Origin of the sequence: Pseudomonas sp. YuFO20 (assembly GCF_035064975.1) — a bacterium.
Lineage (GTDB): Bacteria > Pseudomonadota > Gammaproteobacteria > Pseudomonadales > Pseudomonadaceae > Aquipseudomonas > Aquipseudomonas putida_AE.
Genome location: NZ_JAXDEO010000015.1, coordinates 1 through 55,202, shown reverse-complemented (window position 1 = coordinate 55,202; position 55,202 = coordinate 1). Strand labels below are relative to the sequence as shown.

General features: G+C 61.5%; 56 protein-coding genes (1 of these 56 running past the window's edge). 29 read left to right on the top strand and 27 right to left on the bottom strand.

Annotated elements, in window-relative coordinates:
- The 9 genes from SOP85_RS10655 to SOP85_RS10615 all read right to left on the bottom strand — a co-directional run.
- Positions 1-1,282, bottom strand: partial view of an HD domain-containing phosphohydrolase gene (locus SOP85_RS10655; RefSeq protein ID WP_323626923.1) — the start only. 1,664 nt of this gene lie to the left of the window's left edge; the window shows 1,282 of its 2,946 coding nt (coding positions 1-1,282); it begins with the start codon at positions 1,280-1,282; its stop codon lies off the left edge, out of view.
- Positions 1,283-1,330: 48 nt separating this feature from the next.
- A complete protein-coding gene (locus SOP85_RS10650) occupies positions 1,331-4,990 on the bottom strand; it encodes a transporter substrate-binding domain-containing protein (protein ID WP_323626922.1) in 3,660 nt (1,219 codons plus the stop codon).
- Positions 4,991-4,998: 8 nt separating this feature from the next.
- Positions 4,999-5,625: a response regulator transcription factor gene (locus SOP85_RS10645; protein ID WP_274073047.1), complete on the bottom strand. Its 627-nt coding sequence runs from the start codon at positions 5,623-5,625 to the stop codon at positions 4,999-5,001.
- Positions 5,626-5,831: 206 nt separating this feature from the next.
- Complete coding sequence (locus SOP85_RS10640) at positions 5,832-6,254, bottom strand: response regulator (RefSeq protein ID WP_323626921.1); 423 nt, start codon at positions 6,252-6,254, stop codon at positions 5,832-5,834.
- A 178-nt stretch (positions 6,255-6,432) separates the two neighbouring features.
- Positions 6,433-7,761, bottom strand: a complete 1,329-nt coding sequence (locus tag SOP85_RS10635; RefSeq protein ID WP_274073093.1) for a deoxyguanosinetriphosphate triphosphohydrolase — start codon at positions 7,759-7,761, stop codon at positions 6,433-6,435.
- A 68-nt stretch (positions 7,762-7,829) separates the two neighbouring features.
- Positions 7,830-8,993 carry an EAL domain-containing protein gene (locus SOP85_RS10630; RefSeq protein ID WP_274073094.1) on the bottom strand — a complete coding sequence of 388 codons (1,164 nt, stop codon included), beginning with the start codon at positions 8,991-8,993 and terminating at the stop codon, positions 7,830-7,832.
- 129 nt (positions 8,994-9,122) lie between these two features.
- Positions 9,123-9,467, bottom strand: a complete 345-nt coding sequence (locus SOP85_RS10625; protein WP_274073095.1) for a hypothetical protein — start codon at positions 9,465-9,467, stop codon at positions 9,123-9,125.
- On the bottom strand, positions 9,464-9,853 hold the full coding sequence (locus SOP85_RS10620; RefSeq protein ID WP_274073096.1) for a phage holin family protein: 390 nt from the start codon (positions 9,851-9,853) through the stop codon (positions 9,464-9,466). Before SOP85_RS10620 ends, SOP85_RS10625 begins: the two co-directional genes overlap by 4 nt.
- Before the next feature lie 2 nt (positions 9,854-9,855).
- A complete protein-coding gene (locus SOP85_RS10615; RefSeq protein WP_008055105.1) occupies positions 9,856-10,170 on the bottom strand; it encodes a DUF883 family protein in 315 nt (104 codons plus the stop codon).
- A gap of 327 nt (positions 10,171-10,497) precedes the next feature.
- Here SOP85_RS10615 and SOP85_RS10610 point away from each other — a divergent pair, with 327 nt between their 5' ends.
- The 5 genes from SOP85_RS10610 (at position 10,498) to SOP85_RS10590 (ending at position 13,835) form a co-directional block, all read left to right on the top strand.
- Positions 10,498-11,706: an ammonium transporter gene (locus SOP85_RS10610; protein ID WP_323626920.1), complete on the top strand. Its 1,209-nt coding sequence runs from the start codon at positions 10,498-10,500 to the stop codon at positions 11,704-11,706.
- A 72-nt stretch (positions 11,707-11,778) separates the two neighbouring features.
- Positions 11,779-12,015 carry a glutaredoxin family protein gene (locus SOP85_RS10605; protein ID WP_102700819.1) on the top strand — a complete coding sequence of 79 codons (237 nt, stop codon included), beginning with the start codon at positions 11,779-11,781 and terminating at the stop codon, positions 12,013-12,015.
- Positions 12,016-12,185: 170 nt separating this feature from the next.
- Positions 12,186-12,494 (top strand): transcriptional regulator, encoded by a 309-nt coding sequence (locus tag SOP85_RS10600; protein WP_274073098.1) that lies wholly within the window; start codon positions 12,186-12,188, stop codon positions 12,492-12,494.
- Positions 12,495-12,565: 71 nt separating this feature from the next.
- The gene (locus SOP85_RS10595; RefSeq protein WP_323626919.1) at positions 12,566-13,456 is read left to right on the top strand and encodes a pseudouridine synthase; all 891 of its coding nucleotides are present in this window, start codon (positions 12,566-12,568) and stop codon (positions 13,454-13,456) included.
- Between the two features lie 100 nt (positions 13,457-13,556).
- Positions 13,557-13,835, top strand: coding sequence for a hypothetical protein (locus SOP85_RS10590; protein ID WP_323607054.1), 279 nt, complete (start codon positions 13,557-13,559; stop codon positions 13,833-13,835).
- A 77-nt stretch (positions 13,836-13,912) separates the two neighbouring features.
- Here the strand turns inward: SOP85_RS10590 and SOP85_RS10585 are convergent, their stop codons facing one another.
- Positions 13,913-14,134 (bottom strand): YgdI/YgdR family lipoprotein, encoded by a 222-nt coding sequence (locus tag SOP85_RS10585; RefSeq protein WP_274073101.1) that lies wholly within the window; start codon positions 14,132-14,134, stop codon positions 13,913-13,915.
- Between the two features lie 77 nt (positions 14,135-14,211).
- Complete coding sequence (gene mobA, locus SOP85_RS10580; RefSeq protein ID WP_274073102.1) at positions 14,212-14,814, bottom strand: molybdenum cofactor guanylyltransferase MobA; 603 nt, start codon at positions 14,812-14,814, stop codon at positions 14,212-14,214.
- A gap of 81 nt (positions 14,815-14,895) precedes the next feature.
- Here mobA and moaB point away from each other — a divergent pair, with 81 nt between their 5' ends.
- Positions 14,896-15,435: a molybdenum cofactor biosynthesis protein B gene (gene moaB, locus SOP85_RS10575; protein WP_008055114.1), complete on the top strand. Its 540-nt coding sequence runs from the start codon at positions 14,896-14,898 to the stop codon at positions 15,433-15,435.
- Positions 15,419-16,645 (top strand): molybdopterin molybdotransferase MoeA, encoded by a 1,227-nt coding sequence (locus SOP85_RS10570; RefSeq protein WP_323626918.1) that lies wholly within the window; start codon positions 15,419-15,421, stop codon positions 16,643-16,645. Before moaB ends, SOP85_RS10570 begins: the two co-directional genes overlap by 17 nt.
- Positions 16,646-16,707: 62 nt before the next feature.
- Here the strand turns inward: SOP85_RS10570 and SOP85_RS10565 are convergent, their stop codons facing one another.
- On the bottom strand, positions 16,708-17,019 hold the full coding sequence (locus SOP85_RS10565) for a hypothetical protein (RefSeq protein ID WP_274073104.1): 312 nt from the start codon (positions 17,017-17,019) through the stop codon (positions 16,708-16,710).
- A 214-nt stretch (positions 17,020-17,233) separates the two neighbouring features.
- On the opposite strand from SOP85_RS10565, the gene yegS reads away from it, so the two are divergent.
- On the top strand, positions 17,234-18,151 hold the full coding sequence (yegS, locus tag SOP85_RS10560) for a lipid kinase YegS (protein ID WP_323626917.1): 918 nt from the start codon (positions 17,234-17,236) through the stop codon (positions 18,149-18,151).
- Here yegS and SOP85_RS10555 read toward each other — a convergent pair.
- The 3 genes from SOP85_RS10555 to SOP85_RS10545 all read right to left on the bottom strand — a co-directional run bounded on the left by SOP85_RS10555 (position 18,135) and on the right by SOP85_RS10545 (position 20,621).
- Positions 18,135-18,794 carry a response regulator transcription factor gene (locus SOP85_RS10555; RefSeq protein ID WP_323607057.1) on the bottom strand — a complete coding sequence of 220 codons (660 nt, stop codon included), beginning with the start codon at positions 18,792-18,794 and terminating at the stop codon, positions 18,135-18,137. The two genes, yegS and SOP85_RS10555, sit on opposite strands and share 17 nt — an antisense overlap.
- Entirely contained in the window at positions 18,791-19,684 is an 894-nt protein-coding gene (locus tag SOP85_RS10550) for a sensor histidine kinase (protein WP_323626949.1), read from the bottom strand. Before SOP85_RS10550 ends, SOP85_RS10555 begins: the two co-directional genes overlap by 4 nt.
- Before the next feature lie 466 nt (positions 19,685-20,150).
- On the bottom strand, positions 20,151-20,621 hold the full coding sequence (locus SOP85_RS10545) for a hypothetical protein (protein WP_274073107.1): 471 nt from the start codon (positions 20,619-20,621) through the stop codon (positions 20,151-20,153).
- Positions 20,622-21,038: 417 nt separating this feature from the next.
- Here SOP85_RS10545 and SOP85_RS10540 point away from each other — a divergent pair, with 417 nt between their 5' ends.
- Together SOP85_RS10540 and SOP85_RS10535 are read left to right on the top strand one after the other, a co-directional pair.
- Positions 21,039-21,974 (top strand): chemotaxis protein CheV, encoded by a 936-nt coding sequence (locus tag SOP85_RS10540; protein WP_274073108.1) that lies wholly within the window; start codon positions 21,039-21,041, stop codon positions 21,972-21,974.
- Between the two features lie 182 nt (positions 21,975-22,156).
- Entirely contained in the window at positions 22,157-22,963 is an 807-nt protein-coding gene (locus SOP85_RS10535; RefSeq protein ID WP_323626916.1) for an MOSC domain-containing protein, read from the top strand.
- A gap of 69 nt (positions 22,964-23,032) precedes the next feature.
- Here SOP85_RS10535 and ppnP read toward each other — a convergent pair whose 3' ends face one another.
- The 8 genes from ppnP to SOP85_RS10495 all read right to left on the bottom strand — a co-directional run bounded on the left by ppnP (position 23,033) and on the right by SOP85_RS10495 (position 32,352).
- A complete protein-coding gene (ppnP, locus tag SOP85_RS10530; protein WP_045058110.1) occupies positions 23,033-23,317 on the bottom strand; it encodes a pyrimidine/purine nucleoside phosphorylase in 285 nt (94 codons plus the stop codon).
- A gap of 69 nt (positions 23,318-23,386) precedes the next feature.
- Positions 23,387-23,929, bottom strand: coding sequence for an exonuclease domain-containing protein (locus tag SOP85_RS10525; protein ID WP_274073110.1), 543 nt, complete (start codon positions 23,927-23,929; stop codon positions 23,387-23,389).
- 71 nt (positions 23,930-24,000) lie between these two features.
- Positions 24,001-25,962, bottom strand: coding sequence for an acetyl/propionyl/methylcrotonyl-CoA carboxylase subunit alpha (locus SOP85_RS10520; RefSeq protein WP_323626915.1), 1,962 nt, complete (start codon positions 25,960-25,962; stop codon positions 24,001-24,003).
- 116 nt (positions 25,963-26,078) lie between these two features.
- The gene (locus SOP85_RS10515; protein WP_323626913.1) at positions 26,079-26,876 is read right to left on the bottom strand and encodes an enoyl-CoA hydratase/isomerase family protein; all 798 of its coding nucleotides are present in this window, start codon (positions 26,874-26,876) and stop codon (positions 26,079-26,081) included.
- Positions 26,873-28,030, bottom strand: a complete 1,158-nt coding sequence (gene atuD / locus SOP85_RS10510; RefSeq protein ID WP_323607061.1) for a citronellyl-CoA dehydrogenase — start codon at positions 28,028-28,030, stop codon at positions 26,873-26,875. The genes SOP85_RS10515 and atuD overlap by 4 nt, the downstream gene beginning before the upstream one ends.
- Before the next feature lie 17 nt (positions 28,031-28,047).
- The gene (atuC, locus tag SOP85_RS10505) at positions 28,048-29,664 is read right to left on the bottom strand and encodes a geranyl-CoA carboxylase subunit beta (protein WP_323626911.1); all 1,617 of its coding nucleotides are present in this window, start codon (positions 29,662-29,664) and stop codon (positions 28,048-28,050) included.
- Between the two features lie 3 nt (positions 29,665-29,667).
- On the bottom strand, positions 29,668-30,537 hold the full coding sequence (locus SOP85_RS10500; RefSeq protein WP_274073115.1) for an SDR family oxidoreductase: 870 nt from the start codon (positions 30,535-30,537) through the stop codon (positions 29,668-29,670).
- A 12-nt stretch (positions 30,538-30,549) separates the two neighbouring features.
- Complete coding sequence (locus SOP85_RS10495; RefSeq protein ID WP_323626910.1) at positions 30,550-32,352, bottom strand: acyclic terpene utilization AtuA family protein; 1,803 nt, start codon at positions 32,350-32,352, stop codon at positions 30,550-30,552.
- Between the two features lie 178 nt (positions 32,353-32,530).
- On the opposite strand from SOP85_RS10495, the gene SOP85_RS10490 reads away from it, so the two are divergent.
- The 3 genes from SOP85_RS10490 to SOP85_RS10480 all read left to right on the top strand — a co-directional run bounded on the left by SOP85_RS10490 (position 32,531) and on the right by SOP85_RS10480 (position 35,135).
- A complete protein-coding gene (locus SOP85_RS10490; RefSeq protein ID WP_274073117.1) occupies positions 32,531-33,154 on the top strand; it encodes a TetR/AcrR family transcriptional regulator in 624 nt (207 codons plus the stop codon).
- Positions 33,155-33,247: 93 nt separating this feature from the next.
- Positions 33,248-34,042, top strand: a complete 795-nt coding sequence (locus SOP85_RS10485) for a substrate-binding periplasmic protein (RefSeq protein ID WP_323607064.1) — start codon at positions 33,248-33,250, stop codon at positions 34,040-34,042.
- An 88-nt stretch (positions 34,043-34,130) separates the two neighbouring features.
- The gene (locus SOP85_RS10480) at positions 34,131-35,135 is read left to right on the top strand and encodes a GNAT family N-acetyltransferase (RefSeq protein ID WP_323626908.1); all 1,005 of its coding nucleotides are present in this window, start codon (positions 34,131-34,133) and stop codon (positions 35,133-35,135) included.
- A 60-nt stretch (positions 35,136-35,195) separates the two neighbouring features.
- On the opposite strand, the gene SOP85_RS10475 is transcribed toward SOP85_RS10480, so the two are convergent.
- Complete coding sequence (locus SOP85_RS10475) at positions 35,196-35,363, bottom strand: DUF2897 family protein (protein WP_274073120.1); 168 nt, start codon at positions 35,361-35,363, stop codon at positions 35,196-35,198.
- 369 nt (positions 35,364-35,732) lie between these two features.
- On the opposite strand from SOP85_RS10475, the gene kdpF reads away from it, so the two are divergent.
- The 6 genes from kdpF (at position 35,733) to SOP85_RS10445 (ending at position 43,814) form a co-directional block, all read left to right on the top strand.
- On the top strand, positions 35,733-35,822 hold the full coding sequence (gene kdpF, locus SOP85_RS10470) for a K(+)-transporting ATPase subunit F (protein ID WP_007899818.1): 90 nt from the start codon (positions 35,733-35,735) through the stop codon (positions 35,820-35,822).
- 8 nt (positions 35,823-35,830) lie between these two features.
- A complete protein-coding gene (gene kdpA / locus SOP85_RS10465) occupies positions 35,831-37,525 on the top strand; it encodes a potassium-transporting ATPase subunit KdpA (RefSeq protein WP_323626907.1) in 1,695 nt (564 codons plus the stop codon).
- A gap of 10 nt (positions 37,526-37,535) precedes the next feature.
- Positions 37,536-39,593, top strand: a complete 2,058-nt coding sequence (kdpB, locus tag SOP85_RS10460; protein WP_274073122.1) for a potassium-transporting ATPase subunit KdpB — start codon at positions 37,536-37,538, stop codon at positions 39,591-39,593.
- A 155-nt stretch (positions 39,594-39,748) separates the two neighbouring features.
- On the top strand, positions 39,749-40,294 hold the full coding sequence (gene kdpC, locus SOP85_RS10455; protein ID WP_323626906.1) for a potassium-transporting ATPase subunit KdpC: 546 nt from the start codon (positions 39,749-39,751) through the stop codon (positions 40,292-40,294).
- A gap of 121 nt (positions 40,295-40,415) precedes the next feature.
- Positions 40,416-43,067 (top strand): sensor histidine kinase KdpD, encoded by a 2,652-nt coding sequence (locus tag SOP85_RS10450; protein ID WP_323626905.1) that lies wholly within the window; start codon positions 40,416-40,418, stop codon positions 43,065-43,067.
- Between the two features lie 48 nt (positions 43,068-43,115).
- Complete coding sequence (locus tag SOP85_RS10445) at positions 43,116-43,814, top strand: response regulator (protein WP_323607069.1); 699 nt, start codon at positions 43,116-43,118, stop codon at positions 43,812-43,814.
- A gap of 115 nt (positions 43,815-43,929) precedes the next feature.
- Here SOP85_RS10445 and SOP85_RS10440 read toward each other — a convergent pair whose 3' ends face one another.
- Positions 43,930-44,970: a patatin-like phospholipase family protein gene (locus SOP85_RS10440; RefSeq protein ID WP_274073125.1), complete on the bottom strand. Its 1,041-nt coding sequence runs from the start codon at positions 44,968-44,970 to the stop codon at positions 43,930-43,932.
- A gap of 217 nt (positions 44,971-45,187) precedes the next feature.
- Here SOP85_RS10440 and SOP85_RS10435 point away from each other — a divergent pair, with 217 nt between their 5' ends.
- The 3 genes from SOP85_RS10435 to SOP85_RS10425 all read left to right on the top strand — a co-directional run bounded on the left by SOP85_RS10435 (position 45,188) and on the right by SOP85_RS10425 (position 47,308).
- On the top strand, positions 45,188-45,466 hold the full coding sequence (locus tag SOP85_RS10435; RefSeq protein WP_008061821.1) for a hypothetical protein: 279 nt from the start codon (positions 45,188-45,190) through the stop codon (positions 45,464-45,466).
- Between the two features lie 61 nt (positions 45,467-45,527).
- Positions 45,528-46,286, top strand: coding sequence for a CHAD domain-containing protein (locus SOP85_RS10430; protein ID WP_274073126.1), 759 nt, complete (start codon positions 45,528-45,530; stop codon positions 46,284-46,286).
- Between the two features lie 224 nt (positions 46,287-46,510).
- Positions 46,511-47,308 carry an acyl-CoA thioesterase gene (locus tag SOP85_RS10425; protein WP_323626904.1) on the top strand — a complete coding sequence of 266 codons (798 nt, stop codon included), beginning with the start codon at positions 46,511-46,513 and terminating at the stop codon, positions 47,306-47,308.
- 13 nt (positions 47,309-47,321) lie between these two features.
- Here SOP85_RS10425 and SOP85_RS10420 read toward each other — a convergent pair whose 3' ends face one another.
- Both SOP85_RS10420 and SOP85_RS10415 read right to left on the bottom strand, forming a co-directional pair.
- On the bottom strand, positions 47,322-47,687 hold the full coding sequence (locus tag SOP85_RS10420) for a terminase (protein WP_323626903.1): 366 nt from the start codon (positions 47,685-47,687) through the stop codon (positions 47,322-47,324).
- A 120-nt stretch (positions 47,688-47,807) separates the two neighbouring features.
- Complete coding sequence (locus SOP85_RS10415) at positions 47,808-49,289, bottom strand: methyl-accepting chemotaxis protein (RefSeq protein WP_274073129.1); 1,482 nt, start codon at positions 49,287-49,289, stop codon at positions 47,808-47,810.
- Between the two features lie 177 nt (positions 49,290-49,466).
- Between SOP85_RS10415 and SOP85_RS10410 the strand changes: the two genes are divergently transcribed.
- From SOP85_RS10410 to SOP85_RS10380, 7 genes are all read left to right on the top strand, one after another.
- On the top strand, positions 49,467-49,997 hold the full coding sequence (locus SOP85_RS10410) for a hypothetical protein (RefSeq protein ID WP_274073130.1): 531 nt from the start codon (positions 49,467-49,469) through the stop codon (positions 49,995-49,997).
- Positions 49,998-50,079: 82 nt separating this feature from the next.
- Positions 50,080-50,271 (top strand): PLDc N-terminal domain-containing protein, encoded by a 192-nt coding sequence (locus SOP85_RS10405; protein WP_008061810.1) that lies wholly within the window; start codon positions 50,080-50,082, stop codon positions 50,269-50,271.
- 87 nt (positions 50,272-50,358) lie between these two features.
- On the top strand, positions 50,359-50,592 hold the full coding sequence (locus tag SOP85_RS10400; protein ID WP_323626901.1) for a hypothetical protein: 234 nt from the start codon (positions 50,359-50,361) through the stop codon (positions 50,590-50,592).
- Positions 50,593-50,812: 220 nt separating this feature from the next.
- Complete coding sequence (locus SOP85_RS10395) at positions 50,813-51,157, top strand: ribonuclease E inhibitor RraB (protein WP_007971898.1); 345 nt, start codon at positions 50,813-50,815, stop codon at positions 51,155-51,157.
- 359 nt (positions 51,158-51,516) lie between these two features.
- Entirely contained in the window at positions 51,517-52,926 is a 1,410-nt protein-coding gene (locus SOP85_RS10390; RefSeq protein ID WP_323626900.1) for a circularly permuted type 2 ATP-grasp protein, read from the top strand.
- A gap of 12 nt (positions 52,927-52,938) precedes the next feature.
- On the top strand, positions 52,939-53,889 hold the full coding sequence (locus SOP85_RS10385) for an alpha-E domain-containing protein (RefSeq protein ID WP_274073133.1): 951 nt from the start codon (positions 52,939-52,941) through the stop codon (positions 53,887-53,889).
- Entirely contained in the window at positions 53,886-54,695 is an 810-nt protein-coding gene (locus tag SOP85_RS10380; protein ID WP_323626899.1) for a transglutaminase family protein, read from the top strand. The genes SOP85_RS10385 and SOP85_RS10380 overlap by 4 nt, the downstream gene beginning before the upstream one ends.
- Positions 54,696-55,202 lie beyond the last annotated feature (507 nt).

Sequence of the window (55,202 nt, the reverse complement as noted above, 5' to 3'; positions counted from 1 at the left end):
ACCGGGTCTCGGCGCTCAGGCTGTCGGTGATCTGGAAGAAACTCGCCAGGGTGTCTTTCATGCGCGCCATGGACAGGCTCAACTGGTCGACCTCGAGCACCGGAGAGCGACGGGCGGCGGGAAAATTGAAATCGAAGCTGCGAATGGCATCCGCCTCCTGCACCAGGGCGCGCAGGGGCTTGACCAGGATCCTGGACGTCAGCCATCCCAATGGCACGCACAACAACAGGGTCGCCAGAGTAATCAGCGCGCCCTGCCAGCGCATGCGATAGGCGTCGGCAAGCAATTCATCTTCCGGTACCAGCATCGCCAGTTGCAGCCCCTGGGGGCCGCCTTCCTGCATGCTGCTGCGGGCAACGATCCAGCTACGGCCCATGGCCGTCAGGCGATTGCCAGGCCTGGGGTTGTCGAGCAGTGCTTTCAGACCGGGACTCAGGTCGGCGGCCTTGGCCAGGCGGGCGGTTTGATCGTCGACGATCAGGCGACGACTGTCGGGATAAGCGATGGCATTGCCCTGGGCATCGAACAGGACGATCTCGGTCGCCGGTGTCACCACATGTTTGGCCAAGGTGGCCGAGAGCTCGGCCAGGGTCAGGTCGGCAGCGATCACCGCATGCTCGCCGCTACGCCGTGCCAAGGTGGTGCCGACATGGTGGGTCGAGAAAAAGACGTAGGGTTCGGTGGTGATCTGGTCGACATCCTGGCTGGCACTGGTGAACCAGGCCCGGCTACGCGGATCATAGGTTTCGTCGAGATTGTCCTGACGACCGAGGAGCGTCAGGTCCTGATCGAAAAACAAGGATTGCGAATGCACCTGGCCGCTGCTGTTTCGCTCGATGCTCCATACCTGGTAGGCCGCGGTATCCGGGGCCTTGAGCAGCGCTTTCAGGTCTGGCGTGCGCAGCGGGCGAACCATGAAAAAGTCACCGTTGTCGTATCCCAGGTACAACGAAGCCAGGTCGGGGTTGTCCTTGAGCGACTGGCTGAAAGGCTGGAGCAGCGCCAGGCGCTGTTGCAGGTCGAGGGCCTGGGCTGCGGGGTTGTGCCGCAACAGGCTCAACAGATGCCGAATCGGCTCATAGGTGGCGTGCAGGTCCAGGCGCACATCCTGCTCGATTCGACTGAACAGCTTTTCGCTGCTCGAAAGAATGATCTGAGTGGTTTGCCGGTAGTGGAAAATGCCCAGCACGACCCCGGTCAGCAACAGCAGCAAAGTGAACATCACGCTGATATGAACGTGCAGGGGAAATCGCCGTTGATCCGGGCGCAGTGGGCTGGGCATGCAGGTCACTCCGTGATGGTTAACACACTGCTCCGGGTCCAAGCATAGTTAAGGCTCGGGTATTGTGCCTTTGTCGTTTTGTCCGATTTGTTGCAGCAATGCCTGTTCCAGTTCGAGCAGGGCGCGCTCCACGGCGTCGCAGTATTTGGCAACGTTCTCAGGGGAGAAGCGCTCATGGCAGGTGGCTTCGAGCGCCTCGCAGCTGTCGATCAACCGGGTGGCCTGAACGATTCGGGCGGCGCCCTTGATTTTATGGGCTATGTCGAGAAAGGCCTGCGGGTCCGGGGTGTCGGACAGTGCCAGCAGTTCCTGTCGATCCAGGCGGTTGCTGTTCAACAGTTCGGTCAGCAGGCGCAGGTCCAGCGCCGGGTCGCCCCCGGTCAACAAATGCAAGCCTTGCAGGCTGAAGGCCGGGGCCACGACCCTGGGCTTGATTTCCTTTATTCCCTTGATGCCCGTGACCCATTGACTCAAGGCGGCCAGGGACAGGGGCTTGAACAGGCAGTCGTCCATCCCGGCCTGTTTGCAGCGTTGAACTTCTTCCGGCTGAGCGTTGGCGGTAAAGCCCAGGAGGGTGCAGCGCGGCTGTTGAGTGTGTTGTTCGTGTCGACGAATGGCCTGGGCCAGTTCATACCCATTCATGACTGGCATGTTGCAATCGGCGACCACCAGGTCGAAGGCGGCGGATTTCCATGCGTCCAATCCAGCCTGGCCGTCCGCCGCGACACTGAATCGATGACCCAGGAACTCAAGCTGCTGGCACATCAGCAAGCGATTGGCCGCGTGGTCGTCGACCACCAGCACATTCAAGGGGATTGTCGCGCAGTAGATCGGAGGCTCGGCGGTTTGCGCCCTGGAGTCGCGAGGCAGTGTGGATAACGGCAACGAAATCCTTACCCGGGTACCGACGCCCGGCTGGCTGCTCAACTGCAGGCTGCCGTTCATCATTTCGCACAGGCTGCGACTGATCACCAGTCCAAGCCCGGCACCGCCCCGTGCCGACTGCCCGGTATTGGCGGCTTGAGCGAAAGGTTCGAACAGGCGTTGCTGATCCTCATGACTGATCCCCGGGCCGCTGTCTTCGACCAGCAACAGCATGTGCGCCCGGTCAGCCTCGCTGCTCAGGTCCAGGGTCACAATAATCCTGACCTGGCCGTGCTCGGTAAACTTGATGGCATTGCTGACCAGGTTCGACAACACCTGCTTGAAGCGCAGGGGATCGAGCAACACGTCGATAGCCGGATTGGCCGGGTTGAATTGCAGTTGCAACTCGAGTCCCTTTTGCCGGGCCAGCCCATCGAAGATACGCGCTACCGACGCCACGATTTCCTCCGGGTTGACCCGTTCCGGGTTCAGGCTCAGGTGCCCGGACTCGATGCGCGCAATATCGAGAATGTCCCCGATCAGTTCCAGCAGGTCCTTTGCCGAGTGGTACGCCACATCAATGGCGGGACGATCCGGGTGGTGTTGTTCGATGCGCTTGAGCGTCAGTTCGAGCATGCCGATGACGGCATTCATCGGGGTGCGGATTTCATGGCTCATGGTGGCCAGGAACGTGCTCTTGGCCCGGTTGGCTTCGTCGGCGCGCTCTTTGGCGCATCGCAGGTCATCGAACAATTGGCGCCGTTCGCTGATGTCGATCCAGCCGCCAATGATGCCTTGCACCTCACCGCTCGAGTCGCGGTAGGGAAGAATCCAGTGATAGATGGTCAACCGGCGACCGCCAATGTGCAGCGCACGGTCAAGGATCATCGGCGTGCCTTCGGCCACCACACGCTGGTAATCGGCCTGGTACTCGCGCGCTTCGAAGGCGTTACTCATGGTGCCCTGGATCACGCTTTTGCCGATCACGTCTTCGCGTTTTGCGTTAAAGGCGCGCAGGTAGCTGTCGTTGCAACTTTGCAGCAGTCCTTGACGATCACGCACATAGATCGGGTGAGGCGTGCCGTTGACCAGTGAACGCATGAACTCGAATTGATCGTTCAGCGCTCGTTCGGCCGCCTTGCGCTGGTTGATCTGGCGCCGCATGTAGGCGTTCCAGGTCACGGAGATCAGCAACAGCAAGCCGGCGCCGATCACGATCTGATAGAACACCCGCTGATATTGGCGCCAGGTGTTTTGCGAGGAGGCCGAATAGCCGCGCCAGCGACTGTTGATGACGCCCAGCTCCTGCGGCGCGATGCTCAACAGTGCCTTGTTGAGGATGTCATTGAGTTCCTTGGCCTCGCGCCCCGTTGCCAGGGAGAACGCCGCCTGCTGGGTGCCTATGGTGGTGCTGATTTGCAGCTCGGTTTCGAACAGTTGCGAGGCGATGAAGTAGTTGGCGATCACCAGTGAATTCACCGCTCCTTCAACCCGGCCTTCGGCGAGCATTTCCACGGCGCTGAAGGCGTCCGGGGTCTGGATCAACCTGATCTGCGGGAACTCGCTGCGCAGATAGTCCATAAGCGGGTTGCCGCGGGCAATGGCCAGGCTTTTGTTCTTGAGCTGTGCAAGGTTTGTCGGACTGTCGTGCGCCTTGCGTGTCAGCAGGACATAGGAGTTCTGCAGGTACGGGCGGGTAAAGTTCAGCAAGGTATCCCGTTGTGCACTAGGGAGCATCGCGGCGATCAGATCGGCTTGATCGGTGTTGATTCGCTTGATCATGTCGCTGTCGCTACGGCTGCGCTGAACGTCGAAGCGCAGGCCGGTGCGCAATCTGATCAGCTCAAGCAAATCCGCGGCAATCCCGCGAAAGTTACCGGCACTGTCAAAAAACGTCAGCGGCGCATAGGCCTCATTGACGACTACCCGGACCACTGGATGTTGCGCCAGCCAGCGCTCCTCACTGTAACTGAGCTGCAGTTTTTGATCGGTGAGCAGGATATCGCTACCGGCGCTCCAGCGTTTGGCGATGTTTTCCCGTTCGCTGGCGGGGATGGCCATGAGCGTCGTATTGATGATGGCGAGCAGTTGAGGATTGTTCCTGTGCACGGCAAAGCTGAAACCATGGGCTTCGTGCTTGCCGAAACTGGCCATGCGAATATTGTTCAGATAACCCTTGTTGATCATGTAATGGGTTGAAATGGTGTCGCCGAGAAAAACATCGGCCTGGCCGAAAGCCACTGCATTGATCGCGTTCTGGTAGGACGGGTAGGCGTCGATGATTGCCTTCGGGTAAAGGGCCTTGACCTCCTCCAGGGGCAGGTAGTGATACACCATGCTGAGCCGCAAACCGGCCAGGCCATCATTGAGCGGCCGGGTTTCGCCTTCACGTGTCACCAGCACCGGTTGATCGACCGCATAGGGTGTGGAAAGCGCGATGTCGTCATTGTTCGCTTCGAATCCGTTGGCGGTGCCCAGCAGGTCGACCTCGCCTTTTTCGAGCGCTTCGATCGCCGCTCCCCGGGAGGCGAAGCGTTGAACCTTGACGGGCAGGCCGAGGGCCTCGCCGAGTATGCCCGCGTAGTCGGCGGTAAACCCTTCATATTCACGGCCGCTGCTGGTCAGGTCGAAAGGGGGGTAGTCGGGTGCCGAGGTGCCGAGGATCAGCTCACGTTTACCCTCGACCCATTGTCGTTGTGATTGATCCAGCTGGACTTCCAGGTGCAGGGGCGCTGAACGACTGAGCAAGGCGTATTGTTCATGCTCCTGCGCGGCGTACAGCTCGGTGCACAGGCACAAGCCCGTGGACATGATCAGCAGATAGTCCTTCAAGCGGCTGGGCATTCTGTGCCTCACACTAACGCGTTACGTTTTGCCATCTCGATGAGTTCAACCAGGGATTTGGCCTTGAGTTTCTGCATGAGTCGTTTTTTATAAGTGCTGACGGTCTTGTTACTCAGGAACATGCCTTTGGCGATTTCCTTGTTACTGCGACCCTGGGCAAAAAGTTGCAATACCATGAGTTCCCGGTCATTGACTGACTTGAACAGTTCAAGTTCGGCGCACCGCGCTTCGTCACCACGGGCAGGGTTCAAGGCTTCACTGGGAAAGTAGTTATAACCGGACAGTACCGCTTTGATGGCGCTCACCAGCTCACTTAGATCTTCCTGTTTGCATACATAACCCGAGGCACCGGATTGCATGCAGCGGATACCGAATAATGTCGGGCATTGTGCAGTCAATACCAGGATTCTCAGGGGTGTACTCATTGCGTTGAAACGGGCAAGCACTTCCAGGCCATCCAGTTTGGGAATGCTGATATCGAGGATGACCAGGTCGGGCATGCATTCACGCACCATCTGCATGGCATCGACACCATTATCGGTTTCACCAACGACCTTGTAGCCCTCGTGTTCCAGCAACATGCGAACGGCAAGGCGGATGACAGGATGATCGTCGACAATAAAAACGGAGTTCATAATCAAATCCCTGCGAGCTCGGATAAAGCGCGCACCTTAGCTCAGATAGTTAGGGGGACGTATGAACTGACGGGTCTGTCGTAGCAATATAGGAATGTTCCTACATGCGAAAAGGAAATGGATTACGTGTCAATCGGTATTTTTTGGTAAGTTGCCACAAAAGATGTTGCTGTTTAGTTATTGGGAGCAGGGTGGTGATATGTGGGTTACACACTTTTTAAAGGCGCTTGGTTGCAGGATGACGGTATCAGTTTCAATAAGTATCTCAGCTCGCACTGTTTTAATGGTTTTATCAAGCAGCCAAGTAATGGCAATCCATTGACGAGGGCCAGATTTTCAAGTTCGCCCAGTTCATTGGATGTCAGGCTGCTTAGAAGTATGGCCTGCTTGATCAGCCCCTGGTGGCTGGCGATTGATATCAGGTCGATGCCGCAAACATCGGGCAGGCATTGGTCGCATAACAGGATGTCGAAGGGCTGCTCGGCGCTGAGCATGTGGTGCAAGGCGCTCCTGGCACAATCGCTGGTGGTCAAGTGAGTGAAGCCGTAACTCTCGAGCAGACATTGGGTGGCCCTGAGCTGAAACGGATGGTCCTCCACCAGCATGATGCGCAGATTGTCGTTGATCATGGTGTTCACGCTTCTTCTGTCGGAACGATAGGCGTGATTGTTTCCCGACAGCCGCCGCGCATTCGATCAGTGCACTCGACAGGCGTTGTAGGGGGATTCGGTGTTGCTTGAATGTTTTTGGATTTTCAGGACTGATCGGCCATTACCGAGGGGGTAATGGCTGATCTATCGCTTGTCGTCAGTGGCTGGAACGACCGGTCATTTCCAGGGCCATGTGGCTGGCGTAGCTGTCGGTCATGCCGGCGATGAAATCAATCATGCGCAGGAACGAGTTGTGCAGAGGGCCGTTCGGATCGGGTGCATTGTTGCCCAGCAGGTCGAGCACCCGCCGGCTCTTGAAGGACGGCGTTCGACCGTTGTGCTGCTCCAGTGCGGCACCGCAAAAAGCATTGAGCAGAATTTCCAGGGTGGTATAGGCACCGATCTCATGCAGGGTCTTGCGCTTGTCCTGGAAGATCTTCTGCCGCGCCATGTCCTTGGCATTGAGCACACAGCGTTTGGCCGGGCCGTGCATGTGCTCCACCAGGTCACCCGCCAGGGTGCCGGCCAACAGCGCATCCTGCTGCTCGACAAAGGCGCGGGCCGCGGCATTGGTCAGGTGTTCGATGGCCTTGCCGCGCAGGATCGCCAGTTTGCGCCGCCGCGAATCCTGCGGGCCGAGCAGGCGATAGGTTTGCGGCAGATCGTCGCCCACCAGGTCCAGTAACAGCGACTCGACTTCGGCATACTCCAGCAAGTCCATTTCCAGGCCGTCTTCGAGGTCGATCAAGGCGTAGCAGATGTCATCGGCGGCCTCCATCAGGTACACCAGCGGATGGCGCGCCCAGCGCTGCTCCTCCAGTTGCGGCAGGCCAAGTTTTTGCGCGATCTGCTCCAGCAGCGGCAGCTCGCTCTGGTAGCAACCGAACTTGTGTTTCTTGTACCCCAGCGAGTCGGCGTGCCTGGCCGTCCATGGATACTTCAGGTAAGTGCCCAGGGTGGCGTAGGTCAGCCGGGTTCCGCCGTCGAACTGGTGGTACTCAAGCTGGGTCAATACCCGAAAGCCCTGGGCGTTGCCTTCGAAGTTGAGGAAGTCATTGCGTTGCGCTTCGCTCATCGCATCCAGCCAGCCGCGCCCCGCGGCCTGCTGGAACCAGTGCCGAATCGCGTCTTCGCCGGAATGGCCGAAGGGTGGATTGCCAATGTCATGGGCCAGGCAGGCCGATTGCACCACCATCCCCAGGTCACTGGGATCACACCAGTCGGGCAGGGCGCTACGGATGGTTTCGCCGACGCGCATGCCCAGTGAGCGGCCGACGCAACTGACTTCCAGCGAATGGGTCAGGCGCGTGTGGATATGGTCGTTGCTGTGCACGGGATGAACCTGGGTCTTGCGCCCCAGACGGCGGAACGCCCCCGAGAAAATGATGCGGTCATGGTCTTTGTGAAAAGGACTGCGGCCCAGTTCTTCCGGGCTGTGCAGAGGCTTTCCGAGGCGTTCGCGGGTAAGCAGGGTAGGCCAATCCAAGGCTGGTTCGCTCCGTCAGGGGACTGATCGGCTAGCTTCCCGGTTCGCAACGCTGCCTGCAAGCGTCACTACAGCCCGACCGCGTCGATATCGATGAGCAGCAGGCGTTCGCCGTTGTCGAAAAATTGTCCGGCGGTGAGGCAGTACTGATTGCTGGTGGCGTCGCGGTAGGTGTTGGAGAGGGTCAGCTGCGGCTCCTCACAACCCTGCGCCAGCAGGTGATAGAAATACGGACGCCAGGACCAGTTATGGCCCAGGTAGCGGTTGTCGGCGACCCAGCCGTTGTTGCGCCATTCCAGGTTGGGCGTCAGCTGCGTGCCGTGACGGTCGCACTGATAGAAACGCAGCAGCCAGGGAAAGGCATCCAGTTGTGGCAGCGCACTCAGGGGCGCGCAAGTCTGTGCCCAGTGCTGCAGGATCGCCATCAGTTCGCCCAGTTGTTGGCGCATGATCATCAGGCGACCGCGTTCGGCCAACTTCTGCTGCACATAGCGCTGGCGCAGGTGGGCAAAGCGCTCGACGAAGGCATCGGCGGCAAAGAAATCCGCTTGTGCCCGGGCAAACAGAAACCCCTGGACATAACGTGAGCCGCACTCCAGGGCAAAATTCAGTTGCGCTTCGGTTTCCACGCCTTCGGCAATGATCCAGCACCCGGTTTTTTCCGCCATTTGTGCCAGCGCCTTGACCACGTCACTGCTGGGGCCGCCCAACGCGGCTGCCTGGAACAGGCGCATGTCGAGCTTGAGGATGTCTGGCTGCAGCGCCAGTACCCGATCGAGCTGGGAGTAGCCGGCGCCGAAATCATCGATGGCAATCCGTGCGCCGGCTTGCCGGTAACGCGCCACCACCTGTGCCAGGCGCTGGATGTCGCCACCCAGTTCGGTAATTTCGAAAACGATGCGCTGCGGATCTATTCCGTGCTTTTGCAGCTGACCAAGACTTGGCAAGGGTTGGTCCGGGCGCAGGCGGCTGATCCAGCGGGGGGAAATGTTCAGGCTGAGAAACCAGTCGCCAGGCGCTTCGTGCAGGCGACTCAGGGCGTTATCGCGCAGCTGACGGTCGAGGCGACGCAGGGCGACGGCGTTGGTGCGGGGGGCGGCGAACAGCGGCCCCACCGAGGCGAGTTGGCCGTCGGCCTGACGCAGTCGACCCAGGGCTTCCACGCCGGCGATACGGCCGGTGGCGGTATCGATGAACGGCTGAAAGCAGGCGAGCGGTTGCCCGTCGATCACAAGGCCTCCTTGGATGGATCTTGTTGTTGGATAAAGCCTGGTCACCGGGTAGGCGCGCAGGATCGAACCCCTCGATAGAGAGGTTCGATCCTGCGGTTACTGCAAGAATGTAGCCAGATACTGACAGGGTCAGTGTTTACGCGAAGAGCCTTGCATGACCAGCTTGACCAGAGGCCCCAGCGTGGTGCCCAGACGGATGAGCCGGGTCAGGCTGCCCAGGCCTGCGCCGCTCCGCGTGCCCTTGCCGGTCAGGAAGCCCAACAAGGTAACGGCCGCCACGCCCCACAGAGGTGCATGCTTGATGCCGAACCCATCGTGCAGGTTCTGGCCCATGCCACGCAGCCGATGCAGGGGTTGCAGCAGTTGCCCGGATTCGTGACGGATTTCCTGGCGATGCATTTCCATGCGCAGGCGGATCAGTGCCTTGCGCATTTCCGTGCGTGAGCTGTTTCGAGGCAGTTCAGGCAGGTTCATGGCAGCAGGCGCTCCCGATCATTGGCCAATTCTTCCAACGTGCCATGGAAGGGCGAGGATTCATCGAAGATTGCCGCTCTCAGGCGTATCCCGCAGAACACGCAGGCAAGGGTGTAGAACACGCACAGTGAGATGATGGCGGGCAGGCGATAGGTGTCCCAGAACACGATCAACACCAGTGTCGACAGCCCAACCAACAACAATAACGCGAACACCAGCGCCAGGCCGGCAAACAGCAACAGGCTTACGGTGCGGGCCTTTTGCTCCTGCAATTCGATACCGAACAGTTCGACGTGACTGTGCAGCAACCCAAGAACGGCGGCGCCGAGGCGTCGCGGTGAGGAACTGGCGCCCGTCCCGGACGAGCCGATTTCATCGATCGCCATGATCAGCGCCGGGTTGCCAGCAAGCCAATGAGGAAACCCACGCCGGCGGCAATACCGACCGATTGCCATGGGTTGGCCTGGACATAGTCCTCGGTGGCGGTCACGGCTGCCTTGCCGCGTTCGCGCAGGGAGTCTTCGGTCAGTTTCAGGGTTTCCCTTGCACGCAGCAGACTGTCGTGGATCTGGTCGCGCAATTCATCGGCCTGGTCACCGGCCAGGGAGGCGGTGTGTTCCAGCAACCGTTCGGTATCGCTGACCAGTGTCTGAAAATCGCTCATCAGGATTTCTTGAGCAGTCTTTGCCTTGATGCTGGCCATTGGTGATCTCCATAAGTGGCGTCTGAATCGTTCGAGTATGAGCCTTGTGCGAAGGTTCAGTACAAATGACTGGTACAACTTTTGCTGTGTCGTGGTGCGTCGGCTCGCGCCGTTGCGCTGTTGCTGGGCAAGATTCCAGTAAAACCTTAACTCAAACAATCAAAACCCGCGCAAATGTCCCGGTCGTGATTGGCCTTGATGAACCCCGTGCTTCAAAACGGTTCATCGGGAGAGACCTGTTCGATTCGACAAGTCTCAACTTGGTGCATGGATTGCCCGCGCGAACTGCTTTGGTGCTTTTTTTCAGCCTTAAGGTCTGCCAAATCCATGGAAAATCTGCAAAGCGCTGTGGACACCCTGGTTCATAGCTCCAATACATTGTTCATCCTGATCGGTGCGGTCATGGTGTTGGCCATGCACGCCGGCTTCGCCTTCCTGGAAGTCGGGACTGTCCGGCAAAAAAACCAGGTCAATGCCCTGTCGAAAATCCTCAGCGACTTCGCCGTTTCCACACTGGCTTACTTCTTTATAGGCTATTGGATTTCCTACGGCGTCACCTTTATGCAACCGGCGGCCGTGATCAACGCCGATCACGGCTATGGCCTGGTGAAGTTTTTCTTCCTGCTGACCTTTGCCGCGGCGATCCCGGCGATCATTTCCGGGGGCATCGCCGAGCGTGCCCGGTTCGTTCCGCAATTGTGCGCGACAGCGTTGATTGTGGCGTTCATCTATCCCTTCTTCGAGGGCATGATCTGGAACGGCAACCTGGGTCTGCAGGCCTGGCTGCTGGAGCGCTTTGGCGCCAGCTTCCATGATTTCGCCGGTTCCGTTGTCGTTCACGCCATGGGCGGTTGGCTGGCGCTGGCGGCGGTGCTGTTGCTTGGGCCACGCGATGGGCGTTATCGCGAAGGGCGGCTGGTGGCGTTCGCGCCGTCGAGCATTCCGTTCCTGGCGTTGGGCTCGTGGATTCTCATTGTCGGCTGGTTCGGCTTCAACGTGATGAGTGCGCAAACCCTGCAAGGGGTCAGCGGGCTGGTTGCGGTGAACTCGCTGATGGCCATGGTCGGCGGCACGATGGCGGCGCTGATCGTCGGGCGCAATGACCCGGGCTTTCTGCACAACGGGCCGCTGGCCGGTCTGGTGGCAATCTGTGCTGGCTCCGACCTGATGCATCCGGTGGGTGCGCTGGTCACCGGTGCCATTGCCGGGGCGCTGTTTGTCTGGTGCTTTACGGCCGCACAAGGCAAATGGCATATCGATGACGTGCTGGGGGTGTGGCCGCTGCATGGTCTGTGTGGCGTCTGGGGCGGGGTAGCCTGCGGCATCTTCGGCCAGGCGGCCTTGGGCGGGTTGGGCGGTGTGAGCATCGTCAGCCAGTTGATCGGCACGGCACTGGGTGTGGTGGTAGCGCTGGCCGGTGGTTTTGCGGTGTATGGCGTGATCAAGGCATTCCATGGTTTGCGCCTGAGCCAGGAAGAAGAGTATTACGGCGCGGACTTGTCGGTGCACAAGATCGGCGCCGTCAGCCAGGATTAGCCGTGGTTCATTGGCTCGACGACATTTCGGGGCGGGCCTAGAATAAGCACTCAATTTCTTGGTAGAGCGCTCATGCTTCCTGAATGTCAGCTGTTCGGCACTCTCGGGTGTCATCTCTGTGAAGTGGCCGAAGCCATGTTGATGGAGTTTGTCGAGCGTGGCCTGCTGGTGGAACTGGTGGACATCGCTGACGACGAATCCTGGTTCGCCGCCTACAGCCTGCGCATCCCGGTGTTGCGTCGGGTCGATACCGGCGCGGAACTGGGTTGGCCCTTCAGTGCCGACGAAGTGGTTGCCTTCCTGGGTTAAACGGTTTTGTGGGTGGACAGGTTCCGCCCGTCGAACTTTAGAGCCGATCCCCTTGGCTTAATCGACGTTATTCGGATACTGTATGCGCATACAGTTATTCGGATTGCTGTCCTGCTGCCGTTGATTTTTGGCGTTGGGCGGGGCAACTCCGGGCGTGAGGGGGATGAGTCGTGGTCAATGTCGAACAATTGAAGAGCAGCGTTAATCGCATGTCGGTGGATGTGGTACGCGAAGCCGTCGCCGAATTGCGCCTGGACGGCCTGGTGACGGAAGGAAAAACGCCCTTCAACAAGCTGCATTTCAATACCTGCTTTGCCGAAATCGAAGCTTTGTTCCAGCGCGCGGGCTTTCACCGCCAGCTGGATGTCGTGGGTTATCAGGGTTTGTTGTATGCACTGTATGACCCGGGTCGCTGGGAGGCGGTCGACGTGCTGCGCTGGCTCAAGGAGTACACCGAGGCGGCGCAGATACCGGCGTAAGGATTCTGCGCTAGGTTCGTTTGCGCCGCTGTTGGATAATGCCGCTCTGCATTCAAGGTAAGAGCTTTTGTATGTCCACTTCAGCATTTTCTGCTGCACACAGCCAGGCCAGCACACTGTACCTGCCGCCTGGCCCGTGGCAGACCGTTTTCGATTGCCTGTGCGAGCACTTCAGCGCCATCAGTCGTGAACAATGGCTGGACAGAATCGCTCGCGGTCGCGTCCTCGATGGGCAGGGCGCGCCCATTGCCCTTGACCTGCCTTACAGGGAAGGCTTGCGGATTCACTATTTTCGCGAAGTGCCTGACGAAAAACCGATCCCGGTGGTCGAGTCGATCCTGTACGCGGACGAGCATCTGGTGGTGGCGGACAAGCCACATTTTCTACCCGTAACCCCGGCGGGTGAGTACGTCGAACAGACCTTGTTGCGTCGCCTTATCCGTCGCCTGGACAACCCGCACCTGGTGCCCTTGCATCGCATCGACCGGCATACCGCGGGTCTGGTGCTGTTTTCCGCCAACCCGCAGAGCCGTTCGGCGTATCAGTCGCTGTTTCCTTCGCGGCAGATCGAAAAGCGCTACGAGGCTATCGCCCGGGCATTACCTGACCTGACGTTTCCACTGGTGCACAAGAGCCGACTCATCGATGGCGAGCCGTTCTTTCGCATGCAGGAAGGGCCGGGCGCCAGCAACACCGAGACGGCTGTGGAAGTCCGGGAAAAGAACGGCGACCTCTGGCGCTATGGGCTTTATCCGGTGACGGGCAAGAAACATCAGTTGCGGGTGCACATGACCGCCCTGGGCGCCAGCATCTGCAACGACCCGTTTTATCCCCGGGTGCTCAAGGACGTGGAAGATGACTATGCCAACCCGCTGAAACTGCTGGCCCAGGGGCTGAAATTTGTAGACCCGGTGACGGGTGAGGGCCGGGAGTACGAGAGCGCAATCACGTTGCAGTGGTGAGCAGGGCATTCAAAAAAATCGAATTTATGCCCAGGCCTGCAGTCTTTTGATCAGGCGCCACGCCTGTGGCGTTCGATACCTCCCATGCAAGGAGATATTCATGAAACGCACGGTTTTCGCCGGAATGTTGATTTGCACCGCCCTGTTGGCCTCTCCCGTATTCGCCGCAGACAGCGACCTGTGCACCATCAAGCTCCAGGAGCTCAAGGACAAGGTCACCAGCCTGCCGGCCACGTCCGAAAACACCACCATGGAAATCAAGCGGATGCAGGCCAGCGCTGAATCGGCCCGGGCCGCCAACGACGACAAGAAATGCATCACCGAGGCCACGCAGGCACTGGCACGCGTGGATAAACTGAACAATGAGCCGAACCCTTAGCGAGGGTTTTCCAGAGGCGAATAAAAATGCCCCGACCAGTCGGGGCATTTTCATGTATCCGGTAGTCGCCGCGAAGATTACAACTCTTTGACGGTACGAACCTGATCCTTGTTGATGCGGGTCTGCTTGCCATCCAGCTGTTCGAATTCGTAGAAGCCCGAATCCTGGTCGTAGTTTGGCGTGTCGACGGCCTGGATTTCGCGACCGTCATTCAAGGTGATCACAGTAGGCGATGCGCAACCGGCGAGGGTAGCGAGGCCCAGTGCAAGCATGAAAGTGGCCAGGGTCCGTTGAGTCATGGAAGTGTCTCCGAAAAAATGAATTCTTTTGGTTGCTGGGCTTGAGACGTAAACAGCGCGCGCAAGTTCCTTGGTACTCAGTCTGACACAGTGTCTGACGTACTTAACAGTTCGGGCGTGTTGAGGTTTGCCAGGCGCGGATCGTTGTCGGGGCACTGCAACGCAGTAGCACCCAGCTGGCGCATCAGTCGACCCGGGCTACGTTCACCCTCCTTCCAGGCCGTTTCGAAATCAGCGCGCAGTGCCACTGGAATAATGCACAGCAACGGCTCCCAGTGGCCGTCATGGCGCAGCATCAAGGGTTTGTCCGGATGCTGGCTGGCGGCTTCGCGCATGCTGCTGAGCAGTGCCTGGTCAATGCGCGGGACATCACATGGCAAGACTAGCAGATGATTGTGACGGGCCGCTTTGAGACCGGCACGAATGCCCGCCAATGGCCCCGGAAAATCGCCTTCGTCGTCATGGACCAATTGATCGGCGTAGGGCGCGTACTTTTCCAGGTTCCGGTTGCACGAGATGATCAGGTCATCGCTCAGCGCGCGTGTCTTGCGATGCAGATGTGCAATCAGCGGCTCGCCGTGCCATTCCAGCAACCCCTTGTCCTGGCCGCCCATGCGCTGGCCGCGGCCGCCTGCCAGGAGCAAAATGGAGCAGGGTGGCAACGCTGGGTTCGAAGTCATGGCAGGCCTCCATGGGGGCGGCGAAAAATGAGGTCGCTGTGATATAACACCGGGCTGTTTCTCCTACAACTGGACGAGCCTATGAAAGCCAAGGCTGATGTACCTTTCGCGCCGCTCAACATCGCGGTGCTGACGGTCAGCGATACCCGTACCCTGGAAACCGATACCTCAGGCCAGCTATTCGTTGACCGCCTGACGGCTGCCGGACACAACCTGGCCTGCCGGGTCTTGCTAAAAGATGACCTCTACAAGATTCGCGCGCAAGTTGCCAACTGGATCGCCGACGAGGTCGTACAGGTGGTGCTGATCACCGGCGGCACCGGTTTCACCGGTCGTGACAGCACGCCGGAAGCAGTGAGCTGCCTGCTCGACAAACAAGTCGATGGTTTTGGTGAACTGTTCCGCCAGATATCGGTGGCGGACATCGGCACATCGACCGTCCAGTCCCGCGCCTTGGCCGGCCTGGCCAACGGCACGCTGGTGTGCTGCCTGCCGGGGTCGACCAATGCGGTGCGCACCGGTTGGGATGGCATTCTTGGCGAGCAGCTGGATTCGCGCCATCGCCCGTGCAATTTCGTGACTCACCTGAAACAGGCGGCACCCTGTGAATCCCGCGGGTAAGCCGGGCAAGACCGGGACCCTGATGCCGGTCGAGGTAGCCCTGGCGCGTCTGCTGGAAATGGCCGACGCCTCACGGATTGTAGAGCGCGAGCGTTTGCAGTTGGCGCAGGTCGAGGGCCGGGTGCTGGCCGACGATCTGCTGTCGTCCCTCGATCTGCCGCCGTGGCCCAATAGCGCGATGGATGGTTATGCCTTGCGCGTGGCTGACTGGAACGCAGAGCCGCTGGTGGTCAGTCAGAAAGTCTTTGCCGGCCAGGCGCCTGTTGCCTTGACGCCGGGCACCTGCGCGCGAATCTTCACCGGCGCACCTGTGCCGCCGGGTGCCGATTGCGTCGAGATGCAGGAGAACGCCGAAGTCCAGGCGGATGGACGTGTCCGTTTCACCGAGTCCCTGGCCATCGGGCAGAACATTCGTCCACAAGGACAGGAAACCACCGTTGGCGAACTGATCCTGCCGGCGGGCACACGGCTGGGGCCGATCGAACAAGGGCTGGCAGCCTCGCTGGGGTGTGCCGAGCTTGCGGTGATCCGCAAGGTTCGCGTGGCGGTGCTGTCCACCGGGGATGAACTGATCGAGCCGGGTCAGCCGCTGGGGCCGGGGCAGATCTACAACAGCAACCGTGTGTTGCTCTGCAGCTGGTTGCAGCGCCTGGGTTGCGAGGTGATCGACGCCGGGATCCTGCCGGATGACCTGGACACCACGCGCGCGCGCCTGGGCGAGCTGGGGAATGTCGACCTGATTCTCTCGACCGGCGGCGTATCGGTGGGGGAGGCCGACTTCCTGGGCATGGCCCTGCGAGAAGAGGGCGAGCTGGCGCTGTGGAAACTGGCCATCAAGCCCGGAAAACCCCTGACCTTCGGCCATTTTCGTAGCGTGCCGGTGATCGGCCTGCCGGGCAATCCAGCCTCGACCCTGGTGACCTTTGCCTTGCTGGCAAGGCCTTACCTGCTGCGCCGCATGGGTGTGCAGGAGGTGGAGCCGCTGAAGGTGCAAGTGCCGGCAGGGTTCGACTGGACTAAGGCCGGCAATCGACGCGAGTACCTGCGCGGTCGCCTGGAGAACGGCCAGGCCATCATCTACCGCAATCAGAGTTCCGGTGTGCTGCGCAGCGCCGCCTGGGCCGATGGATTGGTCGAGGTCATGGAGGAGCGGACGCTGGTGGCAGGTGACAGCGTCTACTTCATTCCGCTGAGCGAAGTGTTGAGCTGATCTGGACGCCACGCGGTGACGCAAGCCCGGTCGATTGAGCCGGGTTTTGCGTCCATGGTAGATCAATGAGCCAGCAGCAGGGAGACGACCTGGTCGAAACGGCTGTTGGCGATCCAGCCCAGCAGCCCCAGGACAACGACTGTTCCGCCCACCGAATAGGCAAGCCTGAGCCTGATTGACCTGACGTCACTGCGAATCCTTTCCAGATCGCCTCGCAGGGTTTCGAGGTGTGTCTCAAGCTCGTTGACGCGAGGTTGCATAGGAACTTCTCCACTGGATTTTGCACTGCTGACGAGTTCAGCTGGATGATCGGCCCGTTTCATTGCGAGCGGCACCACCGGCATCACCGGTGACCTGATGTCATGTCGTTGCATTGCACATCCTTGCGTCTGTCCTGCTGATGACTGAAAACCGCTGACACAAAAGTGTACCAATCGCCATTTCTGGTCAATTGAGCCGATTCCTCACGTTTTGTAAGAAAATTCTCCTTATTGGACTCAAGCGTAAATAATTCATTTTTTTGCGACTTTTCAGGAGGGTGGTGAGGTCACATGTCCCATACGCCTTCAATGATGGGGAGTGACGACAATGAGCGAACGCAAGGCACTGTTGATTCTGCATGGCAAGCAGGCGCTCAACGAAGCGGTTCGGGCCGCCGTCGAGGAAAAGCGTGAACAAGGCTGGGACCTGGCCGTGCGCCTGACCTGGGAAGCCGGGGATGCGCAACGGCTGGTGGGCGAAGCGCTGGAGGCGGGTTATCGGCGGATCATTGCCGGTGGCGGCGACGGCACCTTGCGCGATATTGCCGAAGCCATGGCCGGCCAGTCGCCGGAGGCCAGCCTGGTGCTGATGCCGCTGGGCACCGCCAACGATTTTGCCCGTGCTGCCGGTGTGTCGCTGGAGCCGGATCAGGCACTGGCGCTGCTGGACGTTGCCCCCAGCGCCATCGACCTGGGGGAAGTCGGTGGCCAGGTGTTCCTGAATATGGCCACCGGTGGTTTTGGCAGCCAGGTCACGGCCAATACCTCCGAAGAACTGAAGAAAGTCCTCGGTGGTGCGGCGTATCTGTTCACCGGCTTGACGCGTTTCAGTGAGCTGCATGCGGCGTATGGTGAATTGCAGGGGCCTGATTTTCACTGGAGTGGCGAGTTGCTGGCGCTGGGGATCGGTAACGGTCGACAGGCGGGTGGTGGGCATGTGCTCTGCCCAGAGGCTTTGGCGGACGACGGGCTGCTCGACATCAGCATTCTGCCGGCACCGCAGGAGCTGGTCGGCACCTTGAAGAACCTGCTGGCCGATGGTTTCGGACTCGATAGCATGTTCGTCCGCGCCCGCCTGCCATGGGTTGAGATCAAGGCCTCTGAGGGCCTCTACATCAACCTTGACGGCGAACCGCTCGAGGGTGACAGCCTGCGGTTCTCGGCTCGGCCGGCGGCGCTGCAGGTGCATTTGCCCGAGCAGTCACCCTTGTTGAGCAGGGCTGGAGCTGTCAGTCGTCCAGACTGATGATCTGCTCGCGCACGGCGAACAAGACAAGGCCGGCCACGTCAAATATCTGCAAGCGCTTCATGACTTGCGAGCGATGGGTTTCCACGGTCTTGACGCTCAGGCCCAGGCCGTTGGCGATTTCCCGGGTGGATTTGCCACGCACGATCAACCGCAGGATTTCCAGCTGACGGGCTGTCAGGTTGTGCGAGTCTGCCGCGGCCGCCGGGCTGTTCTGGGTCCGGTTCAACGCCTGGGTGATCACGGTATGGGCGATGGCCGGGCTCAGGTAGCGCTCATTGTTACGCAAGGCTTCCAGCGCGTGTTCCAGTTCGGTGGCCGTGGTGTCCTTGAGTAAATAGCCATGGGCCCCGGATTCCAGGGCTTGCATGATGAGTGCCGGGTCGGTGTGCATCGACAGGATCAGCACCTTGCTGTGCGGACGGACCCGCTTGAGCTGTTGCAAGGCTTCGAGGCCACCGGTCTGCTTCATGGAAATATCCAGCAGCACGATATCCGGCGACAGTCGCTGGGCCATTTCGAGCAGCTGCGAGCCATCGTTGGCCTCGCCGACAACCGCATAGCCAGGAAGGTCCAGCACCAGGGCGCGCACGCCAGCCCTGATCAGCGAGTGGTCATCCACCAGAAGCAAGTTACAAGTCAATGCATAACCTTATTCGTATTGGCCCGTTCGAACTCACGGGGTGCCCATGGGAAGAGGGCTTCGATTTGGGTGCCTTTGCCTGGCTGGCTGGTCACGGTCAGCGTGCCGCCCAGTTGTTTGATCCGTTCCGACATCCCGGCCATGCCGCGTTGTCCTTCACGCCCCGGGTCGGCGGCCGGCGCGAAACCCTGGCCATCGTCACTGATCAGCAATGTCAGGCCCTGGGGCAAACGCTGCAGGCAGACCAGCAGGTTTTGCGCATCGGCATGGCGCAGCATGTTGGTGACGGCCTCCTGGGTGATGCGAAAGGCCGCCACTGCCATTTCTTCCGGGATGCCGGTCAGTCGTTGCTGGCACTCCAGGCTCCAGTGCACCGGGGTGTTGCTCAGCGTCTTGAGCAAATGCGCCCGCAGGCTGGCTTCCAGCCCAAGGCTGGCCAGTTGTCGGGGGTTGAGGATGGCCGATACATCGCGAACCTTGGCGAGGGTTTCATCCAGCGTGTCGCACAGCACCGAGCATTGCCCCTGCAGGTCTTCGGGCATCCTGCGCTTGAGCCAGTCACTCTGAAGTTTTGCCGCGGTCAGCAACTGGCCGATGTCGTCGTGCAATTCCCGACTGAGGCGATGGCGTTCGTTTTCCTGGACTTGCAGCATCCGTTCGGCCAGCTCCTGAGGTTGGAACTTGATCGACTTGCGTGACAGGCGGTATTGCATCCAGACGCAGCCCAGCGCAGCAAGATCGAGCGCCAGCAGACCCAGCGGCAACTGCGTGGACAGGCCGTAGACCAGCAGGCTGCCGAGTGTCGAGCCGGCGCATAGAAGCAGCGTGAACCGGCGTGCGTTATCTGGGGAGGGTGGCCATTTGGCGATTGAATTGAGGCTGGCGTACATAGCGGATGGAGCCAATGGATGTTCGCTGCGGGCCGATCGGTCATGTTCGCTGACAGATCGATGATTTTTTTATGTCAGCTTTCGACTTCAACGGTTTTTTGTATAAGAAAACCACGGTCTTGTATAAGAAATCAGACCTGAATTTTTTAGCTGAGTTGTCTGCAATCGCGTTGCCGTTAATTGACGTCAACTAATGGGCGGCATAATAGCACTTCGAATACCGTTGGTCGCGCTTGTGATTAGATGTCCAGGAGGACAGGAGATAGCGCCGAGGAAGGAGGGAACACCGTTTAGGCCACGATTATTTGGATCCAATAAAAATCGGCGCAGACAGACGAATACTTGTACAAGCAATAGTTACTTGTTTCGAGGTGTCGTTAGCAGATATGAAGTATTCAATTGCGACATGAGTACGCACAAGTTGTGATGCAGTCATCTATTCGCAGCTTGACGTACTTGCGCAAAGTTAAGCCTGGCGCTGCGAATAAGAAACGAGTGTGTACGGCCTGGAATCAACCGGGGGGCGAAACTGACTCTGGCCGACCTGGAACGCGAAGGCTTCGATCAGGGAGGCCTGTTCAGTTTCATCGAGGCTGAGCTGCCCGGTTTTCTGGTCGATCAGTTCAAGTTGCCAGGCGATCAGCGTCAGGCAGTCCTTGAGCGCATCCAGGGCCTCATCGTGCAGTGCCATGTGGTTGTGGGCGTGATTGAGCAGGCCATGAATGTGCAATGAAAACTCTGACACGGCCGCGAGGGCGAGGGCATCTGCCTTGCACGCCAGTTTGAGCAGGGTGCTGAGCATGCAGTCAATGGCGTCCGGGTCATTGCTGATCAATTGCAGATGACTCAGGCACTCCTCGGTCCTGGCCAGGAGTGTTTCAGCCTCGACGAGAAACTCGGGAATGCGCTTTGCCCACTCTTTACGATTGTTCGGCATGCTTGTCTCCACAACGTCATGTCAAATGAGGAGGGTGTCTTGAGTTCGCGCTCTGGACGGCTCAAGTGCGGGCTGAACGCTTGAAAGGTTGATTGGCCACTGGTTTGCGATCGCAGACAAATGCCCGACTCCATTCATGCAATGAGAATGGCGTCACATTAATGGCTATTGGATATTGCGAATATCAGGTTGCACCTGATTGTTGCTAGGGGAATCCCTTACAGGGCGGAACCAATCGCGCAAATGATGGTCGCGGCGAAAAGCATGGCAATAGATGAAATTACAGGATCAGTAAAGCATGATGTTAATGTGACATCAATTCCTCGCGTGGCATTTGCCTAGGGGTCAAGGTCCGCCGAAAACAGCCGATAACCCTCTATCCAGTGAACTCATCCGCAAAAGCCCCAGGAGTCATAGATGGCCGGCATTCTCGATACGGTAGACCAGCGTACGCAACTTGTGGGTGAGAATCGCCTGGAAATTCTCATGTTCCGGCTTGCCGGGCGGCAATTGTTCGCGATCAACGTGTTCAAGGTGCAGGAAGTCCTGCAACTGCCGAAGCTGACCCTGATGCCCCAGCGGCATCCGTTCGTGTGCGGCGTGGTCAATCTTCGCGGCCAGACCCTGCCGGTCATCGACCTGTCCCAGGCCATCGGCATGCGTGCGCTGGTGCCAGGCCCTGGCAGCACGATCATCGTCACGGAGTACAACCGCTCGGTGCAGGCCTTCCTGGTCGGAGGGGTGGACCGCATCGTCAACATGAACTGGGAAGCGATCCTGCCACCGCCCAGCAGTGCCGGCCGGCAGCATTACCTGACCGCGATCAGCAAGGTCGATGACCAGTTGGTGGAGATCATCGACGTCGAGAAAGTCCTCGCCGAAATCGTGCCTTACAACGCCAAGGTCTCCCGGGAAAAACTCGAGGATCCGGTGCTGGAGCGCGCCCGTGGCCGTGAAGTGTTGCTGGTGGATGACTCGAATGTGGCCCTGACCCAACTGCGCGATACCTTGGGGCAGTTGGGTGTGAAGATGCACATTGCCAGCGATGGCTTGAAGGCCCTGAACATGCTCAAGGCCTGGGCGGACACCGGCGTCAACATGACCGACAAGCTGCTGATGGTCTTCACAGACGCGGAAATGCCGGAAATGGACGGTTACCGCCTGACCACCGAAATCCGCAACGACCCGCGACTGCGCGGCCTTTATGTGGTGCTGCACACGTCCCTGTCCGGCAGCTTCAACGACTCGATGGTCAAGAAGGTCGGCTGTGACAACTTCCTCTCCAAATTCCAGCCGGACAAGTTGGTTGATGTGGTGCGTCAGCGTTTGATGCGCGATGCAGTGCCGGCCTGATACGAGGACGAATGCCCAACACTAAACATTGTGGGAGCTGGCTTGCCAGCGAAGAGGCCCGAAAGGTCAATGCAATATTCAAGGACGCCTTCGCTGGCAAGCCAGCTCCTACAGGGGCGGGACCTTTGATTCGCTGATCAAGCTCGTATAGGGTGGCGTTTTTGTCCGTCAGGGAGCTGGCCATGTTGCGTCTGAGTGCGCTGTATCGTTATCCGTTGAAATCCGGCAAAGGCGAGATCCTGCAACAGGTCGGCCTCGACAAGCTGGGGCTGGACGGCGATCGACGCTGGATGCTGGTGGATGAAGCCAGCGGACGCTTCCTGACCCAACGCGCAGTCGCGCAGATGAGCCAGCTGTCGGCGTTGTGGAATGCCGAGGGTGGCTTGACCCTCAGTGCCCCCGGCCATTCGCCGATCGAGGTCGCCTTGCCCGCCAGTGACGCTCAATTGCGCGGTGTGACCATCTGGCGTGACAGCTTGCGCGTGCCCGATGCCGGCGACGCGGCCGGCGCCTGGGTCAGTCGGTTCATCGGCAAGCCGACGCGCCTGGTGCAGGTGCCACTGGATCGCGCACGGACCACCGCCTCGGGCTATGGCAAGGACGACGATCAGGTTGCCTTCGCCGATGGCTTCCCGCTGTTGCTGATTGGCCAGGCATCGCTGGATGACCTGTCGCAACGCGTCGGCCGCTCGCTGGAGATGCTGCGTTTCCGGCCAAACCTGGTGATCGAGGGCAGCGAGGCGTATGCCGAGGACGGCTGGAAGCGCCTGCGCATCGGCGATGTCGAGTTCCGGGTGGTCAAGCCCTGTTCACGCTGCATCATGACAACCGTCGACCCGCAAACCGGCGAGCGTGACGCTGGCCGCGAACCCTTTGCCACCTTGCAGAAGTACCGTAGCGAAGCCGATGGCGCGATGTTTGGGCAGAATCTGGTCAACGACGGTAATGGCCGGCTCGAAGTCGGCATGCCGGTCACCATCCTCGAATAAACGCCCTTCAACGAAAAATGCCCGTGTCGATGGACACGGGCATTGTCTTTTCGCAATGAACCCGGGGTTTTAGCCGCGGTATTCACACAGGTAGGCAGTGTCGACTGCCACTTTGAGCTGGAACTTGCTGTTGGCGGGCACGTTGAACTGGCTGCCGGCGGCGAAGGTTTCCCAATCGGTGCTGTCCGGGAGCTTGACGGTCAGGGCGCCGGAGACCACGTGCATGATTTCACGCTGGCTGGTGCCGAATTCGTATTCGCCCGGGGCCATGACGCCGATGGTCGCTGGGCCTTCGGCAGTGCCAAAGGCGATCGACTTGACGGTGCCGTCGAAGTACTCGTTGACTTTAAACATGGGCGATTCCTCGAAAAGGGCTTAAAAGGGCCGGCCAGTATGCACAAGGCCCAAGGACTCGTCACCTCTCTAGAGCGGCAGGACAAGCGGCAACAGGCGTGCGGTGTTGCGCGCGTCTTCCAGCGCCCGATGTTGCTGCCCCGTGAACTGCAGTCCCGCCAGTTGCAGGGCGCCGTTGAGCCCCAGCGGTCGTTCCAGGCGTCGGGCCTTGGCAAAGCGCTGCTTGAGGTTCATGTGCGGCACGTTGCTCAACGCGCTGTCGAAGGGCAGGCGCTGCCATTCCTGGAGCAACTGTTTGCGATCGTAGTCACCCCAGCTGACCCAGCCTTCAAGCCGCGAGTGATGTTGGCCCAGCCAGCGCTCGAACGATGGCCAGACCTCGGCCAGGGGCTGTGCGGCATCGATGTTGGCCTGGGTGATGTGCGTCAGCTCCCGGCAAAACGGCGTCAACAGAGGGCGACGCAACGGGCGCACGAAACGCTGGAAGCAATCCAGCTCGCGGCCTTTGCGATCCACCAGGGTGGCACCGATTTCGATGATTTCCATTTCCGTTATGGGCCAACCACCCTCATCGGTGGTGGCTTCCAGATCAATGACCAACCAGTGAGGCATCGCAGGGTTCCCGGTATCCGCGTGCTGATAGGGCTTGAGCGTAGCCAAACCCGGCGGTTACGCCTAGCGACTTATTCGACCTCAAGCAGAATCTGCCGGTTTTTCACCTGGTCGCCCACCTGCACCTGCAAGCGCTTGAGCACGCCGTCGATACCCGCCTTGAGTGGGTGTTCCATTTTCATGGCTTCCAGCACCACCAGCAATTGGCCTTTGCTGACCTGGCTGCCTTCACTGACCAGCACGTCGATGACCGCACCGTCCATGGGCGCCTTGAGGGTGCCGGAGCTGATGCTGGCCTGGCTGCAGACCGGCGCTTGGGTGCGATCCACCAGTTGCAGGCTGCCGGGGCGAGTGAATAGCCAGAGTTGCTCGCCTTCGAGAAGGTAGGCATGACGCTGGCGGATGCCGTCGATGTCCAGGGTGACCCAGCGACCGTCGCACTGGATAACGGTCAGGTTGAGCACCTGTGCGGCGATTTGAATCCGGTAGGGCTGCCCCGGTACCGCGTTGAGTTGCACGGGCCAGTCCTGATCCCCCAGGCCGATGTGGTAGTGCAGCGGCACACTGGCGTTGTTACGCCAACCGGCCAGCGCGGCGGGATGAATCCGTGCCGACCCGTGGTGGAACAGCGCCGCGGCAATCGCCAGTTCTTCAGCGCGGGGTACAGGGGCCTGAAGGCAAGGGTGTTCGGCGAAATGCGTCGTAATGAACCCGGTGCTGAATTCGCCCCTGATGAACTGCGGATGTTCCAGCAGGCCGGCCAGCAAGCGCTGGTTGCTCGGCAGGCCCAGCAGGACGCTGTCCTGCACCGCCCGCAGCAACTTGCGCCGGGCTTCTTCACGGGTCGCGCCATGGGCGATGATCTTGCCCAGCATCGAATCGTAGAACGGACTGACCTGCTGCCCTTCCATCAGCCCATGGTCGATGCGCACGCCGCTCTGCAGCGCCGGTTCCCAGCGGGCGATGCGCCCGGTTTGCGGGACAAAGTCCTGGGCCGGGTCTTCGGCGTACAAGCGCACTTCCATGGCGTGACCGCTGAGTTGCACCTGCTCCTGGCGCAACGGTAGCGGCAGCCCTGCGGCGACCTGCAGTTGCCAGGCCACCAGATCCAGCCCGGTGATCAGTTCGGTGACCGGATGCTCTACCTGCAGCCGGGTGTTCATTTCCAGGAAATAGAACTGCCCGCGGGCATCCAGGAGGAATTCCACGGTGCCGGCGCCGACATAGTTGACCGCGCGACCGGCCTTGAGCGCCGCTTCGCCCATGGCCTGGCGCAGTTCGGCGGTCATGACCGGGCAGGGCGCTTCCTCGATGACTTTCTGGTGACGGCGCTGGATGGAACAGTCGCGCTCGCCGAGGTAGATCAGGTTGCCCTGTTGGTCGCCGAACAGCTGAACCTCGACGTGACGCGGGTCGATCAACGCCTGTTCGAGGATCAGTTCATCGCTGCCGAATCCATGCAGCGCTTCGGAGCGTGCGGTGCGGATCTGTGCCAGCAACTCGCCGGCATCGTGCACCAGGCGCATGCCGCGACCGCCACCGCCAGCGCTGGCCTTGATCATCAGCGGGTAGCCGATGCGATCGGCTTCGCGGCTGAGCGTCGCATCGTCCTGCTCGGCGCCCTGATAGCCGGCGATGCAGGGGACCCCGGCGTCGAGCATGGCGAGTTTCGACAGCCGTTTGCTGCCCATCAGCTCGATGGCTTCGGGGCTGGGGCCGATGAAGGTGATGCCGGCGTTTTGGCAGGCACGGGCGAAACCGGCATTTTCCGAGAGGAAACCGTAGCCCGGGTGGATGGCGTCGGCCCCGGTACGTCGGGCCGCGTCGATGATCGCTTCGATGTTCAGGTAGGACTGTTGCACCGGGGCCGGGCCGATGTTTACCGCTTCGTCGGCCATGTGCACGTGCAGGGCGTCGGCGTCGGCATCGCTGAAGACGGCGACGGTGCGGTAGCCCAGGGCCTGGGCGGTGCGCTGGATGCGGCAGGCGATTTCACCGCGGTTGGCGATCAGGATTTTGTTGAATCCGGGCATGTTTTATTCCCTGGGTTTTTGCGGTGAATGTGACGGCCCCTTCGCTGGCAAGCCAGCTCCTACAGGTTTTGTGTGCGACGCAGACCCTTGTAGGAGCTGGCTTGCCAGCGAAGCTTTTAAGAGGCCCACCCCGGTTTTCTTTTTTGCACAAAAGCCAGGGTCCCCTCGACCCCTTCAGCCCCAGTCACCGCCTCGCTGAACCACTCGGCCGCCTGATCCAGCAGTTCATCCGATGGCTGCCCCGCACTCGCCAGCAACAATTTCTTGGTCGCCGCATTCGCCTCCGGCGCACAACACAACACATGCGCCAACACCTCATCGAGCCGTTCGGCCAACGCCTGCGCATCGTGCTCGACAAAATGCACCAGCCCCATCCGCCGCGCCTGGGTGCCGTCGAAACGTGCCGCCGTCAGTGCCAGGCGGCGTGCCTGGGTCAGGCCGATGCGCTGGACCACGAACGGCGCGATCTGCGCCGGCACCAGGCCGAGGCTGGTTTCCGGCAGGCCGAACTGCGCCTGGTGATCGGCCAGGGCAATGTCGCTGACACAGGCCAGGCCGAAACCGCCACCAAGCACCGCGCCTTGCAAGACCGTGATCACCACTTGCGGCGCGTGCTGCACTTCCTGCAGCAACGCACCGAACAGCCGATTCAGATCGCGGTGCGCGCTCGGGCCCTGGGCGCGCGCGTTGGCCATGTCCTTGAGGTCGGCGCCGGCGCAGAAATGCCCGCCGGCACCGCCGATCACCAGGGCCCGAATCCCCCGGTCCTCGTGCACCGCCGCCAGCACCGCACGCAGTTCGCTGACCATCTGCAGGCTCATGGCGTTGCGGCTGTCCGGTCGATTGAGGGTGATGTGCAGTACGCCGTTGTGCAATTCGAGCAGCAGGGTCTGGCAAGCGGGCAGGGTGCTCATGGCTTTTTCCCCGGCAGGATGCCCATCAGCTTGCAGATGATCCCCAGCATGATTTCGTCCGCGCCGCCGCCGATCGACACCAGGCGTACATCGCGATACGCGCGGGCCACCGGGTTGTCCCACATGAAGCCCATGCCGCCCCAGTATTGCAGGCAACTGTCGCTGACCTCGCGGCCCAGGCGACCGGCCTTGAGCTTGGCCATCGACGCCAGGCGCGTGACGTCCTGGCCCTTGATGTATTGCTCGGTGGCTTGATACACCAGCGCCCGCAGGCACTCGATCTCGGTTTGCAGTTCGGCCAGGCGAAAGTGAATGACCTGGTTGTCGATCAGCGCACTGCCGAAGGTCTTGCGCTCCTTGCAGTACTCGATGGTGCTGTCGACGCAATACTCCAGGCCCTTGATCATATTGGCCGCACCAAACAGGCGCTCCTCCTGGAACTGCAGCATTTGCATCATGAACCCGGCGCCTTCATGGCCGATGCGGTTGCGCTGTGGCACCCGCACGTTGTCGAAAAACACCTGGGCGGTTTCCGAGCTGCGCATGCCCAGTTTGTCCAGGTGCGAGCTGAGGCTGATGCCAGGGCTGTTCATCGGCACCATGATCAGCGATTTGTTGACGTGGGGTTTGTCGTCCGAGGTGTTGGCCAGCAGGCAGATGAAGTCGGCGCTCGGCGAGTTGGTGATCCACATCTTGCTGCCATTGATCACGTAGTCGTCGCCGTCCTTGCGCGCGCTGGTTTTCAAGCCGGCCACGTCGGAGCCGGCGCCGACTTCGGAGACGCCGATACAGCCGACCTGCTCGCCGCTGATGGCCGGGCGCAGGAATTCATCGCGCAACTCATCGGAACCGAAGCGCGCCAGGGCCGGGGTACACATGTCGGTCTGCACGCCGATCGACATCGGAATGCCGCCGCAATGAATGGTGCCGAACTCTTCGGCGGCGACGATCGAGTAGCTGTAGTCCAGGCCCATGCCACCGAATTTTTCCGGTTTGGAAATGCCCAGCAGCCCCAGGTCGCCGGCCTTGCGAAAAATCTCGTGGATCGGAAAGCGCCCGGCCTTTTCCCATTCCTCGACGTGGGGATTGATCTCGTGATCGACGAATTGGCGAACGGTGCGACGCAGTGCTTCGTGTTCCTGGGTGAAGATCATTCTTGTTGTTCTCCTGATTAGAACCGGGCTACACCAAAACTGTTGGCATGCAGCGGCCGCACCTCGGCCTCAAAACAGATATCCAGCAAGTAACCGAGCAGGGTCCGGGTATCCCGTGGGTCGATCAGGCCGTCGTCCCACAGATTGGCGCTGCCATAGAGCGCCGTGGACTGGCTGTCGAGTTTCTGCGCAGTGACCTGTTCGAGCATGTCGAGCATCTTCGGGTCGGGCACCAGGCCGTCCTTGGCCTGCTTGGCCTCGGTGACGATGCGCAGCACTTTGCCGGCCTGGGCGCCGCCCATCACGGCGGTGCGGCTGTTGGGCCAGGCGAAGATGAAACGCGGGTCCAGGCCACGCCCGCACATCGCGTAGTTGCCGGCGCCATAGGAACCGCCCACCACGACGGTCAGTTTTGGCACCCGGGCATTGGCCACCGCCTGGATCATCTTGGCGCCGTGCTTGATCACCCCTTGCTGCTCCGATTCGGTGCCGACCATGAATCCGGTGGTGTTGTGGAAAAACAGCAGCGGCGTCTGGCTCTGGTCGCACAGCTGAATGAACTGCGCCGCCTTGCTCGCGCCCTTGGGCGTGATCGGACCGTTGTTGCCGATGAAGCCACAGGCGTGGCCTTGGATTTTCAGTTGGCCGCAGACGGTCTGCTGATCGAACTCGGCCTTGAATTCGAGGAAGTTCGAGCCGTCGGCGATGCGGGCGACGATCTCGCGCACGTCGTAGGGCTTTTTCGGATCATCGGGGATCAGGCCGAGCAATTCGTCGATGGGGTAGAGCGGCTCCTGCCATTGCCTGGCGGGCAACATCGGCAGGCGCGCATTCCACGGCAACAGGCTGACGATCTCGCGCACCAGGCGCACACCGTCGGCATCGTTCTCGGCCAGGTATTCGGCGGTGCCGGCCGTTTGCGCGTGCATCTCGGCGCCACCCAGTTCTTCGTCAGTGGCGACTTCGCCGGTAGCCGCTTTCAACAGCGGCGGGCCGGCCAGAAACAGCTTGGCCTTGCCGCGTACCACCACCACGTAGTCCGACAGCCCCGGCTGATAGGCGCCGCCGGCCGTCGCCGAGCCGTGGACCACGGTAATCTGCGGCAGGCCCATGGCCGACATGCGCGCCTGGTTGGCAAAGCTGCGCGCGCCTTCGACGAAAATCTCCGCCGCGTAATTGAGGTTGGCGCCACCGCTCTCGGCGAGGGTAATCACCGGCAGTTTGTTTTCCATGGCGATCTGTTGCAGGCGCAGGGACTTTTTCAGGCCCGAGGGGGAAATGGTGCCGCCCTTGATCGCACTGTTGTTCGCCACCACCAGTACCCGTACACCCGACACGTAACCGATCCCGGCGATCAGGCCACCGCCTGCGGCACTGCCGTCCTTGTCGTCGTGCAGCTTGTAGCCGGCCAGGCCGGCCAGCTCGAGAAACGGCGCACCAGGGTCGAGCAACAGGTTGAGGCGTTCGCGAGGCAGCAACTGCGCGCGTTTTTCGAACTTGGGTCTGGCCTCGGCCGCCTTGTCCAGCAGGGTCTGTTCAAGGCTGCGCAGCTGCTCGACGGCAACCAGCATTGCCGCGCGGTGGCGGGCGAACGGTTCGCTGTGGGGGTCGAGTTGCGACTGAATCACCGGCATGGCTTATTCCTTGTCCTTGAGCACATCAGGCAGGTACGCGCGGTGGAAGCCGTTGTACGACTCGCTGTGGGTCGCCTTGTGGATCGGCCAGGCCCGGCCGCCGAGGCTGGCTGCGCCGTCGATGCGCAGGGTGCTGCCGCTGATGAACGCCGCGCCCGGGCTGAGCAGGAACACGATCGCCGCGCTGACTTCCGATTCGGTGCCGATGCGCTTGAGCGGCACGTGTTCACGCAAGGTCGGAATCACCGCCTTGAACGCACCTTCGTAGGTGTCCATGCCGCTGGACGCGATCCAGCCCGGCGCCACGGCGTTGACCCGGACCCCGGCGTGGCCCCATTCGAAGGCTGCGGTCTTGGTCAGGTTGTCCATGCCCGAGCGCGCCGCGCCCGAGTGGCCCATGCCCGGCATGCCACCCCACATATCAGCGAGCATGTTGACGATGGCGCCGCCATGTTTGCTCATGGACTGGTTGAACACTTCCCGGGCCATCAGGAAGCCGCCCAACAGATTGGTGCGCATCACCGTTTCGAAACCCTTCAGGTTGATCGAGGCCAGTGGTGACGGGTACTGGCCGCCGGCGTTGTTGACCAGGCCGTGAATCGGGCCGTGCTTGCGGATCAGTTCGCTGACCAGATGCGTGACCGCTTCTTCCTCGCGGATATCGCAAGTGCTCCAGTCAGCCCTGCCACCATCTTCGGCAATTTCGGCGGCGACGGTTTTCAACTTGTCGGCCTTGCGCCCGACCAGCAGCACATGGGCGCCGAGGGCCGCCAGTTCGTGAGCGGTGCAGCGGCCGATGCCACTGCCGCCACCGGTGACGATGATGGTCTGGCCGGCAAACACATCGGCTTTGAAAATCGAATCGTAGGCCATGGCGGCAATCCTCTAGTTGACCTGGTCGGCGATGCGCTGGGGCACCGGAATCTGGATTTCCAGCAACTGCTGGGCGAACGCCTTGCCCTGCGGATCGATCCGCAGGCTGGCCACGCCCCCGCCACCCAGGGCGTTTTCCAGGAGGAAATTGAGGCTGTGGGTGGCGGGCAAGTACCAACGCTCGACGCGCCCGTGGATCGGGTCGAGGACGTGGCTCATCCAGTCGACGATCACCTCCGGGGTCAGGGCTTCGGCGATCCACGGCAGGTACTGCGGATCGCGGGCCATGACGCCGATGTTGCTGTGGTTGCCCTTGTCACCGGAGCGGGCGACCGCGAGCTTGACCAGGGCGACGCTGGCGTCGGCCGGGCCCGAAGGCCTGGGTGGTTCGAACGGTACCGGCAATTCGGCGCTGTCGAGCACATCGAGGGCGGGCAGGGCGCAGGGGTGGCGCTGACCCATGAGATCAATGTCCAGCGTGCAGGCGGTTTTGTCGATCAGGAACGAAAACAGGCGGATCAGCGGATACACCGTCGGCCGGCCGCCGACGATCCCGGTCAGCCCCGGCGCCATGCCGGTGGCGGCCTGGGCGATTTCCCGGGAGAACAGGATCAAGGCCTGTTTGTGCGGATGGCGCACTGCGAGCTTGATCACCACTTCGCGGCTGTCCTGGCGCTGGCCGTGGGGGCCGTACGTGGCTTCGCTGCCAAGCAGTTCAATGTTCACCTCGCTGTAGGGCGCCCAGCCGCGCTGGCTGAACATCTGCGAGGTCTTGTTGATGATCGCTTCACTGACACGCCGGGCCTTGTCCACCGCATCGATGCCGGCGATCAGGCAACTGGCGGTGCAGCGGAAACCGTCGGGGTAGGTGGCGCTGACCTTGTACTGGGCGGTGGGCGGCAAGCCTTTTGCGCCATGCACCCGGACCGCGTTTCGGCCTTGCTGCACGAGCCGGACCTGGGTGAAATCGCAGACCACGTCGGGCAGCAGGTAGGCCCGTGGGTCGCCGATTTCATAGAGCATCTGTTCGCCCACGGTCAGGGGCGTGACCAATCCGCCGCTGCCTTCGGGCTTGCTGACGATGAACTGGCTGTCGGCGCTGACTTCGACGATGGGAAAGCCGATGTGCTCGTAGTCGGGCACATCGCGCCAATCGGTGAAATTGCCGCCGGTGCATTGCGCGCCGCATTCGATGATGTGCCCGGCCAGCGCCGCCTGGGCCAGTTTGTCGTAGTCGTGCCACGACCAGCCGAACTCATGCACCAGCGCGGCACTGACCACGGCGCTGTCGACTACGCGCCCGGTGATCACGATGTCCGCGCCCAGGCGCAGGGCTTCGACGATGCCGGGCGCGCCAAGGTAGGCGTTGGTCGAGACACACATTGGCGGCAGGGGGGCGCCGCTGAACATTTCATGAATGCCTTGGCTGCTTAGCTGCTTGAATTGCGGTTGCAGGTCATCGCCCAGCAGGACGGCGATCTTCAGGGTGACGCCGGCCTTGTCGCAGGCCGCTTGCAGGGCCGCGGCACAGGCGTGCGGATTGACGCCGCCGGCATTGCTGATCACGCGGATCTTTTGTTCGGCGAGTTGGGAGAGCAGCGGCCCGAGGACTTCGACGAAGTCAGTGGCGTATCCGGCCTGGGGATCTTTCATCCGCGCGCCCGCCATGATCGACAGGGTGATTTCGGCCAGGTAGTCGAAGACCAGGTAGTCCAGGTGCCCGCCTTCCACCAGTTGCGCGGCGGCGGTCGAGGTGTCGCCCCAGAAGGCGCTGGCGCAGCCGATGCGAATCGTTCTTGGCGCAATCAACTCCATAACCCCCTCCGGCAACAATGCTTCGAGACTACCAAGCAAGCGCTTGGTTTGTAAACGGCTGAACTATCTTCTTCCCGAGCGCTTGCTTGGTCGTCGCCAGTTGCTTAAATTGCCAGCGCAACCCCAATGTTTTCGCGGGGAGCGCGGCATTGGACTGATCGACTGTAGGAGAGAACGGGTGGATGAGCAAAAAGCCTTGAGCGTCATGCGCGAGTTGGTCGACAGCGGGCAATTGACCGACCCCGACAGCGCCCGTGGCAAGTTGCTGCAAGTGGCGGCCCACCTGTTTCGCCACAAAGGCTATGAACGCACGACCGTGCGCGACCTGGCCGGTGCCGTGGGCATCCAGTCGGGGAGCATTTTTCATCACTTCAAGAGCAAGGACGAGATCCTGCGGGCGGTGATGGAGGAGACCATTCGCTACAACACCGCGTTGATGCGGGCGGCCATCGCCGAGACGGGCGACGTGCGCGAGCGGGTGCTGGCGCTGATCCGCTGCGAATTGCAGTCGATCATGGGCGGCAGTGGCGAAGCCATGGCCGTGCTGGTCTACGAATGGCGATCGCTGTCCGAGGAGGGTCAGGCCCAGGTCCTGGCGCTGCGCGATATCTATGAAGACATCTGGCTGCAGGTGCTGGGTCAAGCCAAGAGCGCCGGTTTTATCCGCGGCGATGTGTTTATCACCCGGCGCTTCCTGACCGGGGCGCTGTCCTGGACCACCACCTGGTTTCGAGCCGGTGGCAGCATGAGCCTGGATCAACTGGCGGAGGAGGCCTTGATCCTGGTGCTGGAGGGCAAGTAAGGCGGGTGTGCGGGTCGGCAGGAAACTGGCTAACTGGGCGAAACCGCCTAGCTTGAATGCATTGATGCAGTACTTCGGGAGTGGGTTGTTTTGATGTCTTCGCCAATTCGGACGGCTTCGCGGTTTTTACTGGCGGTGGTCGCGGCGTTATCGGTTCTACCGACCCAGGCTGCACAACTGGTGCGCATCGGTGCCGCACACTTTCCACCCTACACGGTGCGCCCTGAATCCGGGGCCGACACCGGCCTGTTGCCGCAACTGGTCGAGGCCCTCAACACCCTGCAAAGCGACTACCGGTTCGTGCTGGTACCCACCTCCATTCCCCGTCGTTTTGGCGATTTCAAACAAGGCCGGGTGGACATGGCGATCTTCGAAAACCCCAATTGGGGCTGGAAGGACATTCCCCACACCAGCGTCGACATGGGCCTGGAAGATGCCGAAATCTTCGTCGCCCAACGCTTGCCGGAGCGCCAGCAAAGTTACTTCAGCGACCTCAGCGGCAAGCGCCTGGCGTTGTTCAGCGGCTACCACTACGAGTTCGCCAACTTCAATGCCGACCCCAAGTATCTCGCCACTCACTACAACGCCACGTCGACCTACTCCCATGACAGCAACCTGCTGATGGTGCTGCGTGGGCGCGCCGATGTCGCCCTGGTCACACGGTCCTACCTGAGCGACTACTTTCTGCGCAACCAGCAAGTCGCCAGCGAGTTGCTGGTATCCGAGCGCGTCGACCAGATCTATCACCACTACGCCATTCTGCGGCCGGCCGCGCCGATCAGCGGGGAGGCCTTCGGCAAGTTGCTGCAAGGGTTGCGGGACAATGGCCAGATGCTGAAGATTTTCGACCCCTACAAAATTGCGGTCTTGCCGGCGCCGGCTAACTGAGCGGGGCACCGTAAGTCGTGTATCGCTTAAATTTTCCGGCTTGGCTCACGTCAAACGTTGACCTGTCGACGAATCGTGAGCCCGACCCATGTTCAATCCGAATGTCCTGCCTTTACCAAACGGCAGCCGTCTCGTAGCCGATGAAACCGAAACCGGGCTGAGCCTGAGCCTTGAAGGCCAGTCGCTGATCCAGCTACACCAGACCCGCGCGCCCGAGTTGCTGCTGCAATTGCACGAGGGCGCTCCACGCCCCGACAGCCGGGCCATCTGGGCCGCGTGTTACTGGTTGTTCGCCCGTGACCCTGCTTGCCAGCGACTGGTCTGGCAACTCGATGAAGCGCCACCTGAAGCGTTGCTCAGCGCATTGCTGGTGTCTACCGAAACGGTCGGCCAGTTCCGTTGCGAACGCACGCTGTTCTGGCAGTTGCCGCAGCCGTGGCTGGGTCAGTCGCTGACGGGCTGTTACCCACAGCAGATGGTATTCAGCGGCGGCAAGCGTCACCCGTTGCGCCCGCCGAAGCCCCGGGGCGAGGTGTATCGGCGTTTCGATGCCAGGCTGGGGGCCTGGATTTCCCTGCGTACGGTGGACATCGACGAGGATCTTGCGCGTTTCAATCGCTGGCAGAACAGCCCTCGAGTGGCGAATTTCTGGCAGGAGCAGGGCAGTCTCGAACAGCATCGAGAGTACCTGGGCAAACTCCAGGACGATCCCCATACCCTGACCTTGATCGGTTGTTTCGACGATCAGCCCTTTGCCTACTTCGAAGCCTATTGGGCCAAGGAAGACCGCATCGCGCCGTTCTACGAAACGGATGACTACGACCGTGGCATTCATATGCTGGTGGGGGAAGAACAGCACCGTGGACCGCACAAGGTGGCGAGCTGGCTGTCGGCGCTGGTGCACTACCTGTTTATCGATGATCCACGTACCCAACGGGTCGTCGCCGAGCCCCGTGCCGACAACGCGAAGATGATCGGGCACATGCAAGGACAGGGATTTTACTGCGAGAAGGAATTCGACTTTCCACACAAGCGCGCAGCGTTAATGGCGCTGGGGCGCGAGCGGTTCTTCGATCGCTGCTCGTTGACCTGAACCGGGAGTATCGGCAGAAAATCGTCCGAATGCCGCGAAGGACTTCGGACGATTTTGCAGCTAGCGGTCCTGCGCTTCCTTGGCGTCCATTTCCGCATTGCGTTCGGCGACGCGTTTGCGCTGTTCATCGGTCAGCTCAACCTTGTGGGCGGTGTCACGCAGCATCATCAGACCGCCAACGATAGAGCCAATGGCAACTATCAGAATCAACCAGGCATACCAGGGCATGGGACCTCCTTGAAAGCCGGTCGGCGGGCGAGGGTTTCGCTTGCCGAACGTGCATACCACTTTGAGCGATTGGATTTCGCAGTGGTTCCATTCTATGCCTGTTTCACACCTGCGATGTTGCCTGTCATGCCGCCATCGCGAGCAAGCTCGCTCCCACAGGGTTTTTGCAGTGTATGGGTGAACGCATTCCCCCTGTGGGAGCGGGCTTGCTCGCGAAGGGGCCAGCCAGAACAACGCAGTAACCAAGCCATAAACCCAGTCTTTACGCTTTCTTTATACCCCGCGCGCCCCCTCGCTCTCGTTCCTTTACAGCCTCCCTGCCGACAATACCTCCACACGCGGCAATACGCCGTAACACGGAGAACTTCCATGAGCGTTCTGGACGGAGTGTCACTGCTGCTGGCAGTGGGACTGTTCATTTATCTGTTGGTTGCGCTGTTGCGCGCAGACCGGAACTAGGAGCGGCTATGCACAGTTATGACTATTGGCTGATCCTGGCGTTTTTCGCGCTGGTTTTGGTCCCGGCACCGTTCCTGGGGCGGTTCTACTACAAGGTCATGGAAGGCCAGCGCACCTGGCTGACGCCGATCCTGGGTCCCGTCGAACGCGGTTGTTATCGTCTGGCCGGCGTCGATCCCCAGGTCGAACAGAGCTGGCAGAAGTACACCCTGGCCTTGCTCGCCTTCAACCTTGCGGGTTTCCTGTTGCTGTTCGCAATCCTGCTGTTCCAGGACCAGTTGCCGCTGAACCCGCAAAACCTGCCCGGCCAGGAGTGGACGCTGGCGTTCAACACCGCCGTCAGCTTCATGACCAACACCAACTGGCAGGGCTACAGCGGCGAAGCATCCCTGAGCTACCTGAGCCAGATGGTTGGCCTCACCGTGCAGAACTTCGTCAGCGCCGCCACCGGCCTGGCGGTACTGGTAGCCCTCTGCCGCGGCATCGGTCGCAAATCCACGGCGTCGCTGGGCAACTTCTGGGTCGACATGACTCGCGCCACCCTCTACGGCCTGCTGCCACTGTGCCTGCTGCTGGCGCTGTTCCTGGTCTGGCAGGGCGTGCCGCAAACCTTCGCGCAGTACGTCAATGCGCTGACGATGCAGGGTGTCGATCAGGTCATCCCGCTGGGGCCGGCCGCCAGCCAGATTGCGATCAAGCAACTGGGCACCAACGGTGGTGGCTTCTTCGGCGTCAACTCGGCGCATCCGTTCGAGAACCCGACGGCCTGGAGCAACCTGTTCGAAGTGGCGTCGATCATCCTGATTCCGGTCGCGCTGGTGTTCACCTTCGGCCATTACGTCAAGGACCTGCGCCAGAGCCGCGCGATCATTGCCTGCATGCTCGCCCTGTTCCTGATCGGCGGCGCGACCTCGATGTGGGCCGAGTACCAGCCCAACCCGAGCCTGGCCAACGTCGCCGTCGAACAGACCGCACCGCTGGAGGGCAAGGAGGCACGTTTCGGTACCACCGCCACGGTGCTGTGGTCGGTGACCACCACGGCGGCCTCGAACGGTTCGGTCAATGGCATGCATGACAGCCTCAACCCGCTCAGCGGCATGGTCGCGCTGGTCAACATGATGGTCGGCGAAGTGATCTTCGGCGGCGTCGGTGCCGGCCTCTACGGCATGTTGCTCAACGTGCTGATCGCAGTGTTCCTCGCCGGCCTGATGATCGGCCGGACCCCGGAATACCTCGGCAAGAAACTGCAGGCCCGTGAGGTACAACTGTTGGTGGTGACCCTGCTGGTCATGCCGCTCGGCGTGCTGGTCCTCGGTGCGATTGCCGCCAGCCTGCCAGGGCCCGTGGCCTCGGTGAGCAACCCTGGCGCCCATGGTTTCAGCCAATTGCTCTACGCCTACACCTCGGCCAGTGCCAACAACGGTTCGGCGTTCGCTGGCTTCGGCGCCAATACGGCGTACCACAACCTGATGCTGGGCCTGGGCATGTTGATCGGTCGCTGCGGCTACATCCTGCCGGTGCTGGCCCTGGCCGGCAGCCTGGCGATGAAGAAGACCGCACCGATCGGCCAGAACAGCTTCCCGACCCACGGTCCGCTGTTCGTGACCTTGTTGACCGTGACCATCTTGCTGGTGGGTGGTTTGACCTTCCTGCCGACGCTGGCGCTGGGTCCGATTGCTGAACATCTGAGCATGGGCTTCTAAGGAATCCATCATGAATATGCCTGTAAGCAAAACCGCCGTCGTCAAGGCGCCGGAACAACCAAAAACCGCTATCTCGGCCCTCTGGCGCCCGGCGCTGGTGCAAGCGTTCGTCAAGCTCGACCCACGGCAATTGCAGCGTGCGCCGGTGATGCTGGTGGTCGAACTGACGGCGATCCTGACCACCGTGCTGTGCTTCATTCCCGACACGGCGGTGCCGACCTTCGTCGCCGCGCAGATTGCCCTGTGGCTGTGGTTCACCGTGCTGTTCGCCAACTTCGCCGAGGCCCTGGCCGAAGGTCGCGGCAAGGCCCGCGCCGACAGCCTCAAGGCCGGTAGCGAAGGCTTGAGCGCCCGACGCAGGACCAGCAACGGCAGCTTTCAGGTAGTGCCAGCCGCCAACCTGCGCAAGGGCGATGTGGTGCGCGTCGAAGCGGGGGAGATGATCCCCGGCGACGGCGAGGTGATCGAAGGCATCGCGGCGGTCAACGAAGCGGCGATCACCGGTGAATCGGCGCCGGTGATTCGTGAGTCCGGTGGCGACCGCTCGGCCGTGACCGGCAACACCCGCCTGGTGTCTGACTGGCTGCTGGTGAAGATTACCGCCAATCCCGGCGAGTCGACCCTGGATCGCATGATCGCCCTGGTCGAAGGCGCCAAGCGCCAGAAAACCCCGAACGAAGTGGCGCTGGACATCCTGTTGATCGGCCTGACCCTGATCTTCCTGCTGGTGGTGGTTACCCTGCAGCCGTTCGCCCACTTCGCCAATGGCAGCCTGCCGCTGGTGTTCCTGGTGGCCTTGCTGGTCACGCTGATCCCGACCACCATCGGCGGCCTGTTGTCCGCCATCGGTATCGCCGGCATGGACCGCCTGGTGCGCCTGAACGTGATCGCCAAGTCCGGTCGCGCCGTGGAGGCGGCGGGGGACGTGCACGTCCTGCTGCTGGACAAGACCGGCACCATCACCTTCGGCAACCGTCGTTGCTCGGCGGTGTATGCCGCGCCGGGTGTGAGTAGCAAGGAACTGGCTGAGGGTGCGTTGTTCGCGTCCCTGGCCGACGACACCGCTGAAGGCAAGTCCATCGTCGAGTACTTGCGCGGCCTTCATCCGCAGGCCGAGCCGTCCGCCGAACTGCTGACAGCCGTGCCGTTCAGCGCCGAAACCCGCCTGTCCGGTGTCGACTATCAGGGTCGCGTGTATCGCAAGGGTGCGGTGGATTCGTTGCTGGCGTTCGTTGGCCTCAAGCGCGCTGAGCTGGCGCCGGCGCTGTCCCGTGAAATCGACAAGATCGCCCAGAGCGGCGGCACCCCGTTGCTGGTCTGCGCCGACGGCAAACTGCTCGGCGCGATCCACCTCAAGGACGTGGTCAAGCCGGGCATCCGCGAGCGTTTCGCCGAGCTGCGCAAACTGGGGATCCGCACGGTCATGGTCACCGGCGACAACCCGCTGACCGCCGCGGCGATTGCCGCTGAAGCGGGCGTGGACGACGTGTTGGCCGAAGCCACGCCGGAGAAAAAACTGGCGCGCATCCGCCACGAGCAAAACGACGGGCGCCTGGTGGCCATGTGTGGCGACGGTGCCAACGACGCCCCGGCCCTGGCCCAGGCGGACGTGGGCATGGCGATGAACGACGGCACCCAGGCGGCGCGCGAAGCGGCGAACATGGTCGACCTCGACAGCGATCCGACCAAGCTGCTGGACGTGGTGCAGATCGGCAAGGAACTGCTGGTGACCCGCGGCGCGCTGACGACCTTTTCCATCGCCAACGATGTGGCCAAGTACTTCGCCATCCTGCCGGCCCTGTTCGCCGCGATCTACCCGCAACTGGGCGTGTTGAACGTCATGCAGCTGCACAGCCCGCAGAGCGCGATTCTCTCGGCGATCGTGTTCAACGCCCTGATCATCGTGGTGCTGATTCCGTTGGCGCTGCGTGGTGTGCGGGTGCAGGCGGCGAGTGCGGCGGCGTTGTTGCGACGCAATCTGCTGATCTATGGGCTTGGCGGGATTGTCGTGCCGTTCGTGGGAATCAAGGCGATCGACATGTTGTTGACGGCGTTGCATCTGGTTTGACCTTCGCAGGGTGCCAGATGCACCGCTTTCGCGAGCAAGCCCGCTCCCACATTTGAAATGCATTCCCCCTGTGGGAGCGGGCTTGCTCGCGAAGAATGCGACACGGTCCACCTGACTGGACGCTGTATTTTTTCACCGAATTCGAGGATTTTGAAATGTCCACAATGATACGCCCGGCCCTGAGCCTGCTGGTCCTGATGACCCTGATCACCGGCGTCGCCTATCCCCTGGTGGTCACCGGCGTGGCCCAGGTCGCCTTCCCGGACCAGGCCAATGGCAGCCTGGTGCGCGATGCCGACGGCAAGGTTCGCGGCTCAACACTGATCGCCCAGGATTTCGTCGGCGACGCCTGGTTCCACCCACGGCCATCGGCCGGTGCCTTTGCCACCGTGTCGAGCAGCGCCAGCAACCTGTCGCCGAGCAACCCGGCCCTGGCCACCCGGGTGATCGACGATGCCAGCAAACTCCAGGTCCCAGGGCAGGGGCCGGTACCGCTGGCAATGCTCACCACCTCCGGCAGCGGCCTCGATCCGCACTTGCCACCGGCCGCGATTGCCTATCAACTGGCGCGTGTTGCCGCGGCGCGTAATGTGCCGGTTGCGACCCTGCAGAATCTGTTGGATGCGCACACCGAGCAACCGTTGGTAGGCCCACCGGTGGTGAATGTGCTTGAGTTGAACCTGGCGCTGGAAAAGCTCTAAATCAAAAGATCGCAGCCTTCGGCAGCTCCTACAGGTGTCCGCCGATCCCCTGTAGGAGCTGCCGAAGGCTGCGATCTTTTGAGGCCACACCCAAATCCCAAATCGAACAAGGCAAAGACAAATGAGCGACTCCGGCCGCGCCGACGCGCTGTTAGCAGACCTTCCCCGCGATGGCCGTGGCCGGCTCAAGGTGTTCCTCGGCGCCGCGCCCGGTGTAGGCAAGACCTACGCCATGCTGCAAGCCGCCCACAGCCAACTGCGCCAGGGCGTGAAAGTCATTGCTGGCGTGGTCGAAACCCATGGCCGCGCCGAGACCGAAGCGTTGCTCGGCGGCTTGCCGCAACTGCCGTTGGTGCGCTCGTCATACCGTGGCGTGGAGCTCGAGGAAATGGACCTCGACGGTCTGCTCGCGGCCAAGCCAAGGCTGGTGCTGGTGGACGAACTGGCCCACACCAACGCCCCCGGCAGCCGACACGAAAAGCGCTGGCAGGACATTCAGGAACTGCTCGCCGCGGGCATCGACGTGTACACCACGGTCAACGTCCAGCACCTGGAAAGCCTCAATGATCAGGTGCGCGGCATCACCGGCGTGCAGGTGCGCGAAACCCTGCCGGACTGGGTGTTGCAGGAAGCCTACGAACTGCTGCTGATCGACCTGCCGCCACGGGAATTACTCGAGCGCCTGCGCGACGGCAAGGTCTACGTGCCGGAGCAGGCGCGGGCGGCGATCGATGCGTTTTTCTCCCAGACCAACCTCACCGCCCTGCGCGAACTGGCGATGCAAACGGCCGCCGCCCAGGTCGACAACGACCTGACCCAGGGTTATCGCCAGATGGGGCAGGCGGCACCCACGGTGCGTGGTCGCTTGCTGGTCGGCGTCGATGGCGATGCCCAGGCCGAGCGCCTGGTGCGTCACGCCAGCCGCGTCGCCCAGCGACGGCATCTGCCGTGGAGCCTGGTGCATGTGGACAACGGCAGCCTGCGTGACGAGCAGTCGCGCCTGCGCCTGCAAAGTGCCCAGCAACTGGCTGAACGCCTCGGCGGTGAAGTGGTGCTGCTGCGGGCTGGCGAGGTGGCGAAAACCCTGATCCAGCACGCCGCCGAACGCCGCGCCAGCCTGGTACTGGTAGCCCAGTCGCGGCCGCGCCTGCGCCGTCGCCTGTTTGGTGGCGGCCTGGCGGCGCGCTTGCTGCGCAACGCCCGCGGGCTGGAAATCAACGTGCTCGACACCGAGCATGAACAGCATCAGCCACGCCAGCGCTCAATGCAGTCGCTGGTCTGGTTCGACTACGCCCTGGCTGTGGTGGCGACGGTGTTGGCCACTGCCCTGGCCTGGGCGGTGGCGAGCGTGCTGCCGTTGCCGAACATCTCGCTGGTGTTCCTCGCCGCCGTGTTGCTGGTGGCGGTGCGCAGCAGTCTGGGCCCGGCACTGGCCTGTGCGGCGTTGTCGTTCCTGACCTACGATTTTTTGTTCATTCCGCCGAATTTTTCCTTCAGCATCCAGCGCGAAGAAGACGTCCTGACCTTGCTGTTCTTCCTGCTGATGGCGGCCCTCACCGGCAACCTCGCGGCGCGCCAGCGCCGGCAATTGCAGGCCCTGCGTGACACCCAGGAAGAGACCAGCGAACTGCTCGACCTGTCGCGCAAACTCACCGCCGCCACCGACCGCCAGGCCGTGGTCAGCGCGGCGACCCAGCACCTCAACGGCTGGAGCGATGTGCAACTGTGCCTGCTCAACCGCGATGGCCAGAGCGACTGGAAAGTCGAGACCGGTGGCCCGCTGGAATTCACCGAAGCCGAACGCGCCGCCGCCGATTGGGCCTGGCAGCACGATCAACCGGCGGGCGCGGGCACCGGGACTCTACCGTTCGGCCGTTGGTGGTGGTGGCCCTTGTCGGTGGAGGACGGTCCGCTGGCGCTGCTCGGTGTGTGTGCGAAAGAGGGCCAGACCTTGAGCGGCCAGCGTCGGCGTCTGTTGACCGCATTGAGCCAGCCGCTGGCCCAGGCACTGGCCCGCGCGCAATTGGTCGATGACTTGGAAGCCGCGCGGTTGCACGGCGAAACCGAACAACTGCGCAGTGCCTTGCTGGCGTCGGTGTCCCACGATCTGCGCACGCCACTGACTTCCATGCGCGGCAGCATCGACAGCCTGCTGGCCCTCGGCGAGGCCATTCCACTGGAGGATCGCCGCGAGCTGTTGGAAGGCACCCGCGATGAAGCCGAACGCCTCGATCGCTACATTCAGAACCTGCTGGACATGACCCGCCTCGGTCACGGCGCGTTGAAGCTGGCGCGGGACTGGGTGTCACCGGCGGACATCGTCGGCAGTGCGCTCAATCGCCTGCGCGCGGTGCTGGCGCCGTTGCAGGTCAGCACTGAAGTGCCGGGGGAGCTACCGCTGCTGTTCGTGCATGCGGCGCTGATCGAACAGGCGCTGGTCAACGTGCTGGAAAACGCCGCGCGGTTTTCCCCCGCCCATGGGCGCCTGCAATTGCGTGCCGGGGCGGACGACACCGAGCTGTTTTTCTCGGTGAGCGACGAAGGCCCGGGGATTCCGCAGGACGAGCGGGCGAAGATTTTCGACATGTTCTACACCGCCGCCCGTGGCGACCGGGGCGGGCAGGGCACCGGGCTGGGGCTGGCGATCTGTCAGGGCATGGTCGGTGCCCATGGCGGGCGGATCAGCGTCGCCGACGGCATCGAAGGGCGCGGCACCTGCATCACCCTGCACTTGCCGCTGCAGGCGCAGCCCGGATATGAGGGTGAAGCCTGATCGTGCGTGCGCTACTCTCTTGCCACTTCTTTGTGTTGATGTGAATTCATGAGCCAGACCGCGACCATTTTGGTCATCGACGACGAACCGCAGATCCGCAAATTCCTGCGCATCAGCCTCGCTTCCCAAGGCTACAAGGTACTGGAGGCCGGCACCGGCACCGAAGGCCTGGCACAGGCGGCCTTGAACAAGCCGGACTTGCTGGTGCTCGACCTCGGCTTGCCGGACATGGACGGCCAACAGGTGTTGCGCGAGTTTCGCGAGTGGTCGACGGTGCCGGTGCTGGTGCTCTCGGTGCGGGCCGCTGAAGGGCAGAAAGTCGAGGCGCTGGATGGCGGCGCCAATGACTACGTGACCAAGCCGTTCGGCATCCAGGAATTCCTGGCGCGGATTCGTGCGCTGCTGCGCCAGGCGCCGGTGGGCGAAACCCAGCCAGCGGCGCTGTCCTTCGGCCCGCTGATGGTGGACCTGGCCTATCGCCGGGTCTTGCTCGATGGCAGCGAAGTCGCGCTGACCCGCAAGGAATACGCGGTGCTGGCGCAACTGGCACGGCATCCCGGACGGGTTATCACCCAGCAGCAATTGCTCAAGGACATCTGGGGGCCGACCCATACCGAAGACACGCATTACCTGCGGATCGTGGTTGGGCACCTGCGCCAGAAACTGGCGGATGACCCGACGCAGCCCAGGTTTATCGTGACCGAGGCGGGGGTGGGGTATCGGTTGTTGAGTGAGGGCAGTCTTTAGACCTGTGTCGTCTGGTCCGGCCTCTTCGCTGGCAAGCCAGCTCCTACAGAGGACGCTGAGATCCCTGTAGGAGCTGGCTTGCCAGCGAAGAGGCCCGCACATTCACCCAAGAACCTCAGGAATCCCGCTCATTCTCATACCGGTCCAAAGTATCCCGCGCAATCTCCCGCCCCAGCGCGATCAACTCCGGCGCCTTGTAGAACTCGAAAAACCGGCACACCCGCTTCGGCACGTTGATCAGGATGTCCGGCGGATACCCGGCAATCTTGTATTGCGCCAACGAGGTCTGCATCACCTCGAAACTCTGGTTGATCAAGTCCAGCAGCGACGCCGGCCCCACGTTGTCGATGATGAACGACCCTGTGGCCGATTTCGGCGCGCCGTCCTGCTCGGGCGCGGCCGCCGGTTGTTGCGAGTCAGGCTTGGCCGACTCGACCCAAGGGTTGATCTCCGCCGCTTCGGCCAACAGCGCTTCCTTCTCCAGCAGCAGCAATTGCTCGGCCTGCTTGCGCCGGAACGGCATCTTCGAACCCAGGGAATTGATCAGGCTGTCGAAGCGGGTCTTGAACGCGGCCGGGCGCTGGATTACCGGTAACTGGTAGTGACGCTGGTTGGTGGAGTTGAGGTTGACCGCGATGATCAGGTCGCAATGGCTCGACACCACCGGCACGATCGGCAACGGGTTGAGGATGCCGCCATCGACCAGCATGCGATTGCCCTGCATCACCGGCGTAAACAGGCTGGGAATGGCCGCCGAGGCACGCATGGCCTGGTGCAGGCAGCCTTCCTGGAACCAGATTTCCTGCTGGTTGGTCAGGTCGGTGGCCACCGCCGTATAGGGGATGCGCAGGTCTTCGATATTGATTTCACCCACGATCTTGCGGATCTGCCCGAAGACCTTTTCCCCGCGGATCGCCCCCAGACGAAAACTGACGTCCACCAGGCGCAGCACGTCGAGATAATCCAGGCTCTCGATCCAGTCGCGATAATCATCGAGTTTGCCGGCGGCGTAGATCCCGCCGACCACCGCACCCATGGAACAACCGGCGATACAGGCGATATCGTAGCCACGCCGTTCGATTTCCTGGATAACGCCGATATGGGCATAGCCCCGGGCTCCACCCGAGCCCAACACCAGTGCGACACGCTTTTTCATTGATCGCCCTCGTTTGAATGGTTCAACAATGCACCCTTCAAGGGGCCCGCTTCAATCGTCAGGTCGTTCGGTCGCGCGAATGGGTCGTTTTTTCGACACTCCATGGCGGCTGATGGGTATTCTCCCGCCGCAGGGTTTGCGTTGGCGATGGACGGCACTTTTTGCCCGCCAGACCGTCCTACCTGCATGACTGTTTCCTATCTTTGAGGTGTAAGAAATGAAAGCCTGGATCTGTGTGCCACTGATTGCCCTGGCACTGGCCGGTTGTGCCGGCAAAACCGCCTATCGCGACAGCTGCGGCAGCCAGCTCGATGCCGCGTGGCGAGAGCTGGACCTGGCCAAGGCCGAAGGCTTCGCCGGTACCGTCAGCTACTCCAAGGCGTTGTCGCTGCTGACCGCGGCCAAGACCCAGCAGCAATTCGAAGGCTTCGAGGGCTGCTCGAAAAAGGCCGAAAAGGCGCGTTTCTATATTCGTGAATCGCGCGCGGGGCGATAGAAGCAGCTACAAGTTATAAGCTGCAAGCTTGATGCTCGCAGCTGTTTACGGAGTAAATCCCATGATCAACCGGCTGGTCGCCCGCGTCCTGGGCCTGGAAATTCGTCTGCTGGCCTGTCAGGCACGCTTGAGTGCCCATACCGACCCTGAGGCCTTGCACGACTTGCGTACCACGATGCGCCGGTTGCGTAGCCTGTTGCGACCCTTGCGTGGCTTGCCCGGCGTCGAACAGCTGGAAGTGGCGGCCTCCGCGGTCGGCGACCTGACCACGCCATTGCGTGATCGTGAAGTGATGGCGGCCTACTTGCTGGAGCACGATCAACCGCAAGCCGCGCAGCGACGCATGGCGCAAATGGCCAAGGCTTATCCCGCGGTGGCGACCAGTAATGAGCTGGCGCAGCTGCTGATGATTCTCGATGCCTTCCCGCGATTCCTGCGCGCCGCCCAACGCCAGGGGTTGCTCAAGGGGCTCGTCAAGCGCATCGAAAAACGCCTGGACAAGCAGTGGAAGAAACTCGACAGCGCCCTGCACGATCCCGCCCATGACCGTCATCGTTTGCGCCTGCTGATCAAGCGTGTGCGTTACGGCATCGACGCCTATCCCGAACTGGATCGCCTGCCCAAGGCCGCCATGCCCCGCTTGAAAGCAGCCCAGGGGGCCCTGGGGGACTGGCACGACTGTGTGCAATGGCTGGCTATGGCCGAGCAGGAGGCGGATCTGCAGCCTTGTGTCGCCGTTTGGCAAACCACCATGGCCAAGGCCGAACAGCGCGCCGACCGCGTCCTGGACAAGCTCAGCGCCGACTGCTTCAAATCCTGAAACCCCCACGGCCCCTTTGTAGGAGCGAGCTTGCTCGCGATGAACGTTAACGATAACGCGTTCATCCTGAATGTACGCGGTGTCCTTGAGTCCATCGCGAGCAAGCTCGCTCCTACAGGGGCACAGACGGCTCATCTGTCAGTCAATTTGACCGGAATAGGCACTGTACAGCCTCCGTGAGCTGGTTAAGATCCCCTCATCTTTTTCCTTTTCTTGAGGTCTTCATGCGCTTTTGCGATCTGCTCGACGCTGTCCGCCGTCAGCCACGCGAACTGTCTATCCCGGCCGGATGGGCACAGGGGCGCGCCAGCTTCGGCGGCCTGGTGGCCGCTCTGCAATACGAAGCCATGCGCGCCCAGGTGCCGGCGGACCGGCCGGTGCGCTCGCTGGCGATCACCTTTGTCGGCCCGGTCGAACCCGGCGTGCCGGTCAGTTTTGAAGTCGATGTATTGCGCGAGGGCAAGGCTGTCAGCCAGGTGCTGGGCCGGGCGATGCAAAAGGGCCAGGTGGTGACCCTGGTCCAGGGCAGCTTCGGCGCCTCGCGTCCATCGCAAGTGAAGGTACAGGCAGAGCCGGCGCCAGAGATGAAGCATTGGGAGGACTGCCAGGAACTGCCTTTCATCGAGGGCGTGGTCCCGCAATTCATGCAGCATCTGGCAATGCGCTGGAGTGTTGGCGGGCTGCCGTTTTCCGGCAGTACATCCCGTCAGATGGGCGGCTGGGTGCGCTTGCGCGGCGATGTGAAGGAGGAGCCGGTCACCGAGGCGCATATCCTCGCGCTGGTCGATGCCTGGCCACCGGCCCTGATGCCGTTCCTCAAGCAACCGGCGATGGGCAGCACGCTGACCTGGACCATCGAATTCGTCCAGCCGTTACTGGTGCTCAGCACTCTGGACTGGTGCAAATACCTGGTTGAAACCGAACACGCCGCCGACGGCTACGGCCATGCCGCCGCGAAACTGTGGGACGAGGAGGGGCGTTTGATTGCCATGAGCCGGCAGACGGTGACAGTGTTCGCCTGATCAATTCGCCTGATCAATGCCGACGGTGGCGCTCCCGCCAGGCGCGCCACCAGCCGCCGCTGAGGAAAAATCGCGGGAAGGTCAGGAACTGCTCGACCAGCAGGCGCGATACCGCGTCTTTGCGATCGCTGAACGGCTCGGCGGCTTGCAGCTCCAGGGTATGGCCGTGGCGTTGTAAACCCAGCGCGGCAATCACACCGACCACGCCGATGGCGAAGTTCGCCAGGTTCAGGCCAAACACCCCGGTGACGATCAGCAGGAACGCGACGATGAACAACGGCACGGCGATCAGGTGCAGCACCAGGTTGGTCGGGTGCTGGTGATTGTTCGGGTAGGCACGCCATTGCCAGGCGGGAAGGTTGGGATGACGTTTACCCATGATGCTGATCCTCGATCCATGTTGAACTGATGAATCAAGGATAGGCCCGGTCATTGCGGGCGGCGAATCAAGCTTGGCTATCGAAGCGATAGCGATCATGGGCATTCTCGATGTTGGCCGTTACAGCTTGAGCTGCCCGATCGCCTTGCTCAACTGACCGGCCAACGCCGCCAGCTCATCACTGGTGGTTGCCGAACTGACAGTCTGGCGCACCGTGTTCTCGGTCACATCGCGAATGCTCACCACCGCGCGGTTCATCTCTTCGGCCACCTGGCTCTGTTGCTCGGCCGCCACGGCGATCTGGGTGTTGCTTTCGCGCATCTGCGCCACCGCCCCGGTGATCTGTGCCAACGCGGCCCCAGCCTCCTGCGCCTGCTGTACGCATTCGTCGGCCTTGAATGAACTCTCCTGCATGAAGTCCACCGCATCGCGAGTGCCTGATTGCAACGCGGACACCATCACGGTGATTTCATCGGTGGAGGTTTGCACGCGCTTGGCCAGGTTGCGCACTTCATCGGCGACCACCGCAAAGCCACGGCCCATTTCACCGGCCCGAGCCGCTTCGATCGCCGCGTTCAGCGCCAGCAGATTGGTCTGCTCGGCAATGCTGTGAATCACATTGACCACCCCGTTGATCTTTTGGCTGTCCTCGGCCAGGCGCTGGATCATCTCGGCGGTCTGCTGCACCCCGGTCGACAGCCCGGCAATCGATCGCTGCACGCGCATCACCACTTCCTGGCCGCTGCCGGCCAGGGTGTCGGCAGATTGCGACAGGTCGCGGGTGGCACCGGCGTGCTGGGCGATGTGGTAGACGGTGGCGGTCATTTCATTGATGGCCGTCGCCGCCTGATCGGTTTCGCTCTGCTGGCCCAGCATGCCGTGACGCACTTCATTCATGCTCGAGGCCAGGCGTGCGGCACCGTCGTCCAGTTGCCGGACCGTGCTGGCGACGGTGCCGACCACGCGTTGGTAACCGGCCTGCATGGCGTTGAAAGCGTTGGCCATCTGCCCGACTTCGTCGCTGCAGGTCAGCGGGACGCGGGCCGACAGGTCGCCGGTTTTTTCGACGTGCAGCATCACGTCCTTCAAGGTATTGAGCTGGCTGAGCAAAAAACGGATCAACAACTGTGAGGCGCCAAGCATCGCCAGCATCAGGATGAACACCGCCACCGCATAGTTGGCGAAACGCTCGCCAAACACCTGGGCCAGGCTTGGGCCATGGGCAATCAGCGCGACCCGCTGACCATCCACGCGGGTGAAGACTTCGGCGCCGATCGGCAGGTTGTCACCGACATACGGCAGCGCATTGAGCTCGACCCAGCCGTTGGCATCGGCCAGTGCCTGCAGCGGCTGGCCGTTGAGCATCGGTGCCTGGCCCTGATCGAAAGTCAGCAGATGCTCTGCCTTGGGCAGCGGCTGCCCGGCAGGCCAGTCTGCGAGCAGTCGCGCCTGAGCCTGGGCCGATGCCTGGGCGGCATGACTACGGGCCTGTTGCTCGAGGTGCACGGCATAAAACACCAGCAGGAGCGTGGTGACGAAGGCGACCGCATTGACCGCCCAGAATTTGTACTTCAACGAGATGTTGCTAAGCCAGGCACCCATGGAGGTCTTCTCTGATAGCGGAAACAGTTTTGGCAAGGTGCCATTATTGTGCCGCTACTCGTAGGCTGATCGCTTGATGTGGGTCAAGATCACGAGCAATGTTTGCTCGCCGCCATCGCCGGGCGTAATGCGCTATCCTTCGCGCCCAGAAATTTACTTGCTACAGGATCCGCCTCCATGAAAGCCGCACTCATCGAACTCATCAGCAACATCAGCTCCGGGTGCATGGGCGATGACGAAATCGAGAAAGTCGCCGACGAAGCGGCCCAGGCCTACGCTGATCCAGCGGCTTTCCTGAGCGCCAACCCGGACATCAACTACGACGACACTTTCCCGATCCCGCTGGGTGAGTGGGTGGTCGTTGGCAGCCTGCCCGAGACCGTGTTGTTCCAGGCCGACACCTACATGGACCTGTTTGCCCAGATCGTTGCCTCGTTCGGCCCGGGGGTGGAGTTCAATCTCAAACCCAAGCAGCTGGCCAAGACCGAAGCCCTGACCGCGCTCAATCGCATCCAGGTGCAGATGAGCAGCCTGAACAAGGAAAACGGCGGTTACACGCTGATGAACTTCAGCCAGTTGCTGGATGATGAACTGCAAGTGGTCCTGGTCTACGGCAATGCCGTGCCACGGGTACTGGAGCTGTGCGCCGAAGTCGGCATCGCCGCCGCCCCCTCGCTGGAAGCCTTGAAAGTGGCGATCCACGTCTGAATCGGTAAAGCTGTCAAAAAAAAGGAACCCTGGTCAGGGCCGGCTATCCTATGAGGGCATACCACTCTTCGGGAGCGTCATCATGGGTTCCACGTTCAATAGCCTGGTTGGCCTGATCATTCTTGCCTTGGACATCTGGGCAATCATCAACGTGCTCAAAAGCGGCGCCGAGACCGGGATGAAGATCTTCTGGGTGCTGTTGATCCTGTTGCTGCCGGTTCTGGGCCTGATCATCTGGGCCATCGCAGGGCCGCGAGGAAATGTACGCGTCTGACGAAAGAACACTCGCCGGAACATTTGCCCGGCGTCCAAGGTCGAGATAGATGTAGGCCCATTCATGGGTTTTATCGAGGAGGCACCGATGCAAAAGTGGAAAGTCACTTTCGTGGATGATCATGGTGAAGTAATCGACGAAGTCTTCGAGCGCGACGAGTGCCCGAATCACGAGCAGGCCGCCAGACTCATCAAGGAACGGCTCCTTCCTGTGGCCGCCGAACTGGATCTGAATGATCTGGAGGGGCGAACCAGCGATGCAGGCGTAAAAAACCTGAAAACCCAGAACAGTATCGAAATCCGCAGCATTACCCCCATCTGAACCACTTCTTGTCCTTGACTGCTGTAAAACCAGGCCTTGGCAGCGCCTCTATCTTGGGGCTACTCTGCAATCGAGATCAGCGAATGGATCGCTAAGGTCTGGTCTTGTCAGCTCCATGCTTGTTTCCCATCGACATCTGGTTGTCGATTCGTGCGTACCCTCTGGGTGGCGCACCCAGGGAGTACGGAAAGTCTATCCATCAGTTTGAGGAGGACGTTTCATGAGCACAGCCTATCAAGAAGACATCAGCAGCAGTGTGCTGCGCCGCATGAAAGAAGGCGGTTTCGACTTTTCCCGGTTCCATCCCATCGAGTTCTACGCCATTTTCCCGGACGAGGAGCGGGCACGCAGGGCGGCAGGACATTTCCACCGTGGTGAATCCCTGGATGCGCAAGTCAGTGTGCGCGACGATGGCGCCTGGGCGTTGGAATTGTGCAAGGTCATGTATGCGACCTACGACGACATCGGCGATTTCGAACAGGGTTTCGAGGCAGTGGTAGAGCCTCTGGGCGGCATCATCGAAGGCTGGGGTGTGAAACAGGAGGTACGAGGGCGACTCGCATAATCTTATGAACAGTGACACTCGGCAATGACGGCTGACCTTCGGGTTGGCCGTTTTCGTTTGTGCCGATGGGAAATTCCACACGGCTTTGCAGGAGACCGGCTTGCCGGCGAAGGCGTCCCCGAAGAACGACGCATGACCTAATGACGCCTTCGCCGGCAAGCCGGCTCCTACAGACTATGCTAGTGATGGGCGACAACAACGCCTTGCAATGAAGCGGGGGCAGTCAGGTTGGGGCATTTGCCGCACAGGATTGGTGCGGTGCTCGCGTAGTGAATATCCAACCGATTGAAATCTAAGCGTTTCTGCCGATGGCACGGGCCTTGCGAAGGCCTGGATGTCCGGGTGACAAGGAGTACGGCATGATCCGCACCTATTTTGATGAAATGTACGATGCCGGCGGCCAGGTCCGCCCGCATTATCGGGAGTTTGCCCGTTGGCTGGCCGAAACGCCTGACGAGCTTCTGGCACAACGGCGACGCGAGGCCGATCTGTTGTTTCATCGCGCCGGGATTACCTTCACGCTCTACGGTGATGAGCAGGGGACAGAGCGCCTGATTCCCTTCGACACCATCCCGCGCAGCATCCCCGCCAGTGAATGGCGGGTGGTCGAGCGCGGCTGCATCCAGCGGGTCAAGGCGCTGAACATGTTCCTCGCCGACCTCTACCACGAGCAACGCATCATCAAGGCCGGGATCATTCCCGCCGAGCAGGTGCTGGCCAACGAGCAATACCAGTTGGCTATGCAGGGGCTCGACCTGCACCGGGATATCTATTCGCACATTTCCGGCGTCGACCTGGTGCGCGACGGTGACGGCACCTACTACGTGCTCGAAGACAACCTGCGTACACCCAGCGGCGTCAGCTACATGCTCGAAGACCGCAAGATGATGATGCGCCTGTTCCCCGAGCTGTTTGCGGCCCAGCGCATCGCCCCGATCGACCATTACCCGAACCTGTTGCTCGACACCCTGAAAAGCTCCAGCCCGATCGATAACCCGAGTGTCGTGGTGCTGACACCGGGGCGCTTCAACAGCGCATTCTTCGAGCATGCGTTCCTGGCGCGGGAAATGGGCGTCGAGCTGGTGGAGGGCGCGGATCTGTTCGTGCGCGACGACAAGGTGTTCATGCGCACCACCGACGGACCCAAGGCCGTCGACGTGATCTACCGCCGACTCGACGATGCGTTCCTCGATCCGCTGGCGTTCAATCCCGACTCGATGCTGGGCGTGCCTGGGCTGCTGTCGTCCTATCGTTCCGGCAATGTCGTGTTGGCGAACGCCATCGGTACCGGGGTGGCGGACGACAAGTCGGTGTATCCGTTCGTCACCGACATGATCCGTTTCTATCTGGATGAAGAACCGATACTGAAGAACGTGCCCACGTGGCAATGTCGTAATCCATCTGAACTTTCCCACGTTCTGGCCAATCTTCCAGAGCTGGTGGTCAAGGAGACCCAGGGCTCCGGCGGCTACGGAATGCTGGTGGGGCCGGCGGCGACCGCGGCGGAAATCGAAGCCTTCCGCGCGCGCATCATCGCCAAGCCCAATGCCTACATCGCGCAGCCGACGCTGTCTTTGTCGACCTGTCCGACCTTTGTCGAAAGCGGCATCGCACCACGCCACATCGACCTGCGTCCGTTTGTGTTGTCTGGCCGCGAAACCCGGGTCGTACCCGGCGGTTTGACCCGTGTCGCCCTGCGCGAAGGCTCCCTGGTGGTGAACTCCTCCCAGGGCGGCGGAACCAAGGACACCTGGGTGGTCGAGGAATGAAGGAAGCCTGACATGTTAAGTAGAACTGCCTCGGATTTGTATTGGATGTCGCGTTACCTGGAGCGGGCGGAAAACCTCGCACGGATGCTCGACATCAGTTATTCGCTGTCGCTGATGCCGCAGGATGGCCGCGGCGACGGCCTGCACGAACTGGCCATGCCGCTGCTGATCACCGGCACCCTGGATGATTACCTCGAACGCCACGGTGCGCTGCATGCCGAACGGCTGCTGCATTTCTTTGCCCTGGACGCGGAGAACCCGGCGAGCATCTACAGTTGCCTCGGCGCGGCGCGGGCCAGTGCCCATGCAGTGCGTGGGCGCATCACCGCCGACATGTGGGAAAACATCAACGCCACCTGGCTGGAGATTCGCGGCATTGCCCAACAGGGCCTGAGCCGCTACGGCATGAGCCGTTTCTGCGAGTGGATCAAGGAGCGTTCCCACCTGTTCCGTGGCGCGTCCTACGGCACCATCATGCGCAATGACGCGTTCCGCTTCATTCGCCTGGGGACGTTCATCGAAAGGGCCGACAACACCCTGCGCCTGCTCGATGCCCGCTATGAAATGGCCGGCGACCAGGCCGAAGCGGTCAGCGACGGCACGGCCCACGCCTACTACCAGTGGAGCGCCTTGTTGCGGGCCTTGTCGTCTTTCGAGGCCTACACCGAGATCTACCGTGACGCACCCGGTGCGCGGCATGTGGCCGAGTTGCTGCTGCTGCGCGCCGATGTGCCGCGCTCGTTGCGCGCCTGCACCGAAGAAATCGACCAGATCCTCGCCCAGCTTCCGGGGGCCAACGGCCGCCCGGCACAGCGCCTGGCGGCGGAGATCGATGCGCGATTGCGCTACACCGGCATCAGCGAAATTCTCGACGAAGGCCTGCATGCCTGGCTCACCGAGTTCATCCCGCTGGTGCGCCAGCTGGGCAATGCCATTCACAGTTCCTACCTGGAGGCTGCATGAGACTTTCCATAAGCCACGAGACCACCTATCACTACGAGGATCAGGTGCGGGCGAGCATCCAGTACCTGCGGCTGACCCCCCACGACAGCGAGCGCCAGCACGTGCTCAGCTGGCAGCTGGATCTGCCGCGGCCAGTGCGCGCGCAGCTTGATCCGTTCGGCAACATCCTGCATGTGCTGACCATGGACGAGCCCCACGAGGCGATCATCATCGGCGCCCGTGGCCAGGTCGACATCGACGAGCTGCGCGAGGCAGAGCACGAGAGCCAGTCGGCCTTGCCGTTCCTGCGTTTCACCCGGCTGACCGAGGCCGACCAGGCGCTGCGCGCCTTCGCCGACAAGGCGTGCAAGCAGCGCCGCGATCGCACGGCGCTGATCGACTTGATGCACGGCCTGAACCAGCACATGGCCTACACACCGGGCGCCACCGAAGTGGACACCAGCGCCGCGCAGGCTTTCGCCGGGCGTTCGGGCGTGTGCCAGGACCACACCCACGCATTCCTCGCCTGCGCGCGCAGCCTGGGCATCCCGTCGCGTTATGTGTCGGGGTACCTGTACAGCGAAAACAGCGAACACCTGGCCAGCCATGCCTGGGCCGAAGCCTGGCTGGATGACGCCTGGTACAGCTTCGATGTGACCAATGAACTGGCGCGACCGGAGCGGCACCTGAAACTGGCGGTGGGCCTGGATTACCTGGACGCCTGCCCGGTACGTGGCATGCGCCGCGGGGGTGGGTGTGAGCAAATGCATGCGAAGGTGTTTGTATCCCCGACGCCCGCACCGGTCATCTCGGTGCAACAACAGTAATCAGCTGCACACCCTGTAGGAGCCCGGCTTGCCGGCGAAGGCGTCCTTGAACATTGCGCCAGACTATCGGCCGCCTTCGCCCTGTAGGAGCCCGGCTTGCCGGCGAAGGCGTCCTTAAACATTGCGCCAGACTATCGGCCGCCTTCGCCCTGTAGGAGCCCGGCTTGCCGGCGAAGGCGTCCTTGAACATTGCACTGGTCTTCCGGGCGCCTTCGCTGGCAAGCCAGCTCCTACAGCGAAGGCGTCCTTGAACATTGCGCCACTATCGGCCGCCTTCTCCTGTAGGAGCCCGGCTTGCCGGCGAAGGCGTCATTAAACATTGCACTGGTCTTCCGGGCGCCTTCGCTGGCAAGCCAGCTCCTACAGCGAAGGCGTCCTTGAACATTGCGCCAGACTATCGGCCGCCTTCGCCCTGTAGGAGCCCGGCTTGCCGGCGAAGGCGTCCTTGAACATTGCACTGGTCTTCCGGGCGCCTTCGCTGGCAAGCCAGCTCCTACAGCGAAGGCG

What these genes read in the sequence shown, in the direction of transcription:
- SOP85_RS10650 (WP_323626922.1), bottom strand. Translation starts at nt 4,990, where the DNA reads ATGCCCAGCCGCTTGAAGGACTATCTGCTGATCATGTCCACGGGCTTG.
- SOP85_RS10645 (WP_274073047.1), bottom strand. Translation starts at nt 5,625, where the DNA reads ATGAACTCCGTTTTTATTGTCGACGATCATCCTGTCATCCGCCTTGCC.
- SOP85_RS10640 (WP_323626921.1), bottom strand. Translation starts at nt 6,254, where the DNA reads ATGATCAACGACAATCTGCGCATCATGCTGGTGGAGGACCATCCGTTT.
- SOP85_RS10625 (WP_274073095.1), bottom strand. Translation starts at nt 9,467, where the DNA reads ATGAACCTGCCTGAACTGCCTCGAAACAGCTCACGCACGGAAATGCGC.
- SOP85_RS10620 (WP_274073096.1), bottom strand. Translation starts at nt 9,853, where the DNA reads ATGGCGATCGATGAAATCGGCTCGTCCGGGACGGGCGCCAGTTCCTCA.
- SOP85_RS10615 (WP_008055105.1), bottom strand. Translation starts at nt 10,170, where the DNA reads ATGGCCAGCATCAAGGCAAAGACTGCTCAAGAAATCCTGATGAGCGAT.
- SOP85_RS10610 (WP_323626920.1), top strand. Translation starts at nt 10,498, where the DNA reads ATGGAAAATCTGCAAAGCGCTGTGGACACCCTGGTTCATAGCTCCAAT.
- SOP85_RS10605 (WP_102700819.1), top strand. Translation starts at nt 11,779, where the DNA reads ATGCTTCCTGAATGTCAGCTGTTCGGCACTCTCGGGTGTCATCTCTGT.
- SOP85_RS10595 (WP_323626919.1), top strand. Translation starts at nt 12,566, where the DNA reads ATGTCCACTTCAGCATTTTCTGCTGCACACAGCCAGGCCAGCACACTG.
- SOP85_RS10590 (WP_323607054.1), top strand. Translation starts at nt 13,557, where the DNA reads ATGAAACGCACGGTTTTCGCCGGAATGTTGATTTGCACCGCCCTGTTG.
- SOP85_RS10585 (WP_274073101.1), bottom strand. Translation starts at nt 14,134, where the DNA reads ATGACTCAACGGACCCTGGCCACTTTCATGCTTGCACTGGGCCTCGCT.
- mobA (WP_274073102.1), bottom strand. Translation starts at nt 14,814, where the DNA reads ATGACTTCGAACCCAGCGTTGCCACCCTGCTCCATTTTGCTCCTGGCA.
- moaB (WP_008055114.1), top strand. Translation starts at nt 14,896, where the DNA reads ATGAAAGCCAAGGCTGATGTACCTTTCGCGCCGCTCAACATCGCGGTG.
- SOP85_RS10565 (WP_274073104.1), bottom strand. Translation starts at nt 17,019, where the DNA reads ATGCAACGACATGACATCAGGTCACCGGTGATGCCGGTGGTGCCGCTC.
- yegS (WP_323626917.1), top strand. Translation starts at nt 17,234, where the DNA reads ATGAGCGAACGCAAGGCACTGTTGATTCTGCATGGCAAGCAGGCGCTC.
- SOP85_RS10550 (WP_323626949.1), bottom strand. Translation starts at nt 19,684, where the DNA reads ATGTACGCCAGCCTCAATTCAATCGCCAAATGGCCACCCTCCCCAGAT.
- SOP85_RS10545 (WP_274073107.1), bottom strand. Translation starts at nt 20,621, where the DNA reads ATGCCGAACAATCGTAAAGAGTGGGCAAAGCGCATTCCCGAGTTTCTC.
- SOP85_RS10540 (WP_274073108.1), top strand. Translation starts at nt 21,039, where the DNA reads ATGGCCGGCATTCTCGATACGGTAGACCAGCGTACGCAACTTGTGGGT.
- SOP85_RS10535 (WP_323626916.1), top strand. Translation starts at nt 22,157, where the DNA reads ATGTTGCGTCTGAGTGCGCTGTATCGTTATCCGTTGAAATCCGGCAAA.
- ppnP (WP_045058110.1), bottom strand. Translation starts at nt 23,317, where the DNA reads ATGTTTAAAGTCAACGAGTACTTCGACGGCACCGTCAAGTCGATCGCC.
- SOP85_RS10525 (WP_274073110.1), bottom strand. Translation starts at nt 23,929, where the DNA reads ATGCCTCACTGGTTGGTCATTGATCTGGAAGCCACCACCGATGAGGGT.
- SOP85_RS10520 (WP_323626915.1), bottom strand. Translation starts at nt 25,962, where the DNA reads ATGCCCGGATTCAACAAAATCCTGATCGCCAACCGCGGTGAAATCGCC.
- SOP85_RS10515 (WP_323626913.1), bottom strand. Translation starts at nt 26,876, where the DNA reads ATGAGCACCCTGCCCGCTTGCCAGACCCTGCTGCTCGAATTGCACAAC.
- atuD (WP_323607061.1), bottom strand. Translation starts at nt 28,030, where the DNA reads ATGATCTTCACCCAGGAACACGAAGCACTGCGTCGCACCGTTCGCCAA.
- atuC (WP_323626911.1), bottom strand. Translation starts at nt 29,664, where the DNA reads ATGCCGGTGATTCAGTCGCAACTCGACCCCCACAGCGAACCGTTCGCC.
- SOP85_RS10500 (WP_274073115.1), bottom strand. Translation starts at nt 30,537, where the DNA reads ATGGCCTACGATTCGATTTTCAAAGCCGATGTGTTTGCCGGCCAGACC.
- SOP85_RS10495 (WP_323626910.1), bottom strand. Translation starts at nt 32,352, where the DNA reads ATGGAGTTGATTGCGCCAAGAACGATTCGCATCGGCTGCGCCAGCGCC.
- SOP85_RS10485 (WP_323607064.1), top strand. Translation starts at nt 33,248, where the DNA reads ATGTCTTCGCCAATTCGGACGGCTTCGCGGTTTTTACTGGCGGTGGTC.
- SOP85_RS10480 (WP_323626908.1), top strand. Translation starts at nt 34,131, where the DNA reads ATGTTCAATCCGAATGTCCTGCCTTTACCAAACGGCAGCCGTCTCGTA.
- SOP85_RS10475 (WP_274073120.1), bottom strand. Translation starts at nt 35,363, where the DNA reads ATGCCCTGGTATGCCTGGTTGATTCTGATAGTTGCCATTGGCTCTATC.
- kdpF (WP_007899818.1), top strand. Translation starts at nt 35,733, where the DNA reads ATGAGCGTTCTGGACGGAGTGTCACTGCTGCTGGCAGTGGGACTGTTC.
- kdpA (WP_323626907.1), top strand. Translation starts at nt 35,831, where the DNA reads ATGCACAGTTATGACTATTGGCTGATCCTGGCGTTTTTCGCGCTGGTT.
- kdpB (WP_274073122.1), top strand. Translation starts at nt 37,536, where the DNA reads ATGAATATGCCTGTAAGCAAAACCGCCGTCGTCAAGGCGCCGGAACAA.
- kdpC (WP_323626906.1), top strand. Translation starts at nt 39,749, where the DNA reads ATGTCCACAATGATACGCCCGGCCCTGAGCCTGCTGGTCCTGATGACC.
- SOP85_RS10450 (WP_323626905.1), top strand. Translation starts at nt 40,416, where the DNA reads ATGAGCGACTCCGGCCGCGCCGACGCGCTGTTAGCAGACCTTCCCCGC.
- SOP85_RS10445 (WP_323607069.1), top strand. Translation starts at nt 43,116, where the DNA reads ATGAGCCAGACCGCGACCATTTTGGTCATCGACGACGAACCGCAGATC.
- SOP85_RS10440 (WP_274073125.1), bottom strand. Translation starts at nt 44,970, where the DNA reads ATGAAAAAGCGTGTCGCACTGGTGTTGGGCTCGGGTGGAGCCCGGGGC.
- SOP85_RS10435 (WP_008061821.1), top strand. Translation starts at nt 45,188, where the DNA reads ATGAAAGCCTGGATCTGTGTGCCACTGATTGCCCTGGCACTGGCCGGT.
- SOP85_RS10430 (WP_274073126.1), top strand. Translation starts at nt 45,528, where the DNA reads ATGATCAACCGGCTGGTCGCCCGCGTCCTGGGCCTGGAAATTCGTCTG.
- SOP85_RS10425 (WP_323626904.1), top strand. Translation starts at nt 46,511, where the DNA reads ATGCGCTTTTGCGATCTGCTCGACGCTGTCCGCCGTCAGCCACGCGAA.
- SOP85_RS10420 (WP_323626903.1), bottom strand. Translation starts at nt 47,687, where the DNA reads ATGGGTAAACGTCATCCCAACCTTCCCGCCTGGCAATGGCGTGCCTAC.
- SOP85_RS10415 (WP_274073129.1), bottom strand. Translation starts at nt 49,289, where the DNA reads ATGGGTGCCTGGCTTAGCAACATCTCGTTGAAGTACAAATTCTGGGCG.
- SOP85_RS10410 (WP_274073130.1), top strand. Translation starts at nt 49,467, where the DNA reads ATGAAAGCCGCACTCATCGAACTCATCAGCAACATCAGCTCCGGGTGC.
- SOP85_RS10405 (WP_008061810.1), top strand. Translation starts at nt 50,080, where the DNA reads ATGGGTTCCACGTTCAATAGCCTGGTTGGCCTGATCATTCTTGCCTTG.
- SOP85_RS10400 (WP_323626901.1), top strand. Translation starts at nt 50,359, where the DNA reads ATGCAAAAGTGGAAAGTCACTTTCGTGGATGATCATGGTGAAGTAATC.
- SOP85_RS10395 (WP_007971898.1), top strand. Translation starts at nt 50,813, where the DNA reads ATGAGCACAGCCTATCAAGAAGACATCAGCAGCAGTGTGCTGCGCCGC.
- SOP85_RS10390 (WP_323626900.1), top strand. Translation starts at nt 51,517, where the DNA reads ATGATCCGCACCTATTTTGATGAAATGTACGATGCCGGCGGCCAGGTC.
- SOP85_RS10385 (WP_274073133.1), top strand. Translation starts at nt 52,939, where the DNA reads ATGTTAAGTAGAACTGCCTCGGATTTGTATTGGATGTCGCGTTACCTG.
- SOP85_RS10380 (WP_323626899.1), top strand. Translation starts at nt 53,886, where the DNA reads ATGAGACTTTCCATAAGCCACGAGACCACCTATCACTACGAGGATCAG.